This window comes from Candidatus Dormiibacterota bacterium, assembly GCA_035532835.1.
Taxonomy (GTDB): Bacteria; Vulcanimicrobiota; Vulcanimicrobiia; order Vulcanimicrobiales; family Vulcanimicrobiaceae; genus DAHUXY01.
Window position 1 is genome coordinate 57,672 of record DATKQG010000053.1, and the last position, 46,156, is coordinate 103,827.

Below are 46,156 nucleotides of genomic sequence, written 5' to 3' on the forward strand. Positions count from 1 at the left end.
GCGGCGAGCGCGATGCTGACCGCGAACGCTACGAGCGTGTACTGCCAACCCCAGCCGATGTTTCCGCGCGGGTCGCCGATGTATGGCGGCACGTGAAGGCGCAGCAGCTCGCGTGCGACGATCTGGTGATAGAGATAGAGATTGTACGAGACGAATGCCAGAAAGCGCAGGGGCGCGTTTGCGAAGATGCGTGCAAACGCCGGCGGACTCCAGAGCAATCCTAACGCGATCATGCCGAAGACGATCCCGAAGAGCGGCCGCCAATCGATCTGCCACACGAACGGCCACTGGTCGGCCGCACGATTGCCGTAGAGGTTCGCGAGCAGCGCCGCCAGAAGCGCGAAGCCGGCCAACGATACGACGGGCCAAAGCGCCGAACGCCGGCCGCTCCGCTGCGCTTTCGGATAGCGCACGAAGGCCCACGCCCCGAGCATCCCGCAGGCAAAGATATCGAGATAACCGGGGAGATTTTCTTCAAGCAACTCGAAGGACGTGTGCAAGCAGCAGCGTGCCGCCAGCGTGCGCCACGCAAGCGAGAGCGCGATCATCGCGCCGGCCGTCAGAAAGGGTCGTCGAGAGAAGCACCACCACACGATTGGGAAAATGCAGTAAAACTCGACTTCGACCGCAAGCGTCCACAACACGCCGTTGATCGACCCGTACGTCTGCTGCCACCAGGTATGGACGAACAGCAGATGCGCGATCACGTCGCGCCAGACGTGTCCGTCCCCTTGGGTCTGCGCGTAGCCGATGGCGTAGGCTATGGCGATCGACAGAGCATACGACGGAACGATTTTCGCGAATCGCCGATATGCAAAATGTCCCCAAGTTGGGCGCGGCGTACCGAGCAAGCGCGACCGCACGAACGGATATGCGATCACGAAGCCGCTCAAAAAAAAGAAGAGATGAACGCCGATAAAGCCCGTTTCGGGAACGAACTCGAGCCACGGAAAGGGCGCGGGCAGCCACGATATCTCCCAAACGTGGTACCACAGCACCAGCAGAACCGCGATCCCGCGCAGCCCATCCAGCACATCGAGACGCCGCTCCGCTTGCCCGGTCACCGCCGCTTCATGCGCAGCCCCCGGCCCGATACCCTGCCGAGATTGTATTACGTGCTTGACACAAACCGCACGTTTGTATTAGCCTATCGGTACAAAAGAGGGGCGACTGAAAGGATAGGATCGTGACGGCATTTGAGCGGGATTTTATGTCCGTATTTCTGTTGATCTTCGGTGCGGGATTGCTATTCCTGAAGCCCGTCTTGGGCTCGCGCGCCAGCTGGATGGGGATCAGGGTTGCGGCGATCGATGCCGATCGGCTTCGGCGTGCGATAGACGCGCGTAAGATTGCTGAAGGGCCGGGCGTTCCGAACGGGAGATACGCGGGAATCTGGTTTCTGCTTCTCGCTCCGGCAACGTATTTCACGGCGCTTCCCCCGGCCGTTGCGTATGCGCTCGCGGTACTTGGTTTAGCAACGAGCATGGCTATCGAATTCGTAGGTTTGCGCCGTGCCTATCGAAAGCGCGTCGCAAGTCTGCGCGTCCGTTCGCCGTGGTCACTTCCTCCATTGTTGATGGCAGCCATGTATGTGGCGGCTGCCTCCCCCCTGGCATATGTCATTCGAGCGCAGGATGCGCTCGCCGCCGTGCTGGTTTCGGCTAGTGCCGCGGTCATGCTCGCGCTTGCATCCCGCGTTGCATCTCTGCCTCCGCTTTTGATCGGCGACGATGTCGCAGTCGAGGAGGCGCTGGACGAGCATATTCGCACCGCACGCGCGGCGGGGTTGATCTTGCTTGCCGGAGCCACCCTCTACGTATTTGCAAGCTTTACGGGGATTGGTGCCGAGCCGCTTCATCTGAGCATCTTTGCGATCGAATTGATTGCCTGGGCCGGTTCTTCCGTCTGGCTGTTTAGAACGATGCGGCGGCCAATGAAGTTGCGAGCATAGACGGGGATGCAGTTAGCGATCGCGCTCGACCTCCAACGTGATACGCCCCCGTTCGCGCAGATCGTCGAGCAAATCCAATCGTACATTGAGGGTGGAGCGTTGGCGCCGAATGCGCCGTTACCGACGGTACGCCAATTGGCGCGCGATCTGGGGATCGCCCCGAACACGGTTGCGCGAGCGTATTTGGAACTGCAGGACGCCGGCTGGCTCGTCGGCGACGGGCGACGGGGAACGCGCGTAGCATCGCGCGTTCCCCTACAGGCCCGGCGTTCGCGCGCGCATGCGTTGGGCGAAGCCGTCAGTCGTTTTGTCGATGGAATGCGCCGCCGCGGCTATACGCTGCCGGAGATCGCCGCAGCCGTCGGAGATATCCGCGAGTGAACGGCTATAGCAAGCACGTCGTCCCACTTGGCCGACGGTCGGGCCGGCAGCCCCGCGCGGATCGCCGATCGCCCTTGACAACGCTGGCCCTCCTGTGGTTGCATAGCCGAAACATGCAGCACGCACCCGTTTACGCCTACGCATATTATTTTAGCCGTCCCGTCGGGCCGGTTGGATTGGCGTTTGCATAGCGAGTAGCGAGTGAGTCAGATAGCGATGCGAGCCCCTGCCGACCGGCGGGGGCTCGTTGCATTTCCGGGGCAACGGCGAGGAGAACACGAGTGATCAAAGCGGTATTTCAAGGGGTCGATGGGGCATACTCGCAACTGGCGCTGGCGCACGCGCTGCGCGAACGAGGTATCGAGGCGCAGATCGAAGGCGTGGCCAGCTATCGCCATCTAGCGACCGCCGTTGCAAGCGGGCGTGCAGACGCCGGCATCTTGCCGCTGGAAAATGCGATCGTCGGTACGGTGCGCGAGGGCTACGATTTACTCGCGGAGTACGCGCTTGCGCCGTTGGCCGAAGTCCTGTGGCGCACGGACCACCGTCTGCTCGGCGTGCCGGGCGCGACCCTAAGAGACGTGCGCGAAGTGCTGGCGCACCCGTTGGTTATCGCGGAATGCGGGACGTTTCTCGCGACGTTGCCGCACGCGCGTGCTATTCCGTGCGAAGATACGGGCGTCGCGGCTCGAGAGGTTGCGCGGGGCGGCAATCCGGCCATCACCTCGCTCGGCCCGTCAGCGGCGGCGGCGTTCTATCATCTCGATGAGTTGGCCGAACACTGCGCCGACGACCCCGGAACGTACTCGCGATTTGTCGTCTTCGGCACCGATGCGGCGGGTGCGTGGAATGATGGCCTCGCGCGGCCACGGAAGACGTCGCTGATTCTCTCGGTCGCGAATCGCGCCGGAACGCTGGCAAACACGTTGACGCAGCTCGCGCAGCGCGGCGTCAACGTGAGTAAGCTCGAATCGAAGCCACGCCTGGGTCACAGCGACGAGCACACGTTCTACATCGACGTCGAAGGCGATCTCCACGACGAGGTGCTACGAGAAGCCGTAGCGCGCATGCAACGCGAGGCGAAGACGCTCGTGGCCCTGGGGAGTTACGACGCGCACGTGGGCGCGCCGGCTGGAGCGAATGCGGCGCCGGCACCGATATCGTCGCCTCGCGTCGAAACTCAGCCGCGATTGGAACCGCAACCGCAGCCGCCGAGCGCTGCGAATTCCGCGTTCCCGCTGGTGGCACGGGCATCGCGGCCCGGCGGCTCGATCGTGCGCGTAGGCGCGGTGTCGATCGGGGATGGGAGTTTCACCATCGTCGGTGGGCCGTGTTCAGTGGAATCGCGCGAGCAGATTCTCCTTACCGCGCGCGGCGTCGTGGAGCGCGGCGCCGTGATGCTGCGCGGCGGCGCGTTCAAACCCCGTACGAGCCCGTACGCGTTCCAAGGCCTGGGCTGGGACGGCGTCGATCTGCTGGCCGAAGCCGGGCGCGCGACCGGAATGCCGACGGTTAGTGAAGTGATGACGATCGACCAGGTCGAGCGCATGGCCCAACGCATCGACATGCTGCAAATCGGCGCCCGCAACATGCAAAACTTCGATCTGCTCAAAGCGGTTGGCCGCGCGGGCCGGCCCGTGTTACTCAAACGCGGCCTCTCCGCAACGATCGACGAACTGCTGGCCGCGGCCGAATACATTCTCTCCGAAGGAAATCCGAACGTCGTGCTTTGCGAACGCGGCATTCGCACGTTCGAACCGTCGACCCGCAATACGCTCGATCTCTCGGCGGTGCCCGTCCTGCGCGAACGGACGCACTTGCCGATCTTCGTCGATCCCAGCCACGGCGTGGGCGTGCGGCGCTGGGTTCGCCCGCTCTCGCGCGCCGCGAAGGCCGTCGGAGCCGACGGATTGCTGATCGAAGTGCACTCCAATCCGCCCGAAGCCAAGAGCGATAAAGAGCAAGCCTTGACGTTCGATGACTTCGCGCAGATCGTGCACGATCTCGAACGCATACCGCTCGAACACCCGGCGTTGGCGGTAACGCCGCGATGAAGATGCGCGGCATTCGCGGTGCGATTACGGTCGAGTGCGACGACGCGCAGGCGATCGTCGCCGCGACCAAACGGCTGTTGTGCGCGATGGTGGAGCGCAATCGCGTGGGGATCGACGACATCGCATCGGTGCTGTTCAGCCTCACGCCCGATCTGCATGCGGCCTTTCCGGCGCTCGGGGCGCGCGAAATGGGGTGGGTGCACGTGCCGATGCTGCACTTTACGGAGATCGACGTGCCGGGTTCGCTCGGGCAATGCGTGCGCGTGCTCATGCACGTGAACACGGCGATCGGGCAAGAAGCCTTGGACCACGTCTATCTCGACGGCGCCGTCGCGCTCCGTCCGGATTTAGCGAAAGACGCGCGATGATCGAGCCGGGGACGCTCGGCATCATCGGCGTCGGGTCGATCGGCGGTTCGATTGCATTAGCCGCGCAACGGCGCGGCTGGTCGACGATCGGGTACGATCGCGACCCGCTCGCGAGCGATTGCGCCGGGCCCCAAGACGTGTACGACCGAGCGGATGTTCTGGTGATCGCTACTCACCTCGAATCCAGCCTGCAGTTGTTGCGGGAACTCGCCGTAACGCCACCCGCGCGCGCCCGCTTGATCCTCGACGTTGCCTCGGTAAAAGTCCCCATCCTCGATGCGGCAGCGGGGCTGTCGCATTTTGTCGCCTCCCATCCGATGGCCGGAACGGAGCGTAGCGGACGTGCCGCCGCGAGCGCCGAGCTCTTCGACGGACGCATGTGGGCATACGTCCCGGGCCGCGACGGTGCGTTGAACGAACGCGCTCGCACCTTTATCGAGCAGTTGGGCGCGCGCCCGTTTGCCGTCGATCCGTACGTGCACGACCGAGTGGTCGCCCTCACCTCGCACGTGCCGCAAGTGGTGGCGAGCGCGGTTGCCGCGCACGTACGCGAACTTGCGCAGAGCGCGGGCGAGGGAGTCGTCGACGCGCTCTGCGGCCCAGCGGCACGCGAATTGCTGCGGCTAAGCCGCTCCGGCGCGGACATGTGGCGCGATATTCTACATGCCAACGCCGCAGAGGTCGCGCCACAGCTGCGAGCCATCGCCGAGGAACTGCTCGCGATCGTTCGCGCGCTTGAAGACGGCGATGACGGCGCGATCGAACGCGTCTTTTCGCGCGGTAATCCCAGGCGATGAAACTCACGGCCGGATTTCAAGGCGAAGCCGGGGCGTTTAGCGAGGAGGCGGCGCGGCAGCTGCTTGGGGATGTCGAGACGCGCGGTTACGAGAGTTTCGACGAGTTGCTCGCGGCGGTCGATCGCAAGGAGGTCGAGCTGGGTCTCTTGCCTTGCGAGAACAGCATTCACGGCGCGATCGCTCGCTCGTACGATCTCTTGCTGGCCTATCCGCGCGTGCGCATCGTGGATGAGACGACGCACCAAATCGTGCAGTCGCTGATTGGAACGCACGATGCGACGCTCGAGGGAATCACATCGATTCGCTCCCATCCCGTGGCGATCGAACAGTGCCGGGGATTTCTTGCAAAGCATCCGCACGTGGAAATTCGAGCGGCCACCGATACGGCCGGTTCCGTGAGGGAAATCGCGAGGTTGGGCGACCCGACGCAGGCGGCGATCGGCCCGGCGGCAAGCGCCGCGCGGTACGGAGGGCGGATTCTCGTGGATTCGGTTGCGGACGAAGCTGAAAATTACACGCGATTCTTCGTTATCCAGCGAGACGGGCCGGCGCGGCGCAGCCTGGGACGGACCTGCGTCGCAACCGTGCTCGTACACCGGCCGGGCAGCCTGCACCGGGCGTTAGGAGAGATCGAGAGCCGGGGCTTCAACCTTCGTTCGCTCATCACGCGCCCGCGGCGCGGTAACCCGTTCGAATACGTGTTTTACCTGGAATTCGATTGCCCGTCCTACGAGGAGGCTCGCGAACTCGCCGCGCGGCTAGCCCCGAAATCGCAGATTTTGGGTTGGTATTAATGACCTGGTCGTATAAGCTGGGATAAGCAACCGTTCCCGCGAGCGAGAGGTGGCAAGCATGGAAACCAAGGGTGCCGAGCGGTCGAGTGGCTACGCCGCGTTCGCCTACGTGGTGGTCGTCCTGGTCGCGGGCCTGCTCCCCGGTAGTCCCCCGGCCGTGAACGCGGCTCCGGCGACGATCGCGGCCTGGGTAGCCCAACACGAGAACGAGCTCTTGCTGGCCGCGTGGCTCTCGTTCCCCGGGCTCGCGTTCTTCCTTTGGTATGTGGTCGGCCTCCGCGCGTACTTGCACGACGCGCCCGGGCAAGACGAGGGGCTGGGCACCTACATGCTCGTGGCGGGCGTGCTGGCCGGAGCCTTCGCCCTGCTCAACGCGTTCTTTCAAGCCGTCCTCGGATATCGAGCGGCCGAGTTGGGCCCAAACGAGGTCCGCGTGCTCTACGACGGCTTTGGCCTCTCGGGGACGCTGCTCTTTGCGCCGCTGGCCATCTTCACGTTTGCCGCCAGCCACAGCGCCCGGCGCCACGGAAGCTTCTCCGGGGCATTCGGAGGCTTCGGCTACGTCACCGCCATCCTGCTCGGCCTCTGCACGCTCTCGATCTTCTTTAAAGATGGACCGCTGCGCCCCAATGACGAGATGGTTTTGGTGGCCCTCCTGGCTTATGGGATTTGGACGGTTTGGACGGGCATAACCCTCGTCAAACGACGTTGACGGCCGCGACCCACCCTGATATACTGCCCTAGTTCAGGCCCACCCGCAGGTGTGGCCGAATTTGTGTGTGTTGCTAATTTGCAGCGTCGCCTGCAACGTTGGGGAGTTTGAGTGCCGACCATCAATCAACTGGTTCGTAGGGGCCGCGTCAAGACCGATAAAAAGGTGAAAACGCGTGCTTTCCGCGTGATCCTCACCGGGCCGAAGCCGGGTCATCCCGATCTTCCGACCCGCACGTTCGAGGTCGCCGGAAACCCGCAGCGTCGCGGCGTCTGCACGCAAGTGAAAACCGTGACGCCGAAGAAGCCGAACTCGGCCCTGCGTAAAGTTGCGCGCGTACGCTTGACCAATGGTGAAGAAGTCACGGCGTACATCCCCGGCATCGGCCATAATTTGCAGGAGCACTCCGTGGTGCTCGTGCGCGGCGGCCGCGTCAAGGATCTTCCGGGCGTGCGTTACCACATCATCCGAGGGACGCTCGATACCGCCGGCACGGCGAATCGCAAGCAAGGCCGCTCGAAATACGGCGCCAAGCGCTCAACCAAAAAGTAAGCGACACCAGTAAGGAATATTGAAGTAGATGCCACGTAAAGGCCCGGCTCCGAAACGGCAGATTCTGCCCGACCCGAAGTTCAACTCGAAAGTGCTTGCGCGCTTCATCAATAAATTGATGATCAAGGGCAAGAAGTCGACGGCGGAGATGCTCACCTACGGTGCGCTCGAGATCGTTGCGGAGAAGTCGGGGCGCGATCCCATGGACGTGTTCTCGCAGGCGCTTTCGAACGCGATGCCGCTGGTCGAAGTCCGGCCGCGCCGCGTCGGCGGTGCCACCTATCAGGTCCCGATGGAGGTCCGTCCGGATCGCCGTCAGGCCATGGGTATGCGTTGGCTGATCAACTACGCTCGCGCACGCGGCGGACGTTCGATGGAAGAGAAGCTCGCGGGCGAATTGCTCGATGCAGCCAACAACATCGGCCCGACGATCAAGAAGCGCGAAGATACGCACAAGATGGCTGAAGCGAACAAAGCGTTCGCTCACTACCGCTGGTAAGGCTCACCAAGAATCAACATGGCTGCTAGAGAATTTCCCCTCGACCATACCCGTAACATCGGCATCGCCGCACACATCGATGCCGGTAAGACCACCTGTACAGAGCGCATCCTGTTCTACACCGGCCGCGTGCATAAAATCGGTGAAGTGCACGACGGCGCCGCGACGATGGACTGGATGGTTCAGGAGCAGGAGCGCGGCATCACGATCACGTCGGCCGCGACCGCGTGTACCTGGCGCGACAACCGGATCAATATTATCGATACGCCTGGGCACGTGGACTTCACGGTTGAAGTCGAGCGCTCGCTCCGCGTGCTCGATGGCTTGGTCGCGCTTTTCGATTCGGTAGCCGCCGTGCAGCCGCAGTCCGAAACCGTGTGGCGTCAGGCCAATAAGTACAAAGTCCCGCGCATCGTGTTCGTCAATAAGATGGACCGCATGGGTGCGGATTTCTTCAACGTCGTCGATAAGATTCGCGAACGCCTGGGCGCCCACGCGGTGCCGGTCCAAGTGCCGATCGGCGCCGAGGATAACTTCAAGGGCGTCGTCGATCTCTTCACGTTGCACAAGATCGTCTACACGGACGATGCCGGCTCGACGATGGACGAGACCGAAGTCGAAGAGGGCGAACTGCGCCAGACCGCATTGAAGTGGCGCCAAAAATTGGTCGAAGCGATCGCCGAGCAAGACGATGAACTGCTCGAGATGTTCTTCGACGGCAAAGAGCTCCCGGTCGACCGCATGAAAACCGCGCTGCGTAAAGCGACGATCGCGGGCACGGTGCTGCCGATGCTCTGCGGCTCGGCGTTCAAGAACAAGGGCGTACAGCCGCTGCTCGACGCAATCGTCGACTATCTGCCCTCGCCGCTCGAAGCCAAGACCATCACGGGCGTCGAGCCGCGCACCGGCGAAGCGATCACGCGTGAAGCCGACGACAATCAGCCGTTCGCCGCGCTCGCATTCAAGATTGCGACCGATCCGTACGGCAACTTGACGTACTTCCGCGTCTACTCGGGCACGCTCGATAAGGGCTCGTACGTTTACAACGCGCGTACGGGTAAGAAAGAGCGCATCGGACGCATCTTGCGCATGCACGCGAACCATCGCGAAGACATCGACGCGATCGGCGCGGGCGATATCGCAGCGGCCGTCGGCCTCTCGGATACGCGCACGGGCGACACGCTCTGCGACGAAAAGACGCCGATCATGCTCGAGAACATCATCTTCCCCGAGCCCGTGATCTCGCAGGCGATCGAGCCGAAGACCAAGGGTGACCAGGATCAGCTCGGCAAGGGCCTCCAGCGCCTAGCGCAGGAAGACCCGACGTTCCGCATGTGGACCGACGATGAGACGCAGCAGACGATCATCGCCGGCATGGGCGAGTTGCATCTCGAAATTATCTTGGATCGCCTCCGTCGCGAATTCAAGGTCGAGGCCAACGTCGGCAAGCCGCAGGTCGCCTACAAAGAAGCGATCACGAAGACCGTTGAAAAGCAGGGCAAGTTCGTGCGCCAGTCCGGCGGCAAAGGCCAGTACGGCGATGTTTGGCTCAGGGTTGAGCCGGGCGAGCCGGGGAGCGGCTTCATCTTCGAGTGGAAGATCGTCGGCGGTAAGGTGCCTAAGGAATATGCGAAGGCGGTTCAGCAAGGCATCGAGGAGTCGTCGCAAAACGGCGTGCTCGCCGGCTTCCCCGTGCTCGATTTCAAGGCGACCGCGTTCGAAGGCTCGTACCACGATGTCGATTCTTCGGAAATGGCATTTAAGATTGCCGCATCGATGGGCTGGAAAGAAGCCAATCGCGCGGCGGGCCCGATTTTGCTCGAGCCCATCATGAAAGTCGAAGTGACGACGCCCAAAGATTACATGGGCTCGATCACGGGCGATCTCAACCGGCGCCGCGGTATGATCCAGGCGACGGAAGAGGCGCCGGGCGGCGCGCAAGTGATTCTTGCGAACGTACCGCTCTCGGAAATGTTCGGGTACGCTACCGACATGCGTTCAGCGACGCAGGGCCGCGCCACGTACACGATGGAGTTCTCTCACTACGAGAAGGCTCCAAAATCGGTCGAAGAGGAAATCATCGCCAAATCGGCCGGCAAGAAGACCTCGGCGGCATAAGCTAGAGGCGTTTAACCAACAACACTAACAGCGAGCGCCGTCGAGCGATCGACGGGACTTTAAACGAGGAACAAACAGGACAACATGGCAAAGGCAAAATTCGAACGCACCAAGCCGCACGTGAACATCGGTACCACCGGTCACGTCGATCACGGCAAGACGACCCTCACCGCGGCGATCACGCATTGTCTCGCAACCGCGGGCCTTGCGAAGGCACGCAACGTCGATGAAATCGACAACGCTCCCGAAGAAAAAGAACGCGGCATTACGATCGCCATCTCGCATCAGGAATACGAGACGGTGAAGCGCCATTACGCGCACGTCGATTGCCCCGGTCACGCCGACTACATCAAGAACATGATCACGGGCGCCGCGCAGATGGACGGAGCCGTGCTGGTCGTGGCTGCGACCGACGGTCCGATGCCGCAGACCCGCGAGCACATTCTGCTCATGAAGCAGGTCGGCGTTCCGAAGATCGTCGTGTTCCTCAACAAAGTCGACTTGGTCGACGACGAAGAGTTGCTCGAGCTGGTCGAGATGGAGATCCGCGAACTGCTCACGCAGTACGAATACGACGGCGACAACACGCCGATCATCCGCGGTTCGGCCCTTAAGGCGCTCCAGTCGAGCGGTAAGAGCGACGATCCGGCGGCGCAGCCGATCTTCAAGCTGATGGACACCGTCGATGAGTACATCCCGGACCCGGTTCGTCAGACCGACAAGCCGTTCTTGATGCCGATCGAAGACGTGTTCACGATCACCGGTCGCGGCACCGTCGGCACCGGTCGCGTCGAGCGCGGTCAAGTCAAAGTCGGCGAAGAAGTCGAGATCATCGGCCTCCAGGAAGCGACGCGTAAAACCGTCGTGACCGGCATCGAAATGTTCCGCAAACTGCTGGACATGGGCATCGCCGGCGACAACGTCGGCGTCCTCCTGCGCGGCATCGAGCGTAACGACATCGAGCGCGGTCAGGTTCTTGCCAAGCCGGGCTCGATCAAGCCGCACACGAAGTTCAAAGCCGAAGTCTACGTCCTTTCGAAGGAAGAGGGCGGCCGTCATACGCCGTTCTTTGCGAACTACCGTCCGCAGTTCTACTTCCGCACGACCGACGTTACCGGAACCATCCGGCTGCCTGAGGGCGTCGAGATGGTCATGCCGGGCGACAACGTCGCGATGGACGTCGAGCTCATCACGCCGATCGCTTGCGAAGAGGGCTTGCGCTTCGCCATTCGCGAGGGCGGCCGCACCGTCGGCGCCGGCGTCGTGACGTCGGTAAGCGACTAACTCGAAAAGAATCGGACCGGGGATTCTTCCCCGGTCCGCCTCGTAACCGCGCGTGCGCTTGCGAGGGGTGGTAGAATAGGGTGATTCGGTTCCCCAGCGCTCTTTGACAACTGAGAAATATAAGGATAGAGATGGCTAAGCAGAAGATTCGCATTCGCTTGAAGGCGTACGATCATAAGGTGCTCGATCAGTCGGCCGAACGCATCGTCGAGACGGCGAAGCGTACCGGCGCGTTCGTAAGTGGTCCCGTTCCGCTCCCAACCGAGATCAATCGGTTTTGCGTGCAGCGTTCCACCAATAACGATAAGAAATCGCGCGAGCATTTCGAGATGCGCACGCACAAGCGTCTGATCGATATCCTCCAGGCCTCGCCTAAGACGATGGATGCGCTCATGCATCTCGACTTGCCGGCCGGCGTCGATATCGAACTCAAAGCGTAATCCTGCGCGCTACGCGCGTTACGAATGGTCCGGAGCTGCGGCTCCGGGCTTTTTTTATGGAGTTTCCGCCGCTTGCCCGAAGTGCGGCAAGAGTGCGGCGACAAAGGCCTGAGCCGCGGGCGGGATTGCGCGTTCCTGATTGACGACGATGTGCCACTGGCGTTGGAGCGGGGTGATCGGTGTGGGAACTTCGATGAGATCGCCGTTTTCGAGTTCGCGGCGAACGGAGTCGAGCGAAACGAGCGAGATGCCCAAGCCCGCGCGGACGCACTCTCGGATCGCGCCGTTCGAACCGATCGTGAGCTGGCGGTGCGGCTCGATGCCGAGATCGGCAAAGAATTCCGCCGAGAGGGCGCGCGTTCCGGTGCCGGGTTCGCGCAGGAGCCACGTCGCGGCCGCGAGGCCGGTCGGCGCGATGCGTTGCGCGGGCGTTGCGACCACGACGATTTCATTCAACCTGGTGGCGATGGATCTGAATCGCTGATCGAGCGGCGGGCGCCCAGCCACGACGACGTGAACCTCCCAGGCGGCCAACCGCTCCCAGACGCTCTGCCGGGTCGAGACGTCGAGCTCGATCTCCATGGCCGGATGCTCTTTGCGAATGTCGCGCAACATCGGGGGGAGCACGTGCTCCGCCACGGTGGCAACCGTCCCGACCCTCGCGCGCGGTTCCACGTCTCGCTCGAGCGAGCGAAGATCGTCCAGAGCGTCGTCCAGGATCGCAAAGAGATGCCGAGCGTGACCGGCGAGGCGCAAGCCGCCTTCGGTCAGCTGGATGCCGCGGCCGTCGCGACGGATGAGGGCGACTCCAAGCTCGTTCTGCAGGGCCGTCACCGTGGCGGAGACGGCCGGCTGCGAGATGCTCAAACGCTCGGCGGCGACCGATATCGACGATCCTTGCGCGACCGCCAGAAACACCCGTAATCGAGCCAGCGAAATATTAACCATATGCTTATGAATTAGCATAAATATTGTATTTGACGCAAATGCTTGGTGTATGGCAAACTATGGTCAAGCGGAGATCGCACCAACTCTCCGTGACTCCAAAACGCAGTGGATAGAAAAAGTCGGGCTCGTGACTCTCCTCACGGGACCCGGCTTTTTCGCTTGAGAATATCCCGGGGTATGGAACTCAAGCCGACCTATCTCGGGACCATGCTATCGCTCGCTACCGTTGCTTTCGGCTTCATTGCCGCGAGCGCGTGGAACAAGGCGATCGGCGATATTATCGCGGTTTGGCTCAAGCCCGGCACCGGCGCAATTGCGGAGGTCGTGTACGCGATCATCGTGACGATCATCGCCGTAGCCGTGATTCAAAATCTCGCGAAGATCGCCGAGCGAGACATCGGCCCGAAAGTGTAAACGCAACGCGGGCGCGAACGAGCCTCGCTATGCCAATTGACCTTCGCGAAATCCGCTCGCGCACGCTCCGCGGCACCAAGAAACGGATCTTTCATCTTCTCGAGGAGATGGGAACGTCCGGCGACCAAATCTGGCCTTTTGCGGCGCAACCGTTTATGCGCTCGCCGGGGCCGCTCACGCCCGGTCGCACCGAAGAGTGGCACTTGGGCATTCATGCGGTGCTCGCGGAAGTCGTACCGGAAGAACGCATCGTGTGGCGCATTCTGAACGACGGCGTCGAGGGGACGCACGGATTCTATCTTCACAGCGAGGGCAAGGAGACGACGGTCGACTACCGGATCGAAGCGACGCTTTCGGACACCGACGGCAGGTTGCTCTGGCGCCGTTTTGAGGACCATTTCGAACGCTCGACCGAAGCGATGTTCGACAAGCTCACCCGCGTGCTCAAGCGGTAGCGATCGCGATGACGCATGCCTCCGCGACCCGCGTGCCAGACGCGGTCGATATTCTCGGGATCGATTCGCTGCTCTCAGATGAAGAACGCCTGATCCGCGATACCGTTCGCGAATTCGTGCGCGATCGCGTATTGCCCAACGTCGCTCGATGGTTCGAAGAAGGCATCTTACCGCGCGAGCTCGGCCGCGAGCTGGGCGCGCTCGGCTTGCTCGGAATGCATCTCGAAGGCTACGGGTGCCCCGGCGCCGGCGCCGTCGCTTACGGCGTCGCTTGCATGGAACTCGATGCGGGTGATGCCGGCGTTCGCAGCTTCTGTTCCGTGCAAGGCTCGCTCGCGATGTACGCGATCTATCGCTGGGGCAGCGAAGAACAAAAGCAGCAGTATCTACCCTCGATGGCCCGCGGCGAGACGATCGGCTGTTTCGGGTTAACGGAGCCGGATTTTGGGAGCAACCCCGCCGGTATGCGCGCGTTCGCGCGCCGCGATGGCTCCGATTGGATCCTCAATGGCACCAAACTCTGGATCACGAATGGTTCGCTCGCCGACCTTGCCATCGTCTGGGCGAATACCGACGAAGGTATCCGCGGCTTTATCGTTCCGAAACAGACCGCCGGTTTTGCCAGTTCCGACATCCATCATAAAATCTCGCTGCGGGCGTCGATCACCAGCGAACTGGTCTTTGCAGATTGCCGCATCCCGGGTGACGCGATGCTCCCGTTGGCAAAGGGCCTAGCGGGGCCCCTCGCGTGTTTGAACGAGGCGCGGTTCGGGATTATCTGGGGAAGCATGGGCAGCGCCCGCGCCTGCTACGAGGCGGCGCTCGACTACGCGAAGACGCGCGTGCAGTTCGATAAGCCGATCGGCGCCTTTCAGCTCACGCAGCAAAAGCTCGTCAATATGCTGCTCGAGCTCAACAAGGGCACGCTGCTAGCCCTCCACTTGGGACGCATGAAAGATGCCGGCCAACTGCACTCCGCGCACGTGAGTTTCGGCAAGCTCAACAACGTTCGCGAAGCCTTGAAGATCGCGCGCGAAGCGCGCACGATTCTCGGCGCCAACGGCGTGACGCTCGAGTATCCGGTGATCCGGCACATGAATAACCTGGAATCGGTCCTCACCTATGAGGGGACCAGCGAGGTCCATACCTTGATTCTCGGGCAGCACATCACCGGGCACGCCGCGTTCGCCTAACTCCGCCTATCGTCGCAGCCGCGAGCGCCGCGGAGCCGCCGGGGCGTCGCCGCGAAGGCCGCGCTTCGATCTCTGCACTTGACGGGGCTAGAGGCTCCTGGTATAGTGCCGAGGTTGTGGTCCACACCGGTCCGCGCTTCGTTGCGCGTGCCGGTAAAAAAATATAGGCAGTACGCCTGGGCCCGTTTACTAGCAACTCATCGAAAGACTAGGACGAGGATTATGAAGAACATCCTTGGCCGCAAGGTTGGGATGACGAGCGTCTTCACCGAAGATGGCCGGTATGTACCGGTTACGGTGATCGAAGCCGGTCCCTGCACGGTCGTGGAGCGTCGCACCAAAGAGAAGCATGGCTACGAAGCCGTTGCTTTGGGTTTTGGTGCGGTTAAAAAAGCTCGCGTCACCCGTGCCCTTGCCGGACATTTCAAGAAACAGGGCGTCGAAGCCACCCGCTTCGTACGCGAATTCCGCGACGACATCGAGGGCGTCGAAGTCGGCCAGACCGTGACCGTCTCCGGATTCGAACCGGGCGACCGCGTCGACGTGGTCGGCATTTCGAAGGGCCACGGCTTTGCCGGCGGTATCAAGCGCCACAATTTCTCGGGCGGCGGCGCGAGCCACGGCTCGATGATTCATCGTCAACCGGGTTCCAACGGCGACACCAACGCCGGCCGCACCGTCAAGGGTAGCCGTCGTCCGGGTCATTACGGCGTCGATCGTACGACCCACCAGAATCTGGAAGTCGTGCGTGCCGATACCGAACGCAATCTTCTTCTCGTACGCGGTCCCGTTCCGGGGCCCAAGAATGCCCTGGTCGTCGTTCGCGTAAGCGTGAAGACCAAGAAGGGTGTGCAGGCGTAAACGATGCCGAATATTATCGACGCACAGGGTAAAGTTGTTCGCGACGTGCAGACGCCCGCGATCTTCGAAGCCGACTACAGCAAAAAGGCGCACACGATTTTCCGCGCGGTCTACCGCGAGCTCGCGAACCCGCGCGCCGGCACCGCCTCCACCAAGAAGCGCGACGAAGTCGCCGGTGGTGGCCGCAAGCCGTGGAAGCAGAAGGGCACCGGTCGCGCCCGCCAAGGTTCGAACCGTTCGCCGCAGTGGCGTCACGGCGGCGTGGTCTTCGGGCCGCAGCCGCGCTCCTACGTTTCCGATCTCAACAAGAAAGAGCGGCGTTTAGCGTTTGTAGCCGCGCTCTCGGATCGCTTCAAGAACGGTGCGATCACGGTGCTGGACGCGAGCGATTTCAATCTCACGAAGACGGCGGAATTCGCCAAACTGATCTTCGGGGGCACGAAAGAAGCGAAGGTCGGACCGAGCACGCTGGTTGTCGTCGGATACGACGAGCAGGCCGGCGATGCGATCGCTCGCGTAGCCGGGAACCTCAAAAAGGTCGCGGTAACGCACAGCGGCGCGCTCGATGTGAAAGACGTGCTTCGCTACGAGCGGATCATCTTCACGACCGCCGCGTACGACGTGCTCACCACCGCCTACGCCGCCAACGGGGAGGCCAAGTAATGGACGCGCGCGACGTCATCATCTCACCGCGGATCACCGAAAAGGCCATGGCCAATGCGCTCGGCCAGCAGTACACCTTCGTCGTGCATCCCGCGGCGACCAAGACGCAAATCCGCCATGCGATCGAAGAGATCTTCAGCGTGAACGTGCTCAAGATCAATACCGTGAACGTGCGTGGTAAAGCCCGTAGCTCGGCGCGTAAAGGCGTTCGCTCCAGCGGTAAAGCGAGCGACTTCAAGAAGGCGACCGTCACCCTAAAGCCGGGTCAAAAAATTGAACTCGGCGGCGTCAACTACTTCGAGCAATAAAACATGCCAGTAAAGAAATATCGTCCAACCAGCCCCGGCCGTCGCTTCATCACGACGATGGATTTCTCCGAGCTTTCGAAAGTGGCACCGGAGCGTTCGCTCATCGAAGTCAGCAAGAAGCATTCGGGCCGCAACAACAACGGGCACATCACCGTTCGTCATAAGGGCGGCGGCACGCGCACGCAGTACCGCATCATCGATTTCAAACGCGGTAAGGACGGCATCCCGGCCAAAGTCGCCACCGTCGAATACGATCCGAATCGCTCGGCACGTATCGCGCTGGTGCACTACAAGGACGGCGAGAAGCGCTATATCTTGGCGCCGCTCGGCCTGAAGGTCGGCGACGTGATCGAATCCGGCCCGGCGGCGGATATCAAAGTCGGCAACTCGTTGCCGATCAAGAACATCCCGGTCGGTACGGTGATCCACAATATCGAGCTGCGTCCGGGTCAAGGCGGCAAGCTCGTTCGCTCGGCCGGCGTTTCGGCACAGTTGATGGCGAAAGAAACCGAGTACTCGCAGGTGCGCATGCCCTCCGGCGAAGTGCGCAAGATTCACGTGAACTGCCGCGCCACCATCGGTCAGCTCGGGAACATCGAGCATGAGAACCAGGTCATCGGCAAAGCCGGTCGCTCGCGCCACCTCGGCAAGCGTCCGTCGGTTCGCGGTATCGCAATGAACCCGGTCGACCATCCGCACGGCGGTGGTGAAGCGCGCTCGACATCGGGCCGCCCGCCGACCACGCCGTGGGGCCAGATGACGATGGGTAAGAAGACGCGCCGCAACAAGCGCACTACCAAGATGATCGTTCGTAAGCGGAGTGCCAAGTAATGGGACGTAGCCTCAAAAAAGGTCCGTTCGTCGCGGACCACCTTCTCGCGAAGGTTGAAAAGCTCAACGAGACGCGCGAAAAGCGCGTCATCAAAACCTGGAGCCGCGCTTCGACGATCGTTCCGACGATGGTCGGGCATACGATCGGCGTCCACAACGGCAAGGCGCACGTTCCGGTGTACGTCACCGAAAACATGGTCGGGCACAAGCTCGGCGAGTTCGCCCCGACCCGCAATTTCCGCGGTCATGGCGGCGATAAGGCTGGTGTGAAGTAATGTCGGATCAAGTGCAGCGCACCGAAGCGGTCGCGCATCTTCGCTTCGTGCGAGTGGGCCCTCGCAAACTGCGCCGCGTCGCCGATGCGATCCGCGGCTTGAACGTACGCGAAGCGCTCGTTCTGCTCAAGTTCGCCGGCGTGTATGCATCCGAACCGCTCGAGAAGCTCGTGCGTAGTGCGGTTGCCAACGCCGGTAATAACCACGACATGAACACCGACGAACTGTACATCGCGCGGATCACCGTCGATGGCGGTCCGGGCGGGCGGTTCACCAAACGCCTGGATCCGCGTGCTCAAGGGCGCGCGTACTTCAAGCGCAAGCGCATGTCGCACGTTACGGTGGTCGTGAGCGAACAGGCTCCCACCAAGACGCGCAAGCAGCGCCCGGGCGCATCGGTAACGGCCGCGCGCGTCACGCGCCGCGCGCCGGCAGCCACGCGCACCACTACTGCCGGCTCTGTCGATAAGGCGTAAGGGTTAAGTAGGAAGCATTATGGGTCAGAAAATTCATCCCGTCGGCCTGCGTCTAGGCATCACGCGTACGTGGGATAGCCGTTGGTTCGAGAAAAAACATTACATCGATTGGTTGCACGAAGACGTCGCCATCCGGAAGTATTTCGGTAAGTGGATGCGTTCGGCTGCGATCAGCAAGATCGAGATCGAGCGGCGTGCCAATCAGGCGCGCGTGATCGTCAACACCGCCAAGCCCGGTATCATCATCGGCAAGCGCGGCGTCGGCATCGAAGATATCCGCAAGAGCCTCGAAAAGCTGACCGGCAAGAACATCCAGGTCAACGTCATGGAGATCAAGCATCCCGAACTCGATGCGCGCCTGGTCGGCCAGAATATCGTCGACCAGCTCGAGAAGCGCATCGCGTTTCGGCGAGCGATGAAACAGGCGATCATGCGCACGATGAAGGCCGGCGCCCGTGGCGTCAAGGTGCAAGTCTCCGGCCGTCTCGGCGGCGCGGAAATCGCTCGCACCGAGCGCAATGCCGACGGCAAGGTGCCGCTGCATACGTTGCGTGCCGACATCGATTACGCACACGTTGAGGCGTTCACCACCTTCGGCCGCATCGGCGTCAAGGTGTGGATCTATCGCGGCGAAGTGCTGCCGGACCAGCCGCGCAACGAAGCGCGTCCGGACCGTGCCGGCGGCGAGCGCCCCGGATTCCGCGATCGTCGCGACCGCGGCGGCCGTGGCCGTGGCCCGCGTCCGGCTGGAGCCGGACCTGCGGCCGGCGGACCGGCAGTAGCAACTGCACCGCGTCCGGCCGTTTCGACGGACGAAACGGTGACGCCGGATGCTCCCGTTCACGAGCCGGTTGCACCCGTAATCCAACACGTCGCTCCTGCGGCCGAACCCACCGCGACGGTGGCCGAACACGTTGCTCCGGTGGCCGAGCACGTCGCTCCGGCGATCGAACATGTGGCGCCGGCTCCGGACGCTCCGCAATCCGAAGGGAGTGCGCAATAAATGTTGACCCCTAAACGCGTCAAGTGGCGCAAACAGCAGCGCGGTCGTATGACCGGGCGCGCGCTTCGCGGCAGCACGCTCTCGTTTGGCGAGTACGGCCTGCAGGCACTCGAGCCGTGTTGGATGACCAACCGGCAGATCGAGGCGGCCCGTATCGCCCTGACCCGTCACATCAAACGTGGCGGCAAAGTCTGGATCAAAGTGTTCCCGGATAAACCGGTCACGAAGAAGCCCGCCGAAGTGCGCATGGGCGCCGGTAAGGGTAACCCGGAGTTCTGGGTTGCCGTCGTACGTCCGGGACGCGTGCTGTTCGAACTTTCGGGCGTCACTCCGGACGTTGCCAAAGAAGCCTTACGGTTGGCCGCTTCGAAGCTGCCGATCGATACGAAGATCGTCTCGCGTGAGGAGGCGCAAGCATGAAGAAGAACGAGCTTGCGGAGCTGCGCGACCTAAGCGTCGCCGAACTGCAACAAAAGGCCCGCGAAGCCAAGTCGGAGTTGTTCAACCTGCGCTTTGCGTTGCGCACCGGGCACCTCACGGATTTCAGTAAAATTCGCGAGATGCGCCGTACCTACGCACAGATTCAGACAGCAATTTCCGAGAAGCGGATCGCCGAGGAGCAGCATGGAGCAGCATAACGAAGTGCGCGTCGAGAGCCGGCGCGTCAAACAAGGGCGCGTCGCGTCGAATAAGATGGACAAGACGATCGTGGTCGTCTCCGAAACGCGCGTTCCGCACGCTACGTACGGCAAGATCGTCCGCAAGTCGGCGCGTTTCAAGGCGCACGACGAAAATAACGAAGCCAACATTGGCGATTTGGTCCGGATCATGGAATGCAGACCGCTCTCGCGCGACAAGCGCTGGCGTCTGGTCGAAATCGTCGAGCGAGCGAAATAAGAAGTAATGATTCAACAAGAAACGCGACTCAAGGTCGCAGATAATTCAGGCGCCCGCGAGCTGCTCGTCATTCACGTGAGCGGCGGAAGCCGTCACGTCTACGCGCACGTCGGCGACGTGGTGGTCGGCACCGTTAAAAGTGCGATCCCCGGAGCTGCCGTGAAGAAGGGCCAAGTCGTGAAGGCGGTCATCGTGCGCACCTCGGCGCCGATCCGGCGCGCCGACGGCTCGGTCGTCCGCTGCGACGACAACGCTTGCGTCATCATCAAGGGCGACAAGGACAACCTGGACCCGCGCGGGACGCGCGTGTTCGGCCCGGTCATGCGCGAACTGCGCGATCGCGGCTTCCTCAAGATCGCCTCGCTCGCGCCGGAGGTGCTCTAAAATGTCCGATAAATTGCATCTCGTCAAAGGCGACACCGTGATGATTCGTCGCGGACGCGAGAAGGGTAAGCGCGGCGTTATCAAGGCCATCTTCCCGGCCGCCGGCAAGGCGACCGTCGAAGGCATGAATATCGTCAAGCGTCACACCAAGCAGGGCCAGCAGGGCGGAAACATGGGCAACGCTCAGACCGGCGGCATTATCGAGAAGGAAGCCGCGCTTCCACTCGGCGTGCTGCAGTACGTCTGCGAAAAGTGCAATCTGCCGACGCGCCTGCGTCGCGGACGCACGGCCGACGGCATCTCGCATCGCATCTGCGCGAAATGCGGCGAGCCCGCACGCGACTCGGCGAAGGGAGCATAACCATGGCATTACGTCTGAAAGAAAAGTACGAAGGAACCGTTCGCAAGCAATTGCAGGAGACGTTCTCGTACGCCAATCCCCACCAGATTCCAAAATTGGAGAAGGTGGTAATCAACATGAGCGTCGGCGAGGCGATCGTCAATCCGAAGGCGCTCGATAGCGCGCTGGCGGAGCTCGTTGCGATCAGCGGCCAAAAGCCGGTCGTCGCGAAGGCGAAGAAGTCGATTGCGGCGTTCAAGCTTCGCGAAGGCATGAACATCGGCGCGAAGGTTACCCTGCGCGGCGAGCGGATGTACGTTTTCCTCGATAAGCTCTTCAATATCGTGTTGCCGCGTATCCGCGACTTCCGCGGCTTGCCGGCGAAGTCGTTCGATGGGCGCGGTAATTACAACCTCGGCCTCAAAGAGCAGTTGGTCTTCCCGGAGATCAATTTCGATAAGGTCGATAAAGCCCGCGGTATGGACATCACGATCGTGACGACCGCGAAGTCCGACGAAGAAGCGGCGGAGTTTTTGTCAGCGATGGGGCTACCGCTCCAAAAGGGCTCGTCGTCGAGCTCGGGATTGAGAGGAAGATAAGCAATGGCTAAGACGAGTATGATCGTCAAGGCGAATCGTTCGCCGAAGTTTTCGGTGCGTGCACACCACCGTTGCAAGCTGTGTGGCCGCCCGCGCGGCTACCTGCGCAAGTTTGCCATGTGCCGCATTTGTTTCCGCGAGAACGCACACCGCGGTGTGGTTCCCGGCGTGACGAAGGCTTCGTGGTAAGGAGTTAACATGGCAGCCATTACCGATCCCATCGCCGACCTTCTCACCCGCATTCGCAACGCGAATACGGCCAACCATAAGTTGGTCGATATTCCGGCGTCGCGAGTGAAACAGGCGATCGCCCAGATTCTCAAGGACGAAGGCTTTATCGAAGAGTTCGAACGCGTGAACGAGGGCCCTCAAGGCACGATCCGCATCCAGCTCAAGTACGGTCCCGAAAAAGAGAAAGTCATCACCGGCCTGCGACGCATCTCGCGCCCGGGCTTGCGCGTGTACACGGCCAAGACCGAGATCCCGCGCGTGCTCGGCGGATTGGGCTTGGTTATCATCTCGACGTCTCAGGGCATCATGTCCGGCAAACGAGCGAAAAAGCTCGGCGTCGGTGGCGAAGTCCTGGCGTACGTCTGGTAAGCCGACCGTGATTCGTAGTAAAGAGGAAGTTAAGTAATGTCGCGTATTGGAAAGTTACCGGTCGCGGTGCCGAGCGGCGTCAACGTCACCCTCAACGAGGGCGAAGTTCACGTTAAGGGCCCCAAAGGCGAACTGAGCCAGCATATTCTCGCACAGGTCGTCGACGTGAAGCTCGAAGACGGCAAGGTGCTGATCGAGCGCAAGGGCGATGCGAAGCCGCATCGTTCGGCGCACGGTTTGACCCGCACGTTGATCGCTAACATGGTCGAAGGCGTAAGCAAAGGCTTCCGCAAGAGCCTGGAGATTCAAGGCGTCGGCTACCGTGCCGCCAAGGCGGGCGAGAAGTTGAACCTGACCCTAGGCTATTCGCATCCGGTCGTGTTCGAAGCGCCCAACGGCATCACGCTCTCGGTTGAGGGCACGAACAAGATTCACGTCGACGGCATCGATAAGCAGCAGGTCGGACAGATCGCTGCAAAGATTCGCGGATTGCGTCCCCCCGAGCCCTACAAAGGCAAGGGCATTCGCTATGAAGGCGAGACGATCCGCAAGAAACTCGGTAAGGCCGGGAAGGCAGGGAAGAAGTAATGGCGCGTATCTCTAAGGACGACGCGCGCCGCGCGCGTCACGTCCGCCTGCGCAAACGCCTGGCGGGCTCGGGCGAATGCCCGCGCTTGATGGTGCGCCGCACGCTCCATCACATCTACGCGACGTTGGTCGACGACGCGAAGGGGCACACGCTGGCGGCGGTTTCGACGCGCGATAAATCGGTCGCCGACGCGCTCGATTCCAATACCAATATCGGCGCGGCTAAAGCGGTGGGCGCGGCGATCGCGGCCAAGGCGAAGGCCGTCGGCATTACCGACGTCGTGTTCGATCGCGGCGGTTACAAATATCACGGACGCGTCCAGGCATTGGCCGACGCAGCGCGCGAAGCGGGGCTGAACTTCTGATGAATTATCGTGGTGGTCGCGATCGCGACAATAGTGGCTTCGAAGAGACCGTCGTCCGCGTCAATCGCGTGGCGAAGGTCGTCAAGGGCGGTAAGCGTTTCAGCTTCTCCGCGTTGGTCGTCGTCGGCGATCGCAAGGGTAAGGTCGGCTTCGCCATCGGCAAGGCCGGCGAAGTCCCCGAAGCGATCCGCAAAGCGGTCGAAGCGGCAAAGAAGAACCTCGTGACGGTACCGATGGTGGAGAAGACCATCCCGCACGAAGTTCGGCTGACGGTCGGCGCGGCGAGCGTATTGCTCAAGCCGGCCGCTCCCGGTACGGGCGTTATCGCCGGTGGATCGATGCGCGCCGTCCTCGAACTTGCGGGCGTGCACGACATTCTCACCAAGTCGCTTGGCAGCAACAACCCCATCAACGTCGTCATGGCGACGGTGGAAGCGTTGCGCTCGCTCAAGACGGCGGAACACGTCGCGTCGCTGCGCGGAAAAACCGTCAAGGAAATTTTCGCAGCGTAGCTTCAAACTCTCTAGTTCTCCAGTTAAGGAACGATGATCGTGGCAGAGTCTAAAAAGAGCAGCGGTAGCGCAAAGTCCAGCGCGAAGCCCGCTGCAAAGAAATCGACAGTCAGCGCCGGAGCGATCGCGAGCGGTTCGGTGATGAAGCTGGGCGCACTCAAGCCCGCCAAAGGCAGTTGGACGAAGCGTCAGCGCATCGGCCGCGGCCACGGCTCGGGCATGGTGAAGACCGGCGGCGAGGGCGGCAAAGGGCAGACCGTTCGCTCGGGCGGCGGTAAGGGCCCGGCCTTCGAAGGCGGACAGACCCCGTGGGCGCGTCGTCTTCCCCACAAGCGCGGCTACTCGCAAAAGGCTCGCGATATCGGCCATTTCCGCTCGCGTCTAGCGGTCGTCAACCTGCATCAGCTGGCCGGCTGGGACGTCTCGATCGTCGTTTCCCCGGAGACCCTCAAGCTGGCGGGCGTCTTGAGCGCACTGCTGGACGGGGTGAAAATCTTGGGCGGAGCCAAATCCGGCAAGTCGCTGCCGAGCGGTTTGCGTTTTACCGACATCCTCTTTTCTTCGAGCGCGCTCGAAGCGCTTAAAGCTGCCGGCGCGCAGATCGAAGGCCAGTAACTCGTGCTGACTAACCTGCGCGCGGCCTTGCTCGTGCCGGAGATTCGTAAGCGCGTCGGCTACGTGTTCTTCGCGTTCGCGTGGTTCGTCTTCATGATCCACGTGCAGTTACCCAACGTCAACGAAGCGGCGTGGCAACAGGTGTTGGCCAACGGCGCGTTCTTCAATTTGCTCGGCTTCCTCTCGGGCGGCGCGCTGCAAAAGCTCTCGATCATCGCGATGGGTATCACGCCGTACATCAACGCCTCGATCATCATGCAGTTGATGACCGTGGTGCTGCCGCAGCTCGAAGACATGGCCAAGAAAGGCGGCGAGGAAGGCCGCAAGAAGATCAGCCAGTACACGCGTTGGCTCACGATCGTCTTGGCGACGATGCAGGGCACCTTCATGGCCATCGCCATGCGGAACTACGGCGTGTTCTACGATCACAGCACGATGTATCTGCTGTTTGCGATCATCGCGATGGTCGCCGGGACGATGTTCCTGATGTGGCTCGGCGAGCAGATCACCGATAAGGGGATCGGCAACGGCATCTCCCTGATCATCTTCATCGGCATCGTGTTGCGCTTCCCGACGTATATCACGCAGACGCTCTCGCAGACTTCCAGCGGCGGCGAGTCGATCTTGAATCTGGTGATCTACGCGGTCGTCGCGGTCGTGATCATCATCTCGATCGTCTTCCTGTATCAGGGGCAGCGGCGCGTTCCGATCCAGCAAGCGCGCCGGGTCGTCGGACGCAAGATGTTTGCCGGGCGTTCGACCTATATTCCGCTGCGCCTGAACAATGCCGGCGTCATCTCGATCATCTTCGCGATCTCGATTCTGTTGCTGCCGCAGCAGGCGCTCTCGTGGTTCACCCACGGGCAGACGACCGGCGCGATGGCCAACGTCTCGAACTGGTTGAACTTGTACTTTAGCCCGAACGGGCTACTGTACAACATCGTGTACTTCTTGCTGGTCGTGATCTTCACGTTCTTCTACAGCTCGATCGTGCTCAACACCAGCGACATTGCGGATAACCTCAAGAAGACCGGCGCGTTCGTTCCCGGCATCCGTCCGGGCCAGCCGACGGTACAGTATTTCAACAAGATCCTGTACCGGCTCACCACCGCCTCCGCGATTTATCTCGGTATCATCGCCGTCTTGCCGGGCGCGATGCAGCGCGGACTCTCGGTGACGACCTTCTATCTCGGGTCGACCTCGCTGCTGATCGTCGTGGGCGTCGCGCTCGATACGATCAATCAGATCGAGGCGCGGTTAGCGATGCGCGATTATCGAGGTTTCATCAAGAAGTAATGCCCGGCGATATCGTTCTCTTAGGGGCACCCGGCGCCGGCAAAGGCACGCAAGCGCAGATCTTGCGGCAGCGTTTCGGCTATCGTCAGGTATCCACCGGCGATCTGCTCCGCGAGCATCGCGCTAACGGAACCGAGCTGGGCAAGGCCGCCGAGAGCTTCATGCAACGCGGCGACCTGGTCCCCGATAGCCTGATCATCAAGATGGTCGAGGGCGAGTTGCAGGGCCCCGGAGCGGTACTCTTCGATGGTTTCCCTCGCACGGTGCCGCAGGCGCAGGCATTAGACGCGCTGTTGGCCGACCGCGGCCGCGGGCTCCCGCGCGCGGTGTACTTCGCGATCGAACGGGCGGCGCTCGAAGCGCGGCTCCTCGGGCGCTGGACGAATCCACGAAGCGGCCGCGTCTATCACGAAACCTTCAATCCGCCGCGCGTCGCCGGGATCGACGACGAAGACGGCGGCCCGCTGGTGCAGCGTGAGGACGACAAGCCCGAAACGATTGCAAAGCGCCTGGACGTGTTCGAAGCGCAGACGATGCCGCTGGTAGCGTATTACGCGGAACACGGCGACCGGCTGGTGACCGTCGATGCGACGGGTTCGGTCGAGGACGTCGCGCACCAACTGATCCACGCGATCGGCGTGGAGCACGCGCACTAACGATGGTTACGCTCAGATCCGCGCGCGAAATCGAAGCGATGCGCCGGAGCGGAAGGGTTACCGCCAAGGTCCTGACCGACATCATGCATGCCGTGCGTCCCGGCGTTTCCACCCGCGACCTGGATCGGATCGCCGAAGAGGGCATCCGGGGTTTGGGCGGCGTCCCGACGTTCATGGGCTACCACGGGTACCCGGCCTCGATCTGCGCCTCGGTCAACGCCGAGGTGGTTCACGGCATTCCGGGCGATTACGTGCTGCAAGAGGGCGATCTGCTCTCGATCGATATCGGTACCACCCTGGACGGCTACGTCAGCGACACCGCGGTCACCGTGCCGGTGGGAGCGATTTCGGAGGAGGCCCAACGGCTGCTCGACGTGACGCAGGAGAGCTTGATGCTGGGCATCGCCGCGATGCAGGCGGGCAACCACCTGGGCGATATCGGCGCGGCCGTACAGGCACACGCCGAGAAACACGGGTATGGGGTGGTGCGGGAGCTGGTCGGCCATGGGGTCGGCACGGCGATGCACGAAGAGCCCCAAGTGCCGAACTATGGGCGGCGCGGGACGGGCATGGAGCTGCGGCCCGGATTGGTCCTGGCAGTCGAACCGATGATCACCCAGGGCGATTATCGGGTCAAAATCCTCAAAGATGGCTGGACAGTTGTCACCGCAGATGGTAAACTCGCAGCGCACTTCGAGCATACGATCGCGGTTACCCAGGACGGTCCGAAGATCCTGACGCTTCGCCAATTCGGCGAGCACCCGGATGCCGAGAAGTACCGTCCCTCGGAAGAAGCGATCGTTTAATTGTGCCCTTTCAAAAGTAAGTTGGGAAGATCATGAAAGTACGTCCGTCGGTCAAGAAAATTTGTGAAAAATGCAAGGTCATTCGCCGCCACGGTAAGGTGCGCGTGATCTGCGATGTCAACGCCAAGCACAAGCAGGTTCAGGGTTAACCACCCTCACACTCCGCAGGAATAAGGACAGGAAACAATGGCTCGTATTGCTGGTATCGATCTTCCGCGCGAGAAGCGCATCGAGATCGCCCTCACGTATATCTACGGCATCGGTCCCACGACCGCGTCGAAGTTGCTCGCGCGCGCCGGGATCAGCCCGGATCTGCGCGTCAAAGAGATGGGCGAAGACGATGAAAAGAAGTTGCGCGACGCGATCGATGCGCTCCAACTTCGGGTCGAAGGCGATCTTCGGCGTGAGGTACAGGGCAATATCAAGCGCCTGATGGACATCGGCTGCTATCGCGGCCTGCGTCACCGGCGCGGCCTCCCGGCCCGCGGTCAGCGAACCAAGACCAACGCGCGTACCCGCAAGGGACCCAAACGCACGGTGGCCGGTAAGAAGAAGGTCACCAAGAAGTAGAACGCTCTGCGGGCTCGGCAACTGCCGGGCCCGAATCGTTTCTCGTGATCTATATCGGGACGTGCGGGTTTGCTTATCGCGACTGGATCGGTTCGTTCTACCCGCCCAAGACCAAGCCCGACGAAATGCTGGGCTACTACGCCCGGCGTTTCACCGCCGTCGAGATCGACGCCACGTACTACGGCGTTCTCGACCGGCGTTCCGTGCAGCGCATGGACGCGCGGACGCCCGACGGCTTTCGATTCAGCTTCAAGGCTCCTAAAAGCCTCACGCACGCCCCCGGCGCGGCCGAGGCGCCGAGCGACGAACTGACGCGATTTATCGAGAGCCTAGCCCCGGTCGCGGCTTCCGGAAAACTCGCGAGCGTGCTGCTGCAATTTCCGCCGGCGTTTCTACCGACCCCGCGAAACCACGACTATCTCAAACGCGTGGCCGCCTGGTTGCGCGGCGTGCCGCTCGTGGCGGAATTTCGCGAAGCGGCGTGGCAGACCGGCGAAACGCTGGCGTTGTTGCGCGCGCTGCACGTCGGTTGGTGTAATCTCGATATGCCCTCGCTGGAATCGTTGCTAGCGCCCTCGACCGATGCGACCTCGCCGGTCGGGTACGTGCGGTTTCACGGCCGCAACGCCGAACGGTGGTTGACCGGCGATCGAATCACCCGTTACGCGTACGCCTATAGCCGCGAAGAACTCGAACCGTGGCGGGAGCGCCTTCTCGCCATCGCCGCGCACACGCAAGCGACGTATGCGTTTTTCAACAATCATGCGCGTGGAGGTGCGGCGCGCGATGCTGCGACACTCGAGAGCCTGCTCGAAGCCCGGTGCCCGGGCGAGGATAACGTGCTTGCCCGCGCTCCGGGAGGGAACCCCGAACAGCGCGCGCTACCCGGCTTCTCATGAACGCGGTGATTACGGCCGGCGGGCGCATCGACGGAGCGTATGCCGCGGCGGCGGGTACGGCCATTAAAGCACTGGCCCCGGTTCGCGGCGCGCCGATGATCGAACGCGTGGTGGAAGCGGTGCGCGGTGCGGGTATCGATCGCATCGCGATGGTGGGCCCCGCAGCGGTGCGCGACGCGTGCGCGGAGCGCGTCGATCGATTCATCGACGAAGGGGTGACCGGCAGCCAGAACGTGCAGTTCGCGCTTCGCTCGTGGGCCGACGACGAGCCGCTCCTATACGTCACGAGCGATCTGCCGTATATAACCGCGGACGCGCTGCGGGATGCCGTGCAGCGAACGACGGCCGGCGTTCTGACGATGCCCGTCGCGGAGTGCGACGCGTTCGAACGGCGCTTCCCCGATGCGCCGCCCTTCGGCATCACGCTGGCCGGCGAACGGATCGTCAACGCCGGCGTTTTCGTCATTCCCGCAGGTGCATCCATGGCGATCGCGCGCCGAGCAGCGCAGTTGTTCGATGCGCGCAAGGCTCCGCTGCAAATGGCGGGCTTGGTCGGGCCTTCGTTCCTGTTGCGGATGCTTTTGGGGCGATTGACGATCGCGGCTATCGAGAAGCGGGCGTGGCGCGTGCTCGGATATCCCGCCATGGCGTTGCGCGGATGCGCGCCGGAACTCGCATACGATGCGGATACGTACGCGGAGTATCGCTACGCGAGCACGCGTGCCTGATCGCGCGAGCCCGTTCCGGCTTGCCGTATTATGGTTCGGTATCCAGAGCGTATGGGGTGCGGTGCTGGGCATCTCGTTGCAGGCGCGCTGCTTGGCGCTGGGTGGGGAGCATGCCCTGGCGGCGTACGCGCGCATCTCGATCGCAGGCGCGCTTGCCGCGGCGGTGGCACAACTGCTCGTAGGCCCGCTCTCCGATGCGCGTCGTCGCGCGGGCGATAGCCGCATCGCCTTTTATGCGCTGGGTGTGGTCGTAGGTGCGGTCGCCATCGTGGGCTTCTACCGCGCATCGAGTATCGGTTCGCTCGTCGTGTGGTTCGCGCTCTTGCAGTTCGCGTTGAACGTGGCCATCGGGCCGTATCAAGCGATCGTTCCGGATGTTTTCGAGCCGGGGCGAATCGGACGCGCCTCCGGATGGATGGCCGGTATGCAGAGCGCGGGCAACGCAACCGGAGCGATTCTCGCGAGCGTAGTGCTGGCTCCGACGGCGCTCGCGTTCACCTTGGCGGCGGTCCTCGTCGGTAGTGCGGCATGCACGATCGCCCATCTCGCACGGGTGAGCCTGCAACCGATCCACGGCATCGCGCGATTAGCGGTGAGCCGGACGCTGATCGACTTGTTCGTTTCGCGCGCGTTGATGTACGTGGGATTCTATACGTTACTCGGCTATCTGCTGTTCTACGTGCGCGACGTGTTGCCGAAAGGCTTCGGCATCCCGGTGCAGCTCGCGAGCGGATTGTGCATTCTCGCGTTCACGTTGTTAGGCGCGCTCGGCGCGTCCTTGGCGGCGCGCCCGTCCGACCGGTTCGACGAACGATGGATCGTGACGGTCGGCGGCGCCATCGTGTCGATCGCGATTGCGGTGTTGGCTTTAGCCACCGCATTACCGGTACTCCCGGTCGCAATCGCGCTTGCCGGCTGCGGCTGGGGCGTTTTTCTGTGCGCCGACTGGGCCTTCGCCTGCAGAACCCTGCCGGCGGGCGCTATGGCGACGACGATGGCGGTCTGGAACCTCGCCGTGGTCGTGCCGCAGGTCCTCGCGCCGCTTCTCGCGACCGCCCTGCTGGTACGCACGGGGGAGTTGGCGGGCCCGAACGGGCCGCGGATCGCCTTTGGGCTCGCCGCGGTGGAAATTGCATGCGGCGTAGCTTGGATTTGGCGTTTACCGCCCAGCCGAGCGGGGCATAACCGATATGACTCGGCAAGCGTTCGGAACTGTTCCTCGGTCTCGGACGTTTAGTTGAGCAGGGCGGTTGCACCGCCCTGGAAGCAAGTACCAAGTACTCTTAAGGAGGCATTCGTGAAACGACTGAGCACCGGAGTCCTCGCCGCGCTGTTAGCAGCCGGTCTTGGGCTTGGCGCGGTCGCCGCTCCGCTGGTCTCGCAAGCACAGGGAAACTCTGGAAACACTGTGGTTGCGCAAGCTAGCACGGGCACGACCCCGGCGGCAAACTTCGGAACTCCGCCGTCCGGCCAAATTCCGATTCTATATAACGATCATCACGTGTACAGCAAGCCCGATGTCCTCAAGCAGGGCCGCGTTCTCGCTGCGCTCGTGAAGGGCGGCACCGTGCTGATCCCATTGCGCTCGATGTTCGAGCAGATGGGCGCGTCGGTTTCGTACGACGCCGCAAGCAAGACCGTGACGGTTACTAAACCCGGCGCCGAGGTCAAAGTGACCGTCGGCAAACCGGAAGTGATGATCAACGGCGAATCGCGTCCCCTGGACGTCCCGCCGATGCTCTACAATGGCAGCGTCCTCGTGCCGCTCCGCGTTATTTCGGAGGGCATGGGAGCCTATGTCGAATGGGTCCCCGACAAGCAGCTTGTCGTGGTCCGCTATCTTCCCCCGACCCCACCGCCCGCACCGGCGCCGACGGAAGAGCCGACCGCGGCTCCTACCGCTCCCCCGACTCCGACCCCCGCACCGGTAGCGACCCCGTACCTCGATAAGTTCATCGCCGGCGATTACATCATTTCGCCGAAGGTGTACAACGAGTTTAGCCCGGGCAACACCGGCAAGAGCTCGTACGCGGTCCGTGGCGGCTTCGAGTTCAACGCCTTCGACCTGCCGTGGATGCTGGAAGGCACCTACACGCAGTTCGGCTACCCGCATAACCAGGGCGTTGCGACGCCTGCCGGTTACGCTCCGTCCGTCAACGACCAGTGCGCGGCACTTGGCGTCCCGGCCGGCGACCAGGGTTGCGTTACGAACATCGGCGGCGTAGGCCAGACCTTCGTCCCGGCGTTCACGGCGCGCGATCAAGACTTTGACGGCCGCTTCGGCCTCAAAGTGGCGAACCCGCGCATCTACATCGGCGTTGGCTATCTCTGGCGCACCAACAACTACGGCTATCCGAAAGAGAACGGCTTCGGCTTCGGGATCGAAAAGCTCCCGGACCTCAATCAGGCGCTCTCGTTCTACGGTAGTGCGTGGTACTACCCGAACCTCAAGGGTAACTACACGACGGTTACTGGCACCCAGTATTCCCTCGCGTATCGACTCTTGAAGTACCAGGTCGGTGCGGCCTACGTCCTCGGCAACAGCCCGGTCTTCCTCGACCTCGGCTGGATCGGCGAGAACGGCATGAACAAGGAAAACGCTCCTTCGGGCTTCACTGCAAACGGTCCGTATCTGGGCCTCGGCATCAAGTTCTAAGCAGCACCATCCACAGGGATGAAAGAAACGGGGCTCGGCATCGCCGGGCCCCGTTTCTTATGCCGCCCGGCTCAGAAGCCGGTCGCATATGGCGTAAATCCGCGTCGCGCGTCTGCGTACCCGATCCGATACGTGTCCATCAACGAGCGCTCGTCGTCGAAGCCGATCACGTCGACCGGCAATTCCTTCTGTGGACGCAGGGTGCGAATGTCGACGTCGTAGAGCGATTGCACGAACTGCCCGAGATTCTCGCTATCGGCGTGTCCGTTCGAAGCCCGATTGTTCGGATTTTGCCCGTTCATGCCCAAAATCGCGCGCTTGCCGAACGTTTCAAAATACGCCGCGCGTAGATCGGCTTCGAGAATGCGTTTCTGCATTGCTCCGAATGCGCCGCTGGCGATCTCGATGGCGCTACCGTACGAATACGCCTCGACGGGTGGATCTAAGAAGACGACGTCGATGGCCTTCGCTCCGGCGCGCGCGACGCCCACCGGCGTGTTCGCCGTCACGCCCCCGTCGACGTACTGCGCAGGACTCCCGTCGACACCCGGCAGCGTCACCGGATCGAAGGCGATGGGTATCGCGGCGGAGGCCTGCAAGGCGTCGACGAGCAGATCCGGCGTTGCTAAGCGCAGCACGGTGTCGGATCCAACGGTGGCCGTCAGGGCGCGAACGGCCGCCGCCTTGGTCGCGGCGTCGGGAGCCTCCGGAAGCAACGCAAAGAACTCCGGCTGCTGCGTCGTGAGGTTCGTGACCGTCCATACGAAAGGCGTGAGGACCGGGCGCGCGGGGTCGATATATTGCCCCAGCCAACCGCGCAAGTAAGCGCCGTCGAGAACGCCTTTCACGCGAGAATTGAGGCCGAGCGCCAAACGCATGGCCTGCCAGATACGCGTGCCGACGCCGGCTTGTTCCTCCGGGATGGTCGCGAACTCTCGCTTGAGGCGAATCACGCGTTGTCGAGCGATCGAATACCAAAGATGGCGGAGCAGCCGATACTGTCCGGTTGCTACGAAGTAGCCGTTGAGCGCGCCGATCGAGGTGCCGCAAACCAGGCCGTAGGGGCTCAGCGGCCGGCCGTCGGCAAGGGAGCGGTCGGCCACCATTGCGGCGATCAATCCGGCCTGATACGATCCCCGTGCGCCGCCTCCCGAGAGGACCAGGGCGCGATCGACGCGATGAAACCCGGCAGCCTCCGGAACCTCGGTTCCGGATATTGCGGGCGAGCGTCGCGGGCTTGCGGCCACGAGGCTTCCCGCCGCGGTCAGACTCATAAAGGAGGCTCGCGAGAGGCTGCTTTTCATATATCTGGGCTTTTTGCGCTTGACCCTTACGGCCCCCCTAAGGTAAGATACGGCCTTGGCGCTGCTCTCTCTCGGAGCGGCGCACGCGGCATCACCGTGGGTTGCGCTCGCGCGCAAGCCACCCGGACGCAATCGCCGAGCGTCCGCGGATGAGATGGAGTCGATCGCTACGCGATCGGACTGCGTCGAGGCGACGACACCCCGTCGTTCGGGGAAGGAAAAACGTCGGAGATTTCAAGTCTTGGCTGCCAAAAAGCAAACTAAAACGCGTCGTAAGCGTGAGATTAAGAACGTCCAATCGGGCGTTACCCACGTACACGCGTCGTTCAATAACACGATCGTCACGATCGCCGACACGCACGGCAACGTCGTTTCGTGGGCCTCAGCCGGTAACCTCGGCTTCAAGGGCTCTAAGAAATCGACGCCGTTCGCCGCTCAGATGGCCGCCGAAGCCGCCGCTCGCAAAGCGATGGATCACGGCATGAAGAGCACCGAAGTGCTCGTAAAAGGCCCGGGCGCGGGGCGTGAGGCTGCGATCCGTTCGCTTCAAGCCGCCGGTCTCGAAATCACCCTCATCAAAGATGTCACGCCGATTCCACACAATGGTTGCCGCCCGCCCAAGCGTCGGCGCGTGTAACTAGGAGCTATAGAGAGAGCATATGTCGCGCTATACTGGACCCGTTTGCCGTCTCTGCCGCCGCGAAACCGCCGCGAGCAAGACCGGTGAAAAAATCAAACTCTTCCTCAAAGGTGACCGCTGCCTATCGAGAAAGTGCGCCGTCGAGCGCCGCGGTACGGCTCCGGGCCAAAAGACGCAAGGCAAGCAGCGTCAGAAAATCTCCGAGTACGGCCGTCAGCTTCGCGAGAAGCAGAAGATGCGTCGTTATTACGGCGTGCACGAAACGCAATTCGAAAACTATTTCCGCGAGGCGGCCCGCGTTCCCGGACAGACCGGGCGCACGTTCTTGCAAATGCTCGAGCGTCGTCTCGATAACGTCGTGTACCGGCTCAATCTTGCGGCGAGCCGTTCGCAGGCCCGCCAGCTGGTTACGCACCGTCACTTCCGCGTCAACGGCAAATTGGTGAACGTCCCGTCGTTCATCGTCAAGCCGGGCGACGTACTTTCGATCGGCGAGCGTAGCCTGAAGTCTCCGGTGTTTGCAGCCAACCTCGAAGTCGCCGGCAGCCGCCGGCCGCCCGAGTGGCTCGAATGGAACGACACCGAGAAAACCGGTAAGGTCGTTCAGCTTCCGTCGCGCGAGCAAATCGACACGCCGGTTGACGAACAACTCATCGTCGAGTTCTATTCACGCTAATTTACTCACACCGCCGCTAGGCGTGGGATCGCGCACCGTCTGGGACGGTGCGCGGATAACGTAAGCGGCAACGAAGGAAACGCCACACTACCCATGACGACATTTGAAACCGCCGCAGGCGCCACGATCGAAGTACGCGAGCGCCGCGAAAACTATGCCAAATTCACGATCGAGCCGCTCGATCGCGGCTTTGGCATTACGCTCGGTAACGCTCTGCGCCGCATGCTGCTCAGCGCGATTCCCGGCGCCGCCATCACGTACATGAAGATCGACGGCGTGCTTCATGAGTTTTCGACGATCCCGGGGATGGTCGAGGACACGATCGCGCTGATGCTCAACCTCAAAGGCTTGCCGGTTAAGCTCAACAGCGACGAACCCAAAGTGGTCACGCTCTCGGTCTCCGGATCGCGCGAAGTGACCGCCGCCGACATCGCGCCGGACGCGGACGTGGAGATTCTCGAACCCAACTACCACATCGCGACGCTTTCGTCCAAAGATGCGAAGCTCTCGATGGAGTTGGGCGTCGAAATGGGACGCGGCTACGTCATGGCCGACAAGCAACGCAACGTCGAGCACATGATCGGGCTCATTCCGCTCGATTCGATCTTCTCGCCGATTCGCAAAGTCAACTTCACCGTCGACGACACCCGCGTCGGGCAGAGCGTCGATTTCGACCGGCTCGTCCTCGAAATCGAGACCAACGGCTCGATCACGCCCGACGAGGCGCTCGCGACCGCTGCGCGCATTCTGCAGGAGCAGTTCGAGCTATTCGTCGGATTCACGAATCGCGCCGAGCCGCTTCCGGAAGCGCCGCCCAACGAGTGGGACATTCCGGTGGAGTCGCTCAACCTTTCGGTGCGCTCGTTCAACTGCCTCAAGCGCGCCGGGATTTCGAAGATATCCGAACTTCTCGACCTTACCGAAGACGAAATCATGAAGATGCGCAACTTCGGCAAGAAGTCGCTAGACGAAATCAAACAAGTACTTGAAGAGAGGGGGCTCTCGCTGCGTCTTTCGTAGCGAGTATCATCATGCCGCATCAAATCGCATACAAGCGCCTATCGCGCACGGACGGTCATCGCAAGGCGTTGCTGCGCAATCTCGCAACCTCGCTGTTCAAGCACGAGAAAATCGAAACGACCTCGACCAAAGCAAAAGAGATCAGCAAAGTGGCCGAGCGTCTCATTACCACCGCGATGAAAGGCGATCTCGCCGCGCGGCGCAATCTGGCGGAGTTCATCACCGAGCCGGCCGTCGTAAAGAAGCTCGTCGAACAAATCGCCCCTTCGCTCAAGGGCCGTAATGGCGGATATACGCGAATTACGAAGACGCGCGTGCGCAACGGCGACGCGGCCGAACTCTCGCTCATCGAGCTTGTTCGCTAAACCAACGTACCGGAATGAAATAAACGCACGGCGCTCGAACCGTTTCGAGCCGCCGTGTGTTTTTTTATAGCATGGAGTACGCACCGCTGCTGCGCCGGTTGCTCGCCGGCGAACACCTCGAGGCATCGCAGTCGGCCGACCTGATCGGATCGATCATGGATGGTTCGTTGACGGCGATCCAGGGCGCGGGCGCCTTGGCGGCGCTTGCCGCCAAGGGCGAACACGTGGACGAGATCGTGGGCGCGGCGCGCGCGATGCGCGAGCGCAGCCTGCACGTCGAGCATCGGCTCGAGCTGCTCGTCGACGTCGTCGGAACCGGCGGCGATGGCGCCAACACGGTCAACATCTCAACCATGGCCGCGTTAGCGGTGGCAGCCTGCGGCGTACCGGTCGCGAAGCACGGGAATCGCGCCGCTTCCAGCGCGTGCGGTAGCGCCGACGTCCTGGAAGCCGCGGGGCTACCGCTTGACGTAGCGCCCGAGCGCGCCGCGCAGATGCTGGAGTTGTCCAACTTTACGTTCATGTTCGCACCTCGCTACCATCCCGCGATGAAGAATATCGCACCCATTCGTCGAGAGTTGGGCGTGCGGACCATCTTCAACGTTCTCGGCCCGCTTACGAACCCGGCCAAGGCCAACGTGCAAATCGTCGGGGTGGCCCGCGAATCGCTGACCGGGCTGGTCGGTGACGTATTGCGCGACCTCGGCGTTCGACGTGGCGCCGTCGTTCACGGCGCGGGCGGAATCGACGAAGTCGCCGGACACGGAGTCTCCACGGTGTACTCGTTCGACGAAACGGGCGCTCACCGTTGGGAACTGGACCCGAGCGATTACGGCGTCAGCACTCCGCTGTCATCGATCGTCGCCGGATCGACGGCGCTCTGCGCCGAGGCGTTCTTTTCGATTCTGGGCGGGGAGCGTTCCGCTCGAGCCGATGTCGTCGCGCTGAACGCGGCCCTTGCGTTATTCACGGCGGGGAGTGAAACGAGGATGGAACGGGCGTTCGAGCGCGCGCGCGAGACGTTATTGAGCGGCGCGGCGCTACGGACGTTCGAACGCGCTAAGGAGATTGCTCGTGGATGACGTCCTAAAGAAGATCTATGAAGCCCGAGCCCGGCGCCTCGAAGTCGAAATGCGCGACGAGCCCTATGCGGCCTTGCGCGAGCGCGCGCTCGCGACTGTTAGCAACCGCCGCCCATTTTTGGCCACCCTGCGGGCCAGCAACGGAACCGCCGTCATTGCGGAGATCAAACGGGCGTCGCCGTCGGCGGGGCTCATCGCTCACAATTTCGATCACGTCGCAATCGGGCGCTTGTACGAAAGCGCCGGCGCCGATGCGATCAGCGTATTGACCGAGCGCGATCATTTTTTGGGCGATCTGCATTTCTTGCAGGACGTGCGCGATGCAACGAAGCTGCCGCTTTTGCGCAAAGATTTTCTGAGCGGTCCTTACGAGGTCGCGCAGTCGGCCGCATACGGAGCGGACTGCATTCTCCTGATCGTCGCGGGACTCGACGATGCGAGCATCGGCGCGTGCCTCGACGAGGCGCGACTCTTCGGCCTCGACGTCTTGGTGGAAGTGCACGGCGAAGACGAGCTCGAACGTGCCCTTACCCTCGGAGCAACGCTGATCGGCGTCAACAACCGCAATTTACGAACCATGACGACCAACCTCGCCGTCAGCGAGTGTATTCTTCCGCTGGTGCCGCCGGAGATCTTTGCGATTAGCGAGAGCGGGATGAGCGGCCCTCGCGACGTCGAGCGGCTCACACGGGCGGGCGCGCGCGGCGTTCTGGTCGGAGAGTCGCTGATGCGTTCGGAGGATCCGGCACAACAGATCGTGGCAATGAAGGCATGCACGCGCGCGTAAAGTTCTGCGGTATGACCGGCGTGGATGACGTGGTGTTAGCCGGGCGCAGCGGCGCCTCGCACTTCGGCATGATCTTCGCGCCGTCGGAGCGATTGATTGCATGGAGCGCCGCGGAGGCAATCGCTCGCGAGCTTTCGGCCGAGTCGCCGATTCCGGTAGCGGTCTTTGTGGACCCGAGCCGGGACGAGGTGGGTCGCGTCCTCGAGTTGTTCCCGCAAGCGCTGCTGCAATTCTCGGGAAACGAGAGCCCGAGCTGGATCGCACCGTACGCGCGGCGTGCGGTAAAGGTTATCCACGTCGGCGCGCAGGACGCCACCGGTTCGCTGCGCGAGCGTTGCAACCGATACGAAGAAGCGACCGTTATGTTCGATACGGGGAGCACGGGGCTCGCCGGCGGCAGCGGTACGCCCTTTGCGTGGGAGATCGTGGAGCCGATCGCGCGGGAGCGGCCGGTGTGGATTGCCGGCGGGTTGCGTGCGCAAAACGTCGCCGCCTGTATTACAGCGATTCATCCTTTCGGTGTCGACGCGCGCAGCGGCATCGAAACGGATGGGCGTAAGGATTTCGATAAAATGCGCGCATTCATCACGGCCGTACGGGATAGCGATGCAACCTGATTCACGCGGTTACTTTGGTGCTTTCGGCGGACGCTTCGTTCCGGAAGTGTTGGTTGGAGCGCTGGAGGCATTGGAGCAGGCGCTCGCCCTGGCGGTTGCGGACCCGTCTTTTTGGAGCGAATATCACGCCATCTTGCGCGATTTCGTCGGCCGCCCGTCGGCGTTATACCGCGCGGAGCGATACGCGCAGGATCGCTCGGACGTTCCGTTTATCGTCAAGCGAGAAGACACCAATCATACCGGCGCCCACAAGATCAATAATACCGTCGGCCAAGCGCTGCTCGCGCGCCGTATGGGAAAGAAGCGGCTAATCGCCGAGACGGGCGCCGGGCAACACGGCGTAGCCACCGCTACGGTCGGCGCGAAGCTCGGGTTTCCGGTTGACGTCTACATGGGCGCGCTCGATATCGAACGTCAGGCGCTCAACGTCTACATCATGAAACTCTTGGGTGCGACCGTGCATCCGGTGACGGGCGGCACGCAGACCCTCAAAGACGCGACCAACGAAGCCTTTCGCGTTTGGGCGTCGGAGGTGGACGAGACGTTCTACGTCATCGGTAGCGTCGTGGGCGCGCACCCGTATCCGTACATGGTTCGCGAATTCCAACGGGTGATCGGCGACGAAACGCGCGCTCAGTGTTTGGAGCGGTTCGGCCGCTTACCGAGCGACGTGATCGCGTGCGTGGGCGGCGGCAGTAACGCGATCGGCATGTTCGCCGCGTTCCTGGACGACCCGAGCGTTCGGCTCTGGGGTGTCGAAGCCGCCGGCGAGGGGATCGCGTCGGGCCGGACGGCGGCCGCGCTCGGCGCCGGTAGCGTCGGTATCTTGCACGGGTCGCGATCGTATCTGTTGCAGTCCGAGCGCGGACAAGTACAAGATACGCATTCGATCAGCGCCGGGCTGGATTATCCCGGCGTCGGTCCCGAGCACGCATTTCTCAAAGATTCGGGGCGGGCTACCTACGTGCCGATTACCGACGATGAAGCGCTTGAAGCGTTCCACGGGTTCGCTCGGAGCGAAGGCATCATTCCCGCTTTGGAGAGCGCGCACGCGTTGGCGTTCGCACGCAAGCTTGCCGCCGAGCGCGGGAGCGACGATTTAATCGTCGTCAATCTCAGCGGCCGCGGCGATAAGGACATCGCCCAGGTTCGCGCGCACGAACGGGCGGCAGGTTGATGTTGGGAGAGATCTTCGATCGAGCGCGCCGGGAAGGCCGTTCGGCGCTTATTCCGTACGTCATGGCCGGCGATCCGGATATGGCAACGTGCGAGCGCGTGCTTCACGCGTTGGCGCGAGCCGGTGCGGACGCCATCGAACTGGGCGTTCCGTACGGAGACCCGCTCGCCGACGGGCCGACCATCGCGGCTGCCGGCCAACGCGCGCTCGCGCACGATATCGGCATCGCGGAGGTGCTCGCGCTGGTGCGCAGATACCGGGATGCGGGCGGCGTGCCGATCGTGCTGTTTACGTACTTTAACCCCGTCTACCAATACGGCATCGAACGCTTCGCTCGCGATCTCGCGCAGGCCGGCGGGAGCGGCGCGATCGTTCCCGACATCGCGCTGGAGGAATCGGCCGAATTGGCAGGCTTGCTCGCGCAGCACGGAATGGACATGCCGTTGCTGGTCGCGCCTTCAACCACACGCGAGCGCGCGCGAATCATCGTGGCCCAAGCCACCGGATTCGTGTACGTGGTATCGCGCATGGGCGTTACCGGCGCCAATACGGCCCCCAACTTCGACCCGTTGCGGTCGCAACTGGCGATGTTGCGCAGCCTTACCGCCACGCCGCTGGCGGTGGGTTTCGGCGTCAGCAACCCCGACCACGTGCGCGAGGTCGGCCCGCTAGCCGACGGCATTATCGTCGGGAGCGCGCTGATCGACGCGTATCGCGGCGTCGACGGAGAAGAAGCGGAGGAGCGGGCGGGACGTTTCATCGCGTCCTTGAGGGCCGCATCGGTTCGATAGCGCCTGCGAGCGCGAGGCGCTAAAGCGATGCTCGATCCTCGCGAAGGTGCAACGACATCAGGATCGTGTCCCAGATTTGTCCATCGTCGCGCGTGACGTCGCGTTCGAATCGTTCGACCTCGACGAATCCTTTGCGCTGGTAAAGCGCGCGCGCCCGGGTGTTGTGCGGGAAAACCAACAGATGGATGGCCGGTAGCCCGCGCTCGGTAGCCCAACGAATGCAGGCGTCCATCAACGCCGCGCCGACACGTTGCCCGCGATACGGCGCATCGACGAGCATGCCCAGCGTCGGCCCGAAGGCTTCGTGCTCGTTCACGGCAAGCATTCCCACGATGCGCTCGCCGTCGCATGCGACGAAGAGCGGCCGATTCGAATCGGCGAGATTGTGGAGCCAGCGTTCGCGATAGAGATCGCGGTCGAAGCCGGGCTCGGTGCCGATCCAGAGGCGCTCGGCGGCAACCGATTCGAAGAGTTGCAAGAGCGGTTCGAAATCGGCGATGTGGCCGCGGCGAATGACAAAAGCCCGCATTGCTGCGGGCCCTTCGCGCCGATATCGGCTCGGAACTGCTTAGACGGATGCCGGTATGGTTCCCAATCCGAAGCGCTTGTCGGCATCGTCGCTGATGAACCGGCCGATCGCGAGCGACGACGTTGCCGCCGGCGAAGGGGCGTTACGCACGTGCACGACGCCTTCGTCGCCCTCGAAAACGAAGTCGTCGACCTGCGTGCCGTCGGCCATCATGGCTTGCGCTCGGACGCCCGAGGGGCCCGGGAGCGTATCTTCAACCTTCAAGTCGGGAATGTAGCGTTGCAGTGCTTTCACGTATGCGCCGCGCAGCAAGTCGCGGTACATCTCGCCCATGCCGGTCGAGAAATACTTCGATGCGAGCTTGATGAAGCCGGGGTAGGTCAGCGTCTCGAGCAGATCGCCCGGGTTGATCGTGGTGAACGTGTAGCCTTCGCGCGCGAACGCGAGGACGGCGTTGGGCCCGAGCCAGATATCGCCGTTCATGCGCGGCGTAAAATGGACGCCTAAGAACGGGAAGCTCGGATCGGGCACCGGATAAATGTTGCCCTTCACGAGATCGCGCTTATCGGGTTTGAGGATCAGGTAGTCTCCGCGGAACGGAACGATCTTCGGATCGCTGCCGCCGCCGGTCATGCGCGCGAGCCGATCCGATTGCAAGCCGCCGCACGTGATGACGTACTTCGCTTGGTAATCGCCTTGGTTCGTATCGAGGACGGCCACGCCGCCTTTGCGCGAAATGCCTTTCACCTCGCAGCCGGTGTAGATTTCGCCCCCGGCGGCCTTGATGTCGTCACCGTAGCTCCGCGCGACCACGCCGTAGTCGACGATGCCCGTCACCGGCGAGAAGATCGCTTTGATGCCGCGGCAATGCGGCTCGCGTTCGCTGATGCCCTTCACGTCGACGATCTCAAGATTCTCGATGCCGTTTTCGATGCCGCGCTGATAGAGGTCGTCGAGCAGCGGGAGCTCGCGCTCTTCGGTGGCGACGATGAGCTTGCCCACGCCCTTCCACGGGATCGCCTTGGCATCGCAGTACTCCCAGAGCGAGCGGCGACCTTCGACGCAGAGCTTGGCTTTCAGGGACCCCGGCTTGTAGTAAATGCCGGAATGGATCACGCCGCTGTTGTGCCCGGTCTGATGCTTGGCGAGAATCTCTTCTTTCTCGAGCACCACCAGCTTGAGATGGGGGTGGCGCAAAAGGAGCTCGCGCCCGGTCGCTAGGCCGACGATGCCACCGCCGACGATCGCAATATCGTACGTCATATCACCGACGATTCTCGCATCTGCGGGATGGGCCCGCTAGCGGAATAGTGGCAGGCCCGCTTGGCCGCGGTAGGGCAGAATGGAACCTGCAGGCCGGGTTGAAGACTCCCGTGTCCCCTCTGGATGCTTTTGTAAGGATAACCTATCGTGACGACCACGCTCGAACGCATCGCCCCTTTTCAGAATGAAGTCATCAAGTCGTTTACCGACCCTGCGGATATCGCGGCCATGCGTGCCGCGCTCGCGACGGTCAAGGCGACCTTCGGCAAACAGTATCCGCTGGTGATCGACGGCAAGCGCATCGAAACCGAGAAGAAGATCCGTTCGGTCAACCCGGCCGACCCGAGCCAAGTCGTCGGCATCGTGAGCTCCGCTTCGAAGGAGCAGGCCTTGCAGGCGGTCGATGCGGCCGCGCGCGCCTTCGAGAGCTGGAAGCGCCTCCCCGCGCACGAGCGCGCCGGATACATCTTCAAAGCCGCCGCGCTGATGCGCGAGCGCCGCTTCGAATACGACGCGCTGCTGGTGTATGAAGTGGGCAAGAGCTGGCCCGAAGCCGACGGAGATATCGCCGAGGCGATCGACTTCCTGGAGTTTTACGCGCGCGAGGCCCTGCGTTACGCGCAGCCGCAACCGATCGTGCCGGTTCCCGGCGAACAGAACGAGATGGTGTACATCCCGCTGGGGGTCGGCGCGGTGATCCCGCCGTGGAACTTCGCCGGCGCCATCATGGCCGGAATGACGGCTGCGGCGATCGTCGCCGGAAATACCGTCGTGCTCAAACCTTCGAGCGATTCCGCCGTCGTTGCGGCGTGGTTTGTCGATATGCTTACCGAAGCGGGCGTGCCGAACGGCGTCGTCAACTTCATCCCGGGTTCGGGCAGCGAGATCGGCGATCTCGTTGTCGCGCATCCCCAGATTCGCTTTATTTCGTTCACCGGCTCCAAAGAGGTGGGGCTGCACATCAACGAGCTCGCGGCTAAACCGCAACCGGGGCAGAAGTGGATCAAGCGGGTCGTCGCGGAGATGGGCGGTAAGGATTCGATCGTCGTCGCTGCCGATGCCGATATCGAGGCCGCGGTAGAAGGCGTCGTGATTTCGGCCTTTGGTTTTCAAGGGCAGAAGTGTTCGGCCTGTTCGCGCGCGATCGTGGATGCGGCGATCTACGACGATTTCGTCGAACGAGTCCGCGCCCGCGTTGCGAAGATCGCCGTCGGCGACCCGACCGATAACGGCAACTACATGGGCCCCGTGGTCAACGCCGGGGCGCTGAAATCGATCTCGGAGTATATCGAGATCGGCAAGCGTGAAGGGCGTCTGGTTTCCGGCGGCAAGCGGGTCGGCGAGACCGGATACTTCCTTGAGCCAACGGTGATCGCCGACGTCGCACCCGATGCGCGCATCTCGCAGGAAGAGATCTTCGGCCCGGTGCTCGCAATCGTTAAGGCGAACGACTTCGATCATGCGATCGAGATTGCAAACAACACCGAGTTCGGGCTGACGGGATCGATCTATACGACCGACGAGCGCAAAATCGAACGGGCGCGCGAAGATTTCTTCGTCGGCAATCTCTATTTCAACCGCAAGAGCACCGGCGCGCTCGTCGGCGCGCATCCGTTCGGCGGGTTCAACATGTCCGGTACCGATAGTAAAGCCGGCGGACGCGATTACTTGCTGCTGTTCTTGCAAGCCAAGTCGATGTCGCGCAAACTCGGCTGATCGGGGTGAAGCAGCTGCGTTTGCTCGCCAAGGCGGACCGTCGCGTCCGCCTTGGTCATGCTTGGGTCTTTTCGAACGAAGTCGATATCGCCGCAACCCCGCTCGCGGCGTTCGAACCGGGCGAACTGGCCGAGCTCACCGACATGCGCCGCAATCCGATCGGCATCGTCTACGTCAATCCGCGCGCGCTGATATGCGCGCGCGTCATTTCGCGCGACGTTCGTGCGACCATCGACGCCCGCTGGTTTGCCGCGCGCATTCGCCGCGCGCTCGCACTTCGCGAGCATGTGTTTGCAGCGCCGTACTATCGCTTGCTCTACGGTGAATCCGACGGAACGCCGGGAATCGTCCTCGACCGGTACGGCGACGTCTGCGTCGCGCAACTGAATACGGCCGGAGCGCTGGCCCTGCGCGAGCCGTTTCTGCAAGCCCTCAACGACGTGTTGGCTCCGAGCGGGGTCTTGGTTCGGAACTCGGGCGCCATGGCCGAACTGGAGGGGATCCCGGCCTTGGATGACGCGATCGGCGAGGTTCCCGACCGCATCACCATCCGCGAAGGGGACATGGAGCTGGACGCCCCGCTGCGCGCGGGACAGAAGACCGGGTATTTCTTCGACCAGCGCGATAACCGGGCTCGCTTGCGCCGCTACGTGAAGCCCGGTGACCGCGTCCTGGACGCATTCTCGTATGTCGGGGCCTGGGGTGTGAGCGCGGGCCTTGCGGGAGCTGGGGAGACCGTTTGCATCGATGCCTCCGCTCTGGCCATCGAGTACGCGACGCAAAACGGCGACCGAAATGGTACCCGTATCGACGGCATCGCCGGCGACGCGGTCGAGGAGATGGAGCGCCTTGCCGGGGAAGGGCGTCGCTTCGAGGTGGTCGTCATCGATCCGCCGGCCCTCATCAAGCGCCGCAAGGACCAAGCCGCCGGCGAGGGCCGTTACGCGCGCATCCACCGCGCCGCGCTCGGCGTGCTGGCACAGGACGGCTACCTGGTCTCATCGTCGTGTTCGCATCACCTAGCCGTCGAGCGGCTCACGCGAGTCGCGTACGACGCGGCTCGACAGGCCGGCCGGCGCCTCCAGCTCCTCGAGCGCCACGCGCACGCGCCGGACCACCCGATCCACCCCGCCATGCCGGAGACCGAGTACTTGAAAACGCTCTTCCTGCGAGCCTGATCCAAGCCGCTGCGTGAGCCCGGTTCTTGACCTTGCCGAGCGCAGCATCGGTTGACCGCATGACGGAGGGGGCTCATGAGCGAGCGGCGGCTTCGCGGGATCTGGACTTCAAAGCCGACCTATAAGGGCGCGGTTTCGACATTCCCCCTCTGCCGACTAGCATCGCACGAGACGTTTGTGGTACTCTAATAGTCCGGCCTTGTGCTGGGGGCGACGTTCGTCTGAGCACGGAAAATACTTCCCAATACGCTTGACATGGCTACCCCCCCGCGATATTATAGCCGACGTGGCCTGAGCGCCCCAGCACGAAAATGCGGTCGAAAGATCCGCTTAACGTGGTGTGGCAAACGGGTTCGCTCCTTGAAAACTGAACAGTGCAGTAGCGCATAAGTCTGTGGGTCTCCGACCTATAGAAGACAAGGTCGAAAGGCAATGTCTTTTGAGTCGAGAGATATCCGTACAATTTATGACTAGCGTCCGATCGAAGAGACGTGGTGAAAGCCATTTCTTTAAGAAGAGGCGCGAACTCGATTTTTCGTTTCGAGTTCTGAAATATAGTCAGCGAAGTTTTGAGAGCCATTTTTCAAGGCTCCATAATTTTTTATGGAGAGTTTGATCCTGGCTCAGGACTAACGCTGGCGGCGTGCCTAACACATGCAAGTCGAACGAGGTAGCAATACCTAGTGGCAGACGGGTGAGTAACGCGTGGTCAACCTACCTTTTAGTGGGGGATAACTAACCGAAAGGTTAGCTAATACCGCATACGATCGTCGAGTGGCATCACTTGACGATGAAAGGAGCAATCCGCTAAGAGACGGGACTGCGTCCCATTAGCTAGTTGGTGGGGTAACGGCCTACCAAGGCTCCGATGGGTAGCTGGCTTGAGAGAGCGACCAGCCACACTGGGACTGAGACACGGCCCAGACTCCTACGGGAGGCAGCAGTGAGGAATTTTCCGCAATGGGGGCAACCCTGACGGAGCGACGCCGCGTGTGGGAAGAAGGCCTTCGGGTCGTAAACCACTGTCGAAGGGGACGATATTGACGGTACCCTTGGAGGAAGCCCCGGCTAACTACGTGCCAGCAGCCGCGGTAAGACGTAGGGGGCAAGCGTTGTCCGGAAT

56 protein-coding genes, 1 rRNA gene and 4 pseudogenes (1 of these 61 running past the window's edge) are annotated in these 46,156 nt (G+C 62.3%); 56 read left to right on the plus strand and 5 right to left on the minus strand.

The window, feature by feature from the left end; genetic code table 11:
• Positions 1-1,064: the 5' portion of an acyltransferase gene (locus tag VMW12_07085; protein ID HUZ49489.1), read on the minus strand. The gene continues 61 nt to the left of window position 1, outside the view; only the first 1,064 of its 1,125 coding nucleotides appear in the window; it begins with the start codon at positions 1,062-1,064; its stop codon lies beyond the left edge, outside the window.
• Positions 1,065-1,186: 122 nt separating this feature from the next.
• On the opposite strand from VMW12_07085, the gene VMW12_07090 reads away from it, so the two are divergent.
• From VMW12_07090 to rpsJ, 13 genes and pseudogenes are all read left to right on the plus strand, one after another.
• A complete protein-coding gene (locus VMW12_07090) occupies positions 1,187-1,951 on the plus strand; it encodes a hypothetical protein (GenBank protein ID HUZ49490.1) in 765 nt (254 codons plus the stop codon).
• A gap of 6 nt (positions 1,952-1,957) precedes the next feature.
• Positions 1,958-2,332: a GntR family transcriptional regulator gene (locus tag VMW12_07095; protein HUZ49491.1), complete on the plus strand. Its 375-nt coding sequence runs from the start codon at positions 1,958-1,960 to the stop codon at positions 2,330-2,332.
• Positions 2,333-2,613: 281 nt separating this feature from the next.
• Positions 2,614-3,153, plus strand: a pseudogene (locus VMW12_07100) (prephenate dehydratase domain-containing protein).
• 405 nt (positions 3,154-3,558) lie between these two features.
• Positions 3,559-4,386, plus strand: a pseudogene (gene aroF, locus VMW12_07105) (3-deoxy-7-phosphoheptulonate synthase).
• On the plus strand, positions 4,383-4,754 hold the full coding sequence (gene aroH, locus VMW12_07110; protein ID HUZ49492.1) for a chorismate mutase: 372 nt from the start codon (positions 4,383-4,385) through the stop codon (positions 4,752-4,754). Before aroF ends, aroH begins: the two are co-directional and overlap by 4 nt.
• Positions 4,751-5,551: a prephenate dehydrogenase/arogenate dehydrogenase family protein gene (locus VMW12_07115; GenBank protein ID HUZ49493.1), complete on the plus strand. Its 801-nt coding sequence runs from the start codon at positions 4,751-4,753 to the stop codon at positions 5,549-5,551. The genes aroH and VMW12_07115 overlap by 4 nt, the downstream gene beginning before the upstream one ends.
• Positions 5,548-6,345, plus strand: a complete 798-nt coding sequence (locus tag VMW12_07120; GenBank protein HUZ49494.1) for a prephenate dehydratase domain-containing protein — start codon at positions 5,548-5,550, stop codon at positions 6,343-6,345. Before VMW12_07115 ends, VMW12_07120 begins: the two co-directional genes overlap by 4 nt.
• 58 nt (positions 6,346-6,403) lie before the next feature.
• The gene (locus VMW12_07125; protein ID HUZ49495.1) at positions 6,404-7,057 is read left to right on the plus strand and encodes a hypothetical protein; all 654 of its coding nucleotides are present in this window, start codon (positions 6,404-6,406) and stop codon (positions 7,055-7,057) included.
• Between the two features lie 111 nt (positions 7,058-7,168).
• Positions 7,169-7,609 (plus strand): 30S ribosomal protein S12, encoded by a 441-nt coding sequence (gene rpsL / locus VMW12_07130; GenBank protein ID HUZ49496.1) that lies wholly within the window; start codon positions 7,169-7,171, stop codon positions 7,607-7,609.
• Between the two features lie 28 nt (positions 7,610-7,637).
• Entirely contained in the window at positions 7,638-8,108 is a 471-nt protein-coding gene (gene rpsG, locus VMW12_07135; protein ID HUZ49497.1) for a 30S ribosomal protein S7, read from the plus strand.
• Positions 8,109-8,126: 18 nt separating this feature from the next.
• Positions 8,127-10,226 (plus strand): elongation factor G, encoded by a 2,100-nt coding sequence (gene fusA, locus VMW12_07140; GenBank protein HUZ49498.1) that lies wholly within the window; start codon positions 8,127-8,129, stop codon positions 10,224-10,226.
• An 84-nt stretch (positions 10,227-10,310) separates the two neighbouring features.
• The gene (gene tuf / locus VMW12_07145; GenBank protein HUZ49499.1) at positions 10,311-11,510 is read left to right on the plus strand and encodes an elongation factor Tu; all 1,200 of its coding nucleotides are present in this window, start codon (positions 10,311-10,313) and stop codon (positions 11,508-11,510) included.
• A 131-nt stretch (positions 11,511-11,641) separates the two neighbouring features.
• A complete protein-coding gene (gene rpsJ / locus VMW12_07150) occupies positions 11,642-11,950 on the plus strand; it encodes a 30S ribosomal protein S10 (protein HUZ49500.1) in 309 nt (102 codons plus the stop codon).
• 54 nt (positions 11,951-12,004) lie between these two features.
• Here the strand turns inward: rpsJ and VMW12_07155 are convergent, their stop codons facing one another.
• Positions 12,005-12,898 carry a LysR family transcriptional regulator gene (locus VMW12_07155; GenBank protein ID HUZ49501.1) on the minus strand — a complete coding sequence of 298 codons (894 nt, stop codon included), beginning with the start codon at positions 12,896-12,898 and terminating at the stop codon, positions 12,005-12,007.
• A gap of 177 nt (positions 12,899-13,075) precedes the next feature.
• On the opposite strand from VMW12_07155, the gene VMW12_07160 reads away from it, so the two are divergent.
• The 31 genes and pseudogenes from VMW12_07160 (at position 13,076) to VMW12_07310 (ending at position 31,888) form a co-directional block, all read left to right on the plus strand.
• Positions 13,076-13,312 carry a DUF5654 family protein gene (locus VMW12_07160; protein HUZ49502.1) on the plus strand — a complete coding sequence of 79 codons (237 nt, stop codon included), beginning with the start codon at positions 13,076-13,078 and terminating at the stop codon, positions 13,310-13,312.
• A 29-nt stretch (positions 13,313-13,341) separates the two neighbouring features.
• Positions 13,342-13,767, plus strand: coding sequence for a hypothetical protein (locus VMW12_07165; GenBank protein ID HUZ49503.1), 426 nt, complete (start codon positions 13,342-13,344; stop codon positions 13,765-13,767).
• Between the two features lie 8 nt (positions 13,768-13,775).
• On the plus strand, positions 13,776-14,960 hold the full coding sequence (locus VMW12_07170; protein ID HUZ49504.1) for an acyl-CoA dehydrogenase family protein: 1,185 nt from the start codon (positions 13,776-13,778) through the stop codon (positions 14,958-14,960).
• Positions 14,961-15,179: 219 nt separating this feature from the next.
• On the plus strand, positions 15,180-15,821 hold the full coding sequence (gene rplC / locus VMW12_07175; GenBank protein HUZ49505.1) for a 50S ribosomal protein L3: 642 nt from the start codon (positions 15,180-15,182) through the stop codon (positions 15,819-15,821).
• 3 nt (positions 15,822-15,824) lie between these two features.
• Positions 15,825-16,484, plus strand: a complete 660-nt coding sequence (gene rplD, locus VMW12_07180; protein HUZ49506.1) for a 50S ribosomal protein L4 — start codon at positions 15,825-15,827, stop codon at positions 16,482-16,484.
• Entirely contained in the window at positions 16,484-16,792 is a 309-nt protein-coding gene (gene rplW, locus VMW12_07185) for a 50S ribosomal protein L23 (protein ID HUZ49507.1), read from the plus strand. The genes rplD and rplW overlap by 1 nt, the downstream gene beginning before the upstream one ends.
• A gap of 3 nt (positions 16,793-16,795) precedes the next feature.
• On the plus strand, positions 16,796-17,623 hold the full coding sequence (gene rplB, locus VMW12_07190) for a 50S ribosomal protein L2 (protein HUZ49508.1): 828 nt from the start codon (positions 16,796-16,798) through the stop codon (positions 17,621-17,623).
• Complete coding sequence (gene rpsS, locus VMW12_07195; GenBank protein HUZ49509.1) at positions 17,623-17,898, plus strand: 30S ribosomal protein S19; 276 nt, start codon at positions 17,623-17,625, stop codon at positions 17,896-17,898. The genes rplB and rpsS overlap by 1 nt, the downstream gene beginning before the upstream one ends.
• Positions 17,898-18,374 carry a 50S ribosomal protein L22 gene (gene rplV, locus VMW12_07200; protein HUZ49510.1) on the plus strand — a complete coding sequence of 159 codons (477 nt, stop codon included), beginning with the start codon at positions 17,898-17,900 and terminating at the stop codon, positions 18,372-18,374. The genes rpsS and rplV overlap by 1 nt, the downstream gene beginning before the upstream one ends.
• A gap of 19 nt (positions 18,375-18,393) precedes the next feature.
• A pseudogene (rpsC, locus tag VMW12_07205) lies at positions 18,394-19,023 on the plus strand (30S ribosomal protein S3).
• 354 nt (positions 19,024-19,377) lie between these two features.
• A complete protein-coding gene (gene rplP / locus VMW12_07210; protein HUZ49511.1) occupies positions 19,378-19,797 on the plus strand; it encodes a 50S ribosomal protein L16 in 420 nt (139 codons plus the stop codon).
• Entirely contained in the window at positions 19,794-20,015 is a 222-nt protein-coding gene (gene rpmC, locus VMW12_07215; protein ID HUZ49512.1) for a 50S ribosomal protein L29, read from the plus strand. The genes rplP and rpmC overlap by 4 nt, the downstream gene beginning before the upstream one ends.
• Positions 20,002-20,274, plus strand: coding sequence for a 30S ribosomal protein S17 (gene rpsQ / locus VMW12_07220; protein HUZ49513.1), 273 nt, complete (start codon positions 20,002-20,004; stop codon positions 20,272-20,274). Before rpmC ends, rpsQ begins: the two co-directional genes overlap by 14 nt.
• Positions 20,275-20,280: 6 nt before the next feature.
• On the plus strand, positions 20,281-20,658 hold the full coding sequence (gene rplN / locus VMW12_07225; protein HUZ49514.1) for a 50S ribosomal protein L14: 378 nt from the start codon (positions 20,281-20,283) through the stop codon (positions 20,656-20,658).
• 1 nt (position 20,659) lies between these two features.
• Positions 20,660-21,019 (plus strand): 50S ribosomal protein L24, encoded by a 360-nt coding sequence (gene rplX / locus VMW12_07230; GenBank protein ID HUZ49515.1) that lies wholly within the window; start codon positions 20,660-20,662, stop codon positions 21,017-21,019.
• Positions 21,020-21,021: 2 nt separating this feature from the next.
• Positions 21,022-21,597, plus strand: a complete 576-nt coding sequence (rplE, locus tag VMW12_07235) for a 50S ribosomal protein L5 (GenBank protein HUZ49516.1) — start codon at positions 21,022-21,024, stop codon at positions 21,595-21,597.
• Positions 21,598-21,600: 3 nt separating this feature from the next.
• Positions 21,601-21,786, plus strand: coding sequence for a type Z 30S ribosomal protein S14 (locus VMW12_07240; protein ID HUZ49517.1), 186 nt, complete (start codon positions 21,601-21,603; stop codon positions 21,784-21,786).
• A 9-nt stretch (positions 21,787-21,795) separates the two neighbouring features.
• Positions 21,796-22,197: a 30S ribosomal protein S8 gene (rpsH, locus tag VMW12_07245; protein ID HUZ49518.1), complete on the plus strand. Its 402-nt coding sequence runs from the start codon at positions 21,796-21,798 to the stop codon at positions 22,195-22,197.
• Between the two features lie 36 nt (positions 22,198-22,233).
• Entirely contained in the window at positions 22,234-22,785 is a 552-nt protein-coding gene (gene rplF / locus VMW12_07250) for a 50S ribosomal protein L6 (protein HUZ49519.1), read from the plus strand.
• On the plus strand, positions 22,785-23,150 hold the full coding sequence (rplR, locus tag VMW12_07255) for a 50S ribosomal protein L18 (protein ID HUZ49520.1): 366 nt from the start codon (positions 22,785-22,787) through the stop codon (positions 23,148-23,150). The genes rplF and rplR overlap by 1 nt, the downstream gene beginning before the upstream one ends.
• Entirely contained in the window at positions 23,150-23,662 is a 513-nt protein-coding gene (gene rpsE, locus VMW12_07260; GenBank protein HUZ49521.1) for a 30S ribosomal protein S5, read from the plus strand. The genes rplR and rpsE overlap by 1 nt, the downstream gene beginning before the upstream one ends.
• 39 nt (positions 23,663-23,701) lie before the next feature.
• Entirely contained in the window at positions 23,702-24,277 is a 576-nt protein-coding gene (gene rplO, locus VMW12_07265; protein ID HUZ49522.1) for a 50S ribosomal protein L15, read from the plus strand.
• Between the two features lie 3 nt (positions 24,278-24,280).
• Positions 24,281-25,573: a preprotein translocase subunit SecY gene (gene secY, locus VMW12_07270; protein HUZ49523.1), complete on the plus strand. Its 1,293-nt coding sequence runs from the start codon at positions 24,281-24,283 to the stop codon at positions 25,571-25,573.
• Complete coding sequence (locus VMW12_07275) at positions 25,573-26,229, plus strand: adenylate kinase (protein ID HUZ49524.1); 657 nt, start codon at positions 25,573-25,575, stop codon at positions 26,227-26,229. The genes secY and VMW12_07275 overlap by 1 nt, the downstream gene beginning before the upstream one ends.
• A gap of 2 nt (positions 26,230-26,231) precedes the next feature.
• Positions 26,232-27,035 (plus strand): type I methionyl aminopeptidase, encoded by an 804-nt coding sequence (gene map / locus VMW12_07280; protein HUZ49525.1) that lies wholly within the window; start codon positions 26,232-26,234, stop codon positions 27,033-27,035.
• Between the two features lie 32 nt (positions 27,036-27,067).
• Positions 27,068-27,184, plus strand: a complete 117-nt coding sequence (gene rpmJ / locus VMW12_07285; protein ID HUZ49526.1) for a 50S ribosomal protein L36 — start codon at positions 27,068-27,070, stop codon at positions 27,182-27,184.
• A gap of 37 nt (positions 27,185-27,221) precedes the next feature.
• Positions 27,222-27,605 carry a 30S ribosomal protein S13 gene (gene rpsM / locus VMW12_07290; protein HUZ49527.1) on the plus strand — a complete coding sequence of 128 codons (384 nt, stop codon included), beginning with the start codon at positions 27,222-27,224 and terminating at the stop codon, positions 27,603-27,605.
• A gap of 44 nt (positions 27,606-27,649) precedes the next feature.
• Complete coding sequence (locus VMW12_07295) at positions 27,650-28,504, plus strand: DUF72 domain-containing protein (protein ID HUZ49528.1); 855 nt, start codon at positions 27,650-27,652, stop codon at positions 28,502-28,504.
• Complete coding sequence (locus VMW12_07300) at positions 28,501-29,232, plus strand: NTP transferase domain-containing protein (protein HUZ49529.1); 732 nt, start codon at positions 28,501-28,503, stop codon at positions 29,230-29,232. Before VMW12_07295 ends, VMW12_07300 begins: the two co-directional genes overlap by 4 nt.
• Entirely contained in the window at positions 29,225-30,469 is a 1,245-nt protein-coding gene (locus VMW12_07305; protein HUZ49530.1) for an MFS transporter, read from the plus strand. Before VMW12_07300 ends, VMW12_07305 begins: the two co-directional genes overlap by 8 nt.
• 60 nt (positions 30,470-30,529) lie before the next feature.
• Positions 30,530-31,888 (plus strand): copper amine oxidase N-terminal domain-containing protein, encoded by a 1,359-nt coding sequence (locus VMW12_07310; GenBank protein ID HUZ49531.1) that lies wholly within the window; start codon positions 30,530-30,532, stop codon positions 31,886-31,888.
• Positions 31,889-31,959: 71 nt separating this feature from the next.
• Here VMW12_07310 and VMW12_07315 read toward each other — a convergent pair whose 3' ends face one another.
• Positions 31,960-33,162: a patatin-like phospholipase family protein gene (locus VMW12_07315; GenBank protein ID HUZ49532.1), complete on the minus strand. Its 1,203-nt coding sequence runs from the start codon at positions 33,160-33,162 to the stop codon at positions 31,960-31,962.
• 271 nt (positions 33,163-33,433) lie between these two features.
• Between VMW12_07315 and rpsK the strand changes: the two genes are divergently transcribed.
• From rpsK to trpA, 9 genes are all read left to right on the plus strand, one after another.
• Complete coding sequence (gene rpsK / locus VMW12_07320) at positions 33,434-33,829, plus strand: 30S ribosomal protein S11 (GenBank protein HUZ49533.1); 396 nt, start codon at positions 33,434-33,436, stop codon at positions 33,827-33,829.
• A 22-nt stretch (positions 33,830-33,851) separates the two neighbouring features.
• A complete protein-coding gene (rpsD, locus tag VMW12_07325) occupies positions 33,852-34,508 on the plus strand; it encodes a 30S ribosomal protein S4 (GenBank protein ID HUZ49534.1) in 657 nt (218 codons plus the stop codon).
• A 93-nt stretch (positions 34,509-34,601) separates the two neighbouring features.
• A complete protein-coding gene (locus tag VMW12_07330; GenBank protein ID HUZ49535.1) occupies positions 34,602-35,528 on the plus strand; it encodes a DNA-directed RNA polymerase subunit alpha in 927 nt (308 codons plus the stop codon).
• Positions 35,529-35,551: 23 nt separating this feature from the next.
• Positions 35,552-35,893, plus strand: coding sequence for a 50S ribosomal protein L17 (gene rplQ / locus VMW12_07335; GenBank protein HUZ49536.1), 342 nt, complete (start codon positions 35,552-35,554; stop codon positions 35,891-35,893).
• A gap of 56 nt (positions 35,894-35,949) precedes the next feature.
• Positions 35,950-36,975 (plus strand): anthranilate phosphoribosyltransferase, encoded by a 1,026-nt coding sequence (gene trpD, locus VMW12_07340; GenBank protein ID HUZ49537.1) that lies wholly within the window; start codon positions 35,950-35,952, stop codon positions 36,973-36,975.
• Positions 36,968-37,762: an indole-3-glycerol phosphate synthase TrpC gene (gene trpC / locus VMW12_07345; protein ID HUZ49538.1), complete on the plus strand. Its 795-nt coding sequence runs from the start codon at positions 36,968-36,970 to the stop codon at positions 37,760-37,762. The genes trpD and trpC overlap by 8 nt, the downstream gene beginning before the upstream one ends.
• Positions 37,747-38,379: a phosphoribosylanthranilate isomerase gene (locus tag VMW12_07350; protein ID HUZ49539.1), complete on the plus strand. Its 633-nt coding sequence runs from the start codon at positions 37,747-37,749 to the stop codon at positions 38,377-38,379. The genes trpC and VMW12_07350 overlap by 16 nt, the downstream gene beginning before the upstream one ends.
• Positions 38,369-39,556: a tryptophan synthase subunit beta gene (gene trpB, locus VMW12_07355; protein HUZ49540.1), complete on the plus strand. Its 1,188-nt coding sequence runs from the start codon at positions 38,369-38,371 to the stop codon at positions 39,554-39,556. Before VMW12_07350 ends, trpB begins: the two co-directional genes overlap by 11 nt.
• A complete protein-coding gene (gene trpA, locus VMW12_07360) occupies positions 39,556-40,347 on the plus strand; it encodes a tryptophan synthase subunit alpha (GenBank protein ID HUZ49541.1) in 792 nt (263 codons plus the stop codon). Before trpB ends, trpA begins: the two co-directional genes overlap by 1 nt.
• Positions 40,348-40,366: 19 nt before the next feature.
• On the opposite strand, the pseudogene VMW12_07365 reads toward trpA, so the two are convergent.
• Both VMW12_07365 and lhgO read right to left on the minus strand, forming a co-directional pair.
• Positions 40,367-40,885 (minus strand): annotated as a pseudogene (locus VMW12_07365) (GNAT family N-acetyltransferase).
• Between the two features lie 30 nt (positions 40,886-40,915).
• The gene (lhgO, locus tag VMW12_07370) at positions 40,916-42,139 is read right to left on the minus strand and encodes an L-2-hydroxyglutarate oxidase (GenBank protein HUZ49542.1); all 1,224 of its coding nucleotides are present in this window, start codon (positions 42,137-42,139) and stop codon (positions 40,916-40,918) included.
• A gap of 147 nt (positions 42,140-42,286) precedes the next feature.
• Here lhgO and pruA point away from each other — a divergent pair, with 147 nt between their 5' ends.
• The 3 genes from pruA to VMW12_07385 all read left to right on the plus strand — a co-directional run.
• Entirely contained in the window at positions 42,287-43,855 is a 1,569-nt protein-coding gene (gene pruA / locus VMW12_07375) for an L-glutamate gamma-semialdehyde dehydrogenase (protein HUZ49543.1), read from the plus strand.
• 5 nt (positions 43,856-43,860) lie between these two features.
• Entirely contained in the window at positions 43,861-45,033 is a 1,173-nt protein-coding gene (locus VMW12_07380; protein ID HUZ49544.1) for a class I SAM-dependent rRNA methyltransferase, read from the plus strand.
• A gap of 600 nt (positions 45,034-45,633) precedes the next feature.
• Positions 45,634-46,156 (plus strand): 16S ribosomal RNA (locus VMW12_07385); the annotation flags it as partial.

Bases quoted from the DNA above. Each gene is read 5' to 3' on its own strand.
- VMW12_07095 (HUZ49491.1), top strand. From the start codon at position 1,958: ATGCAGTTAGCGATCGCGCTCGACCTCCAACGTGATACGCCCCCGTTC.
- aroH (HUZ49492.1), top strand. From the start codon at position 4,383: ATGAAGATGCGCGGCATTCGCGGTGCGATTACGGTCGAGTGCGACGAC.
- VMW12_07115 (HUZ49493.1), top strand. From the start codon at position 4,751: ATGATCGAGCCGGGGACGCTCGGCATCATCGGCGTCGGGTCGATCGGC.
- VMW12_07120 (HUZ49494.1), top strand. From the start codon at position 5,548: ATGAAACTCACGGCCGGATTTCAAGGCGAAGCCGGGGCGTTTAGCGAG.
- VMW12_07125 (HUZ49495.1), top strand. From the start codon at position 6,404: ATGGAAACCAAGGGTGCCGAGCGGTCGAGTGGCTACGCCGCGTTCGCC.
- rpsG (HUZ49497.1), top strand. From the start codon at position 7,638: ATGCCACGTAAAGGCCCGGCTCCGAAACGGCAGATTCTGCCCGACCCG.
- fusA (HUZ49498.1), top strand. From the start codon at position 8,127: ATGGCTGCTAGAGAATTTCCCCTCGACCATACCCGTAACATCGGCATC.
- tuf (HUZ49499.1), top strand. From the start codon at position 10,311: ATGGCAAAGGCAAAATTCGAACGCACCAAGCCGCACGTGAACATCGGT.
- rpsJ (HUZ49500.1), top strand. From the start codon at position 11,642: ATGGCTAAGCAGAAGATTCGCATTCGCTTGAAGGCGTACGATCATAAG.
- VMW12_07155 (HUZ49501.1), bottom strand. From the start codon at position 12,898: ATGGTTAATATTTCGCTGGCTCGATTACGGGTGTTTCTGGCGGTCGCG.
- VMW12_07160 (HUZ49502.1), top strand. From the start codon at position 13,076: ATGGAACTCAAGCCGACCTATCTCGGGACCATGCTATCGCTCGCTACC.
- VMW12_07165 (HUZ49503.1), top strand. From the start codon at position 13,342: ATGCCAATTGACCTTCGCGAAATCCGCTCGCGCACGCTCCGCGGCACC.
- VMW12_07170 (HUZ49504.1), top strand. From the start codon at position 13,776: ATGACGCATGCCTCCGCGACCCGCGTGCCAGACGCGGTCGATATTCTC.
- rplD (HUZ49506.1), top strand. From the start codon at position 15,825: ATGCCGAATATTATCGACGCACAGGGTAAAGTTGTTCGCGACGTGCAG.
- rplW (HUZ49507.1), top strand. From the start codon at position 16,484: ATGGACGCGCGCGACGTCATCATCTCACCGCGGATCACCGAAAAGGCC.
- rplB (HUZ49508.1), top strand. From the start codon at position 16,796: ATGCCAGTAAAGAAATATCGTCCAACCAGCCCCGGCCGTCGCTTCATC.
- rpsS (HUZ49509.1), top strand. From the start codon at position 17,623: ATGGGACGTAGCCTCAAAAAAGGTCCGTTCGTCGCGGACCACCTTCTC.
- rplV (HUZ49510.1), top strand. From the start codon at position 17,898: ATGTCGGATCAAGTGCAGCGCACCGAAGCGGTCGCGCATCTTCGCTTC.
- rplP (HUZ49511.1), top strand. From the start codon at position 19,378: ATGTTGACCCCTAAACGCGTCAAGTGGCGCAAACAGCAGCGCGGTCGT.
- rpmC (HUZ49512.1), top strand. From the start codon at position 19,794: ATGAAGAAGAACGAGCTTGCGGAGCTGCGCGACCTAAGCGTCGCCGAA.
- rpsQ (HUZ49513.1), top strand. From the start codon at position 20,002: ATGGAGCAGCATAACGAAGTGCGCGTCGAGAGCCGGCGCGTCAAACAA.
- rplN (HUZ49514.1), top strand. From the start codon at position 20,281: ATGATTCAACAAGAAACGCGACTCAAGGTCGCAGATAATTCAGGCGCC.
- rplX (HUZ49515.1), top strand. From the start codon at position 20,660: ATGTCCGATAAATTGCATCTCGTCAAAGGCGACACCGTGATGATTCGT.
- rplE (HUZ49516.1), top strand. From the start codon at position 21,022: ATGGCATTACGTCTGAAAGAAAAGTACGAAGGAACCGTTCGCAAGCAA.
- VMW12_07240 (HUZ49517.1), top strand. From the start codon at position 21,601: ATGGCTAAGACGAGTATGATCGTCAAGGCGAATCGTTCGCCGAAGTTT.
- rpsH (HUZ49518.1), top strand. From the start codon at position 21,796: ATGGCAGCCATTACCGATCCCATCGCCGACCTTCTCACCCGCATTCGC.
- rplF (HUZ49519.1), top strand. From the start codon at position 22,234: ATGTCGCGTATTGGAAAGTTACCGGTCGCGGTGCCGAGCGGCGTCAAC.
- rplR (HUZ49520.1), top strand. From the start codon at position 22,785: ATGGCGCGTATCTCTAAGGACGACGCGCGCCGCGCGCGTCACGTCCGC.
- rpsE (HUZ49521.1), top strand. From the start codon at position 23,150: ATGAATTATCGTGGTGGTCGCGATCGCGACAATAGTGGCTTCGAAGAG.
- VMW12_07275 (HUZ49524.1), top strand. From the start codon at position 25,573: ATGCCCGGCGATATCGTTCTCTTAGGGGCACCCGGCGCCGGCAAAGGC.
- map (HUZ49525.1), top strand. From the start codon at position 26,232: ATGGTTACGCTCAGATCCGCGCGCGAAATCGAAGCGATGCGCCGGAGC.
- rpmJ (HUZ49526.1), top strand. From the start codon at position 27,068: ATGAAAGTACGTCCGTCGGTCAAGAAAATTTGTGAAAAATGCAAGGTC.
- rpsM (HUZ49527.1), top strand. From the start codon at position 27,222: ATGGCTCGTATTGCTGGTATCGATCTTCCGCGCGAGAAGCGCATCGAG.
- VMW12_07300 (HUZ49529.1), top strand. From the start codon at position 28,501: ATGAACGCGGTGATTACGGCCGGCGGGCGCATCGACGGAGCGTATGCC.
- VMW12_07315 (HUZ49532.1), bottom strand. From the start codon at position 33,162: ATGAGTCTGACCGCGGCGGGAAGCCTCGTGGCCGCAAGCCCGCGACGC.
- rpsD (HUZ49534.1), top strand. From the start codon at position 33,852: ATGTCGCGCTATACTGGACCCGTTTGCCGTCTCTGCCGCCGCGAAACC.
- VMW12_07330 (HUZ49535.1), top strand. From the start codon at position 34,602: ATGACGACATTTGAAACCGCCGCAGGCGCCACGATCGAAGTACGCGAG.
- VMW12_07350 (HUZ49539.1), top strand. From the start codon at position 37,747: ATGCACGCGCGCGTAAAGTTCTGCGGTATGACCGGCGTGGATGACGTG.
- trpB (HUZ49540.1), top strand. From the start codon at position 38,369: ATGCAACCTGATTCACGCGGTTACTTTGGTGCTTTCGGCGGACGCTTC.
- trpA (HUZ49541.1), top strand. From the start codon at position 39,556: ATGTTGGGAGAGATCTTCGATCGAGCGCGCCGGGAAGGCCGTTCGGCG.
- lhgO (HUZ49542.1), bottom strand. From the start codon at position 42,139: ATGACGTACGATATTGCGATCGTCGGCGGTGGCATCGTCGGCCTAGCG.